Raw genomic sequence first — 50,417 nt, 5'->3', positions numbered from 1 at the left:
CCCCGGTCGAATTCGACCGGGGCCCCTTCCGTTGATGCGGGGATCAGTGCTCGCTATGCCCTGCGCCGATCTCGGCAGGCGCGTGCTGGCCGTTGGCGTTCTCCTCCTGGAGCTGGCGGACGGCCTCAAGGGCGCGGTGCTCGGAGTCGTGCTCCGCGGCGACCAGAGCCTCGCTCTCGGAGGCCGGGTCGGCCGTGAAGAAGGAGCCCTTGCCGGGAGCGCCCGCGCTGCCCAGCTGGTTCATCTTCTTCGGGACGGCCGCGCCCTGGTACTCGAGCGGCACAGCGTGGCCGTGCTCGTCCACCGGGCCGAGCGGCTGGTGCACCTCGATGTACTCGCCGTGGGGGAGGCGGCGCAGGATGCCGGTCTCGATGCCGTGCTCGAGGACCGCGCGGTCGCTGCGCTGCAGGCCGAGGCAGAACCGGTACGTCGCGTAGTAGGCGATGATCGGCCCGACCACGAGAGCGATCCGGAAGAACCACGTCGTCGCGTTCAGCGAGATGTCGAACTTCAGCGCGAGGATGTCGTTGCCGCACGCCGCGGTGAGGAGGACGAAGACGGTGAACATCATCGCGCCGACACCGGTGCGGACGGGGGTGTCCCGAGGGCGTTGCAGGATGTTGTGGTGCGCCTTGTCGCCGGTGAACTTCTGCTCGAGGAACGGCCACGCGACCAGGAGGGTGATGAAGACGCCGAGGAACAGCGCGGCGAACCCTGCCTGCGGGATGGTGTGGCCGAAGCCGTAGAACTCCCAGGCGGGCCAGATGCGCAGCAGGCCGTCGGTCCAGCCCAGGTACCAGTCCGGCTGCGAGCCGGCGGACACCTGTGCGGGGTTGTAGGGGCCCAGCGTCCAGACCGGGTTGATCTGGAAGATACCGCTCATGATCGCCAGCACGCCGAAGACCAGGGCGAAGAACGCGCCGCCCTTCAGGGCGAAGACCGGAAGGATGCGCACGCCGACGACGTTGTTCTCGGTGCGTCCGGGGCCGGGGAACTGGGTGTGCTTCTGGTACCAGACCAGCGCCAGGTGGACGCCGATGAGCGCCATGATGATGCCGGGGAAGATGAGCACGTGCAGGATGTAGAGGCGGGGGATGATGACGTCGCCGGGGAAGTCGCCGCCGTACAGGCCCCAGTGCACCCAGGTGCCGATGACGGGCAGGCCAAGCACGATGCCGGACATGGCGGCGCGGATGCCGGTGCCGGAGAGCAGGTCGTCCGGCAGGCCGTAGCCGAAGTAGCCCTCGAACATCGAGATGAGGAACAGGCCGCAGCCGATCAGCCAGTTCGCCTCACGCGGGCGGCGGAACGCGCCGGTGAAGAAGATGCGCATCATGTGCACGAGCATGGAGGCCAGGAACAGGAGCGCGGCCCAGTGGTGGATCTGGCGCATGAAGAGGCCGCCGCGCACCTCGAAGGAGAGGTCGAGCGTGCTGGCGAACGCCTCGGTCATCCGCACGCCGGAGAGCGGCTGGTAGACGCCGTGGTAGACGGTCTCGGCCATCGACGGCTTGAAGAACAGCGTGAGGTACACCCCGGAGAGGATCAGGATGACGAAGCTGTACAGGGCGATCTCGCCGAGCATGAACGACCAGTGGGTCGGGAAGACCTTGTTGATCTGGCGGCGCATGCCCGCAGACAGGTGGTAGCGCTTGTCCGCCTCTTCCAGCTGCTTGGGGAACTTCACAGCGGGGTTCACAACGGTATCGACAGTGCTGGTCATGATCTACGCTCCCAGAACGCTGGTCCGACAGGTTCGATGTAGTCGCCGTTCGCGACGAGGTAGCCCTCTTCGTTCACAGTGATGGGCAACTGGGCGAGCGCCCGGGCCGCCGGGCCGAAGATCGGCTTCCCGTAATGCAGGGCGTCGAACTGCGACTGGTGGCAGGGGCAGAGGATGCGGTTGGTCTGCTGCTCGTACAGCGAGGTCGGGCAGCCGACGTGCGAGCACACCTTGGTGTAGGCGTAGTACTCGCCGAAGTTGAAGGTCTCCTGGCCCTTGCGCTTGACGACGCGGGCCGCGTCCTCCGGGCGCAGGCGGATGAGCATGACCGGGTTGCGGATCCCGTGGAACGACTCGAAAAGCCGCTCTCGGGACTCCTCGGTCTCGCCCTTGCCGTCGGACTCGCGCCACGGAAAGACGGTCTCCATGCCGCCGGAGGCGAGGTCCTCGGGCTTGACGAACTGCACCGAGTAGATGTCCTGCGGCGTGTAGCGGCGCAGGTAGATCGTCTTGCCCTCTTCGCCCTTGCGCGGGGTCCAGCCGGTGTGCCAGAGGTCCGAGTCGTTCCCCTTGGCCCACGGGTTCTTGATGATGCCGCCGAGGAACAGCACCCCCGCGCCGGTCGCGAACAAGCCGCCGCTGAACACCAGGGCCCGCTTGATCGTCGTGCGCCGGGAGATGGTGGAGGTCTGGAGCGAGTCGCTCAAGAGCGCGGCGAAGGTGAGCTTGTCCACCGGCTGGGAGCCGCCGTCGTGACGGTCCTGGACGGCGATCTCCTCGGGGATGAACCGCTTCGTGTAGACGATCGCGCCGATGCCGATGGAGAGGATCGACACGCCCAGGGTGATGCCGATGAGCGGCGTCTCCCAGGTGTACGCGGCGTATCCGGACTCGCCGGGGCCCGCGTACTCCCAGTGTCCGAAGAGGAAGACTCCGAGCAGGGCGATGGCGGCGAAGCCGCCGAGGAGGAGCCAGAAGGCCACGAGCCGCTCGGCCCGCTTCTCGGCCTTCGTGCCGGGCACGGCCCAACGCTCCTCGCGGTGCAGGAGGCGGACGCCGTCCTTGGCGAGGCCGAGGGTGACGAGCTCGTCACGGCTCATCTGCCCGAGCTCTTCGGGGGTGGGGTCGGGTGTTTGTGGAGCGTTGCTCATGTGCGGGATCCAATCCACATCGCGATGCCGAGGAGGGCGACGACGCCGACGAACGCCATGGCCGCGCCCTCAGAGACCGGCCCGAGGCCGCCGAGGTCGTATCCGCCCTGGGAGTTGCTCTCCGTGGCGGACTTGATGTAAGCGATGATGTCTTTTTTGGCCTCGGGGGAGAGCTGGCCGTCGGAGAACTTCGGCATGTTCTGCGGGCCGGTGAGCATGGCGGTGTAGATCTGCTGCTCGTTCGGGTCGTCCAAAGCCGGGGCGAACTTGCCGGAGGAAAGGGCGCCGCCCCGTCCGGTGTAGTTGTGGCAGGAGGCGCAGTTCATCCGGAACAGCTCGCCGCCACGGGCGATGGACTCTTTGTCCTTCCCGCGCAGCGACTCCTGGGCGATGATCTTGTTGCCCTCGGCGTCGAGCTTGAAGCTCCCGTCCGGGTTCTTCTCGTAGACCACCGACGGGCCCTCGCCGAACGACTCGACGTACGCGCTGACCGCTTCGATCTGCTTCTCGTCCCAGTCGGTCTGCTTGCGCTTGATCTGCGCCTCGTTGCGGGCCGCGGGCATGCGGCCGGAGGACACCTGGAAGTAGACGGCCGCGTTGCCGACGCCGATGAGGCTGGGCCCCTGGTTCTGGACGCCTTCGAGGTTCGCGCCGTGGCAGGTGATACAGGAGGTCTCGTACAGCTGCTTGCCGTCCCGGATCAACGAGAGGTCTTTCTCGTCGGCCCTCGCGACCTGCGCCTGCGGGGTCAGCAGGGTGGTGGCGAAGCCAGCGGCGACCAAGCCGGAGAAAATAACGGCTCCGCTGCGGGCGCGGCGGCGGAACTTGCCGCGCGCGCGCTGCTCGTCACCGCCCTCGGCGGAGCGTCGGGAGGCGCCTATCAGGCGGGAGAGGGGTTTCACTCGTGCTTCCTACTTCTCTACTTCACAAAGTAAATCGTGGCGAACAGTGCGATCCAGACGACGTCGACGAAGTGCCAGTAGTAAGACACCACGATCGCGGACGTCGCTTGGGCGGGGGTGAACTTGCTCATCTTGGTCCGGGCCAGGAGCAAGACGAAGGCAACGAGGCCGCCGATGACGTGCAGCCCGTGGAAGCCTGTGGTGATGAAGAAGACCGAGCCGTACGCGCTGGAGTCGAGGCGTGTGCCCTCGCTGTAGAGGTTCGTGTACTCGTAGCCCTGGCCGAGCACGAAGAACGTGCCCATGACCAACGTCAAGGTGTACCAGCGGCGAAGTCCGAACACGTCGCCCTTCTCCGCGGCGAACACGCCGAACTGGCAGGTGAACGACGACAGGATGAGGACCGTCGTGACCGGGATCGCCAAGAAGAGGTTGAGGTGCGTCGGTTCTGGCGGCCAGTTCTTGTGACCGTCCAGCGCGGGAGCCTGGCCCGCTCGGGTCACGAAGTACATGGCGAAAAGGCCTGCGAAGAACATCAGCTCGCTGGAAAGCCAGACAATGGTTCCGACACTGACCATGTTGGGCCTGTTGAGCGAGTGAACTCGGCTCGCGATGGCCGCGTGCGAAGGGGCTGCCGCGCTCGTCATGTGGATCAGTATGACACCCCGTAGTAGCTCCGTGGCCAAGGGGGTCGGATAGAGCCGGGGAAAAGTTCCGGGCGACTTCTTATGCGGGCAAAAGAGCCCACAAGGCCAGGGCGATGGTCGCGAACGCCGCTTGCGACACGGCCGCCCGCAGGTAGGAGAGCCCGGTGCTGAGCAGGACCAAAGCGGCTCCGACGATGCACGACAGGGCGAACACGACGAGGATTTCGCCCTGCGCCCTCGGGGCGGCGAGGCCGACGAAAATGCCGATGGCGAGGAAGAGGTTGTAGAAGCCTTGGTTGTAGGCCATGGGCTTGATCACATCGGCGTCTTCCGCCGAGCGCACGCCGAACCGGCCGTAGATCTGAGGCTTGGACCACAGCACGCTCTCCATGAGGAAGATGGCGACGTGCAAGAGGGCCGCGAGTGCGGCGAAGATTTCGAACGCGATGAACATCCCTGCATCGTAGGCAGTCTGCGGGGTTGCGGCCAGGCCCGGCTACGATCACGCTGTGTCGTCCCCCGGTCAATCCTCTCTCTCCTGGCCCGCGCTCCTGCGCGAACTGTTCGCCCGTCGCGAGCTTTCCGCAGGCCAGGCGCAATGGGCGATGGGGGAGATCATGGCAGGCCGGGCCGCCCAGTCGCAGATCGGCGCGTTCGCGGCGGCGCTCACGACGAAAGGCCCCACCGCTGCGGAGCTGACGGGCCTCGCCGAGGCGATGCGCGAGCGCGCGGTGCGGCTCGACGTCGACCGCTCGTGCGTCGACCTGGTCGGCACGGGCGGCGACGGGCTCGGCACCGCGAACATCTCCACCATCTCTGCCGTGGTGGCCGCCGCGTGCGGCGTCCCCGTGGTCAAGCACGGCTCGCGGGCGGCCTCGTCGAACTGCGGCTCGGCGGACGTGCTGGAAGCGCTGGGGGTGCGGATCGAGCTCGGGCCCGAGGATTTGGCGAGGTGTGTGGCGGAGATCGGGATCGGCTTCTGCTTCGCGCCGAGCTACCACCCTTCCTTGCGCGAGGTCGCGCCCGTGCGCCGGGAGCTCCGCGTCCCCACGGTGTTCAACGTCTTGGGCCCGCTCGCCAATCCGGCCCGCCCGAGGTTCGGGCTCGTGGGCTGCTCGTGGGAGCCCCTCGCGGAGGCGATGGCCGAAGTCTTCGCCAGCCGGGGCGACCGGGTGGCCGTGGTCCGAGGCGCGGACGGGCTCGACGAGCTCACCACCACGGGAGAGAACAGCGTGTGGCTCGCCGAAGACGGCAAGGTGGCGAGGCTCGGCCTCGACGCGGCGGACTTCGGCGTGCCGAGGGCGCGGATCGGCCAGTTGCGCGGCGGCGACAACGCGGCAGAGGGGGCGATGTTGGTCACAGCGGTCCTCGAGCCGCAAGCGCGGCCCCAGCCCGCTTCGGGCCCGGCGCCCGATTGGGATATAGGGGCGATCCGCGACGTGGTCCGCTGGAACGCGGCCACGGCCATCGCCGTGGCGAAGGGGCGGACCCTCGACCAGGCCGGGATCGGCGAGAGCCTCCGCGAGGCAGGAGGGGCGCTCGAAAGCGGCTCGGCGGCGGCGCTGTTGCGCCGGTGGGTCGAATTTTGCGCGGCCCTCTGAAAAATTCCGGTAAGATTTGTTGTCCCCTGAGCAGGGCCGAGGTGCGGGCATATAGCCGACACGGGGCTCTTGGAGTGGACAGGGCGGCTGTCGTTTCGTACTCTGTGTCGAGACGTACACCAAAATGTTATCTCGCGACGGCGCCGGAAGCCGTCATTCTGCCCCTTGCGCGAAGCAGGATCGCAAAGATCCCGAGGGCGGAACAGGGATCCGATGACTGGAGGTCGTAGGTGCTGGACTCGGCAAGTGGGACGCCATTGCGTCAGGGGACCGTGGCAGGTCGCGGTTCTGTCTCGCAACGGCTCGCGCGTCGGCTGTCTGCGGCGCTTCTCGCCGCCGCCGTGGCCGCGACCTTCTCGGTGGCGAGCGCATGGTCGGATCCGGCCGACCCCGTCGCCCAGCTGCGCGCCCTCGCCCGCCAGTCGGAGCAGACCGAAGAGGCCCAGTACCAGGCCATGACGGACCTGAACGCCGCGCACGCAGCCCGTGCGCAGGCGCAGAGCCGCCTCGCCGAGGACCAAGGCAAAGAAGAGCAGGCCAAAGCGGACATCGAGCGGTACCAGGGCGTCGTGGACGCGTTCGTCGAGACCGCTTACAACGGCGTCCGGCTCAACGAGGTGTACGCCCTGCTGGTGAGCAAGTCTCCCGGCCAGCTCCTGGACCAGATGTCCGACATCAAGGCCATCGCGGCCGACGTGCAGGAAAAGGTGACCAGCTACAAGGCCGCCCACGCGAAGGCGCAGCAGGCGGCGGCGGAGACCGCCCAGGCGCTCGACACGGCGAAGGCCGCCGAGCAGCGCGCGATGGCGAAGCGGGCCGAGCTGCAGGCGAAGGAAGCCCAGCTGCAGCAGCAGATCGCGGCGATCAAGGACCAGTACACCCGGTTGACCCCGCAGCAGCTCCACGACTTCAGCGTCAGCCCGATGGAGGGCGCCGCCCCGCAGCCGAACGCGGCTCCCCAGGCGCAAGTGCTCCCGCCCGAGGCGGACGAGTCGGTTCCCGCCGCGCCCCAGCCGAAGAAGCAAGAAGCGGCTCCGCGTCCTCCTGAGTCTTCCGACGCGCCCGAGCAGCAGGCCGCCGACACCGCGAAGGGCCGGGCCGTGCAGGCTGCGCTCAGCCGGGTCGGCAGGCCGTACGTCTGGGGCGGTTCCGGCCCGGGCGTGTTCGACTGCTCCGGCCTCATCATGTGGTCCTACCAGCAGGTCGGCCGTTCGCTTCCGCACTCCAGCAATGCCCAGGACGGGCTCGGCAGGCACATCGGGCGCGGCGAGCTGCAGCCCGGCGACCTCGTGACCTACTACTCGGGCGTCTCGCACGTCGCGATGTACATCGGCAACGGGATGGTCGTCCACGCGCCGACCTTCGGCCAGCCGGTGACCGTCGCGCCGATCGACGCCGCAGGCCCGGTGCACGCGTTCGTCCGGATGGGCTGAGCGCGGATTCGCCTCGGTTTGGACGCGCTTGTTCTTGTCCCACGTCGACGTGCTTTAGGCTGATCGAGTGTCTAAGGCCCTCTTGATCACGAACGATTTCCCGCCCAGGCCGGGTGGGATCCAGTCGTACGTGCACGCCCTCGCCATGCGGCTGCCCGCAGATTCGCTCGTCGTCTACACCGCCTCGTGGAAGCACGAGGAGGAGCAGCGCCGCTTCGACGCGGCGCAGCCGTTCCCGATCGTGCGCCATCCCCGCTCGTTGCTCTTGCCGAACCCGTGGACGGCCCGCCGCTCCCAGGAGCTCGTCCGCGAGCACGGGGTGGATTCGGTGTGGTTCGGCGCGGCGGCCCCGTTCGCCTTGCTCGCGAACGCGGTGCGCGAGGCGGGCGTCAAGCGAGTTGTGGCGAGCACCCATGGCCATGAGGTGGGCTGGTCGATGACCCCGGGCGCCAGGCAGGCGCTCCGCCGCATCGGCTCCACGGTCGACACCGTCACGTACGTGAGCCAGTACGCGCTTCGCCGGGTGCGCCGGGCGTTCGGCCCGGGCGTCGATTTCGTCCGACTCGCCCCCGGCGTGGACGCCGAGCGCTTCCAGCCCGACTCGCAGCTGCGCGAGACGATGCGCGAGCAGCACGGCTTCGGCGAGGCGCCGGTCCTGTTGTGCCTCGCGAGGCTGGTGCCGCGCAAGGGGCAGGACGTGCTGATCAAGGCCATGCCCACGGTGCTGCGCCACATTCCCGACGCGGTGCTGGCGATCGTCGGCGGCGGGCCGTGCGAGAAGAACCTGCGCGAACTCGCCGAGGAGTGCGGGGTGGCCGAGCACGTGCGCTTCGCGGGCCGGGTCCCCGAGGACGACCTGCCTGCCTGGTACGCCATGGCGGACGTGTTCGCCATGCCGTGCCGGACTCGTGGCTGGGGCCTCGACGTGGAGGGCCTTGGCATTGTCTTCCTCGAAGCGTCGGCTGCGGGCCTCCCGGTGATCGCGGGAGACTCCGGCGGAGCCCCGGAGACCGTGCGGGAGGGCGAGACCGGCACGGTGGTCTCCGGGCGGTCCGTGCCGGAGGTCGCCGACGCGGCTGTGCGATTGCTCTCGGACTCCCTGCAGGCGAGCAAGATGGGGGCCGCGGGCCGCGCCTGGGTGCAAGAGTCGTGGGGCTGGGACGCTTCGGCCGTCAAGCTGGCGGAGTTGCTCGACCTCTGACCCGTGGCCGACCGCCCAGACGGCGATCCGCCAGGGCTTGGGAGCGGGGCGACCTGATAGCGTTTTCGGCATTATGCACAGCATTCAGGTCGCCGATCAGACTTTCGTCGCAGCGCCTCCCTCCGTCGTCGGCCAGAGCCTCGAAGCTCCAGGCGACTGGCGGCGGTGGTGGCCGGAGCTGGACCTCCAGGTCCGCGAAGCCCGGGGTGAAAAAGGCGTCCGATGGCTGGTGAACGGCCAGGTGCAGGGCACAATGGAAGTCTGGTTGAAACCGGAGCTGGACGGGACTTTGCTCCATTTCTTCCTCCACGCGGAGCCTCCTGCGCCGCTTCGTCCGGGCGAGCTGCGCCGGTTGGTCCGCGATCTCAGACTGGCGGGCAAGGCGATGAGTTTCGAGCTGAAGGACCGCTGCGAGGCGGGAAAACAGCCAGGGCATGCGCCTAGGGTTCGGACGACGCGGTAGGTTGGGCGTATGGCAGATCACACGAACCAATCGATCATTATCGAAGCGAAGCCTGCGGAGGTGATGGCGGTGATCTCCGACCTCGACCGCTACCCGGAATGGGTGGACGCCGCGAAATCCGTGGAGATCCTCGAACGCGACGAAGCAGGGCTGGCCTCGAAGGCGCGGTTCGTGCTCGACGCGGCCCTCTTGAAAGACACGTACGAGCTGCGCTACACCTGGGCGGAGGACGGGTTGTCCGTGCGCTGGTCCTTGCTGGAGAGCACGATCATGCGCTCCCAAGAGGGCGCGTACATCCTCGAATCGGACGCGAAAGGCACGAAGGCGACCTACGAGCTGTCTGTCGACCTGCGCATACCGATGCTGGGCCTGTTCCGGCGGAAAGCCGAGCGGGCGATCATCGACACGGCGCTCAAAGAGCTCAAAAAGCGTGTCGAATCCCTCTCCTGACCCTCAGACAGCGATCTCCTGCGTTGTCGGCTCCTCGTGTGCCGGGCTCGTTCCTCGCCCATTTCGTACACGTCGTCGCCTGCCGCCTTGGATCTCATCTGCCTGAAGCCCAGGAACCTGGCCTCCTCCGGTGTCACGTGACGAAATAGGTAGAGTGATGGGCGTGACCACGAGCACCTCATCCGACTCTGCCGCGAATCCGCCGGTGCATAAAGCGCTGACGCAGGACTACTCCGGGCGCACGCTCTGGTACCGGGCCTTCAAGCATGTGTTCATCGGCCCCCCGCTGCACGTGCTGTGCCCGAGCACGGTGGAGGGCGTGGAGAACATCCCGAGCTCCGGGGCGGCGCTCATCGCGTACAACCACCTTTCCGCCACAGACTGGCTCTTCGTGCCGATGGCGGTGCCCCGGAAGGTGACCCACGTGGCCAAGAGCGAGTACTTCACCGGAACCGGGATCAAAGGCGCCTTCCAGCGCTGGTTCTTCTCGTCGGCGGGGCAGGTGCCGATCGACCGCAGCGGCGGCGACGCCTCGCGGGCTGCGCTCGACTCCTTGAAGAAGGTGCTGGCCAGGGGAGACTTGGCCGCGATCTTCCCCGAGGGGACCCGCTCGCCGGACGGACGGCTCTACAAGGGCAAGACCGGAGCCGCCCGGATCGCGCTCGAGGCCAAGGTCCCCGTGATCCCGGTCGGCGTCATCGGGACGGACAAGGTCTTGGCCCCGGACAGCGCGAAATTCCACCCCCACCCGGTGACGGTGCGGATCGGCAAGCCGCTGGACTTCTCCCGGTTCTACGACTTCGTCGGGAACCACTACATCGAGCGCTCCATCGCGGACGAGATCATGTACGAGATCATGCGTTTGACCGGCCAGGAGTATGTGGACCAGTACGCGGTCCGCAAGCAGAAGGGCCCGCGGGGCGAGGGCGCGAAGGGCGCGGGCCACAAGACCGCCTCGTCCGCAGCCTGATGCCGAGGTTCTTCTACGACACCGAGTTCATCGAAGACGGCGCCACGATCGACTTGGTCTCGATCGGCGTGGTCGCCGAGGACGGCCGGGAGTTCTACCGGGTGTCCACGGGTTTCGACGCGAACAAGGCGGGGAAGTGGGTGCGCGAGCACGTGCTCAACCAGCTGCCGCCGCTCTCGTCGCCGCTGTGGGTCTCCCGGTCCCGCCTGCGCGACGAGCTGCTGGAGTTTTTGACCTCGGGCGGGAAGGGGCCGGTCGAGCTGTGGGGCTGGATGGGCTGCTACGACCATGTGGTGCTCTGCCAGCTGTGGGGCGCGATGCCCGCGTTGCCGAGGGCGCTTCCCCGCTACACCAGGGATGTCCGCCAGCTGTGGGAGGACCGGGGCAGCCCGCCGCTGCCGCCGGTCCCCGAGGGGGCGCACGACGCGCTCGTCGACGCGCGGCATTGCCGCGACCGCTACCTCGCGATCAAGGCGGCGCAGCCCGCCGCCGAGGGGGCTCCCGAGCCCCGCGTGGACTCCTCGAAATAGGCGCTGAGCGCCGGATACTGCTGGCCCCGGATAATATTTTGGCCGCCGAGCGGGCGAGGGTTACTCTGGACAGCATGAACTGGACGGTCGACGTTCCCATCGACGAGCTGCCGGACTTGCCGCCGCTCTCCTCGGACCTGCGCACGAACTTGGACGGCGCTTTGGCCCGGCCCGCCGCGCAGCAGCCCACCTGGGACGAGGGGGAAGCCGCGCAGATGCGCAAAGTGCTCGAATCGGTCCCGCCGATTTGCGTCGCGAGCGAGGTCGACGCGCTCTCCGAGCAGTTGGCGAGCGTGGCGAGGGGCGAGGCTTTCCTGCTCCAGGGCGGCGACTGCGCCGAGACGTTCGTCGCCAACACCGAGCCGCACATCAAGGGCAACATCCGCACGTTGTTGCAGATGGCCGTGGTGCTCACCTACGCGGCGAGCATGCCGGTGGTGAAGGTGGCGAGGATCGCGGGCCAGTACGCAAAGCCGCGCAGCGCGAATCTGGACAGCCAGGGCCTGCCCTCGTACCGGGGCGACATGGTCAACGGTTTCGCGCCCGACGAGCGCGGCCGCCAGCACGACCCCTCCCGGCTCGTCCGCGCCTACGCGAACGCGTCGGCCGCGATGAACCTGGTCCGGTCCTTGACCGCGTCTGGCGAGGCGGACCTGCACCGGATCCACGACTGGAACCGCGAGTTCGTCCGCCAGTCCCCGGCGGGAGCGCGCTACGACGTGCTGGCCAAAGAGATCGGCCGGGGGCTCAAGTTCATGGCCGCCTGCGGCGTGAACGACCGCGAGCTGGAGTCCGCGCAGATCTTCGCCTCCCACGAGGCGCTGGTCCTCGACTACGAGCGCGCGATGCTGCGCCTCGCGGAGAACCCGAAGAACCCCGGCGGGGAGCCCGCGCTCTACGACCTTTCCGCGCACTTCTTGTGGATCGGGGACCGCACGCGCCAGCTGGACGGCGCGCATATCGGCTTCATGGAGCTCATCAACAACCCGATCGGGCTGAAGATCGGCCCGAGCACCACCCCCGAGCAGGCGGCCGAGTACGTGCGCAGGCTCGACCCGGGCCGCCAGCCGGGACGGCTCACGCTCGTCTCGCGCATGGGCAGCGACAAGGTGCGGGCCCTCTTGCCGCCGATCATCGAGAAGGTGCAGGCCACCGGGCACCAGGTGATCTGGCAGTGCGACCCGATGCACGGCAACACCGTCGAGTCCCCGAGCGGCTACAAGACCCGGCACTTCGACCGGGTGGTCGACGAGGTCCAGGGCTTCTTCGAGGTGCACCGCAAAGCGGGCACCCACCCCGGCGGGATCCACATCGAGCTGACCGGCGACAACGTCACCGAATGCCTCGGCGGCGCGAAGGACATCTCCGACGACGACCTCGCGGGCCACTACGAGACCGCCTGCGACCCGCGCCTGAACACCGAGCAGTCGCTGGAGCTAGCCTTCCTCGTCGCGGAGATGCTCCGTTCCTGACGCTCAGGCGGCGATCTCCGGCGTTGCTCCGCTCCTCGCGTACCAGGCTCGTTCCTCGCTGTTTTTGTACGCCACGTCGCGGTGCGCCTTGGATCTCATCCGCCTGAACGCCAGGAATCCGACGCTCAGGCGGCGGTCTCGTCACTGCGGCCCGGCGAGGCCTTGGTCGTAGGCGTACACGATGGCCGCGGCCCGGTCGCGCAGATCGAGCTTGGTGAAGATGCGCCCGACATGGCTTTTCACCGTGACCTCGGAGATGAACAACTGTTCTGCGATCTCCGTGTTGTTCGCGCCCCGCGCGATCAGGCACAGCACTTCGAGCTCGCGCGCGGTGAGCTTGTCGGCGGCCCGCTCCTGCCGGGGGGACGGCGAGGCCCGGTATGCGGCGAGCACCCGGGCGGTGACCGCAGGGTCGAGGAACCCGTCGCCCCTGGCTGTCGCGCGCACCGCCCAGATCAGTTCCTCGGCGGGGGAGTCTTTCAAGACGAAGCCCGCAGCTCCGGCGCGCAGCGCGCCGGACAGGAGCTCGTCGTCGTCGAAAGTGGTGAGCACGAGCACGGGCGGCCCTGAGCGGGCGCGCAGCAGGCGGGTCGCCTCGATGCCGTCCACCCGCTTCATGCGCAGATCCATGAGGACGAGGTCGGGCTGGTGCGCCGCCACTGCCTCGGGGACCTCGGAGCCGTCCGAGCATTCCCCGACGATGACGAACCCGTCCTTGCGCCGTAGGATTCGGCGCAGGCCGCTGCGGACGAGCTCCTGGTCGTCGACCAGGAGCACGGTGATCTCATCGTCCGCCATGTGCCCTCGCTGACTTGTCGGTCTGGAACATACGGGACGACGCCGTGCTCGGGCCGAGCGGTATCCCGGCGCGCACCGACCAACCCCCCGGAACCGGGCCCGCGTACAGCTTGCCGCCAAGCAGCTCGACCCGCCTGCGCATCCCGGCCACGCCGGAGCCCGCGGTGTCGTTCGGGTGCGGTGGGGGATGGGGCACGCCGCCGCCAGCGGCCGATAGCTCTGCGCCGCCTGCGACCGGCAGCGCCGCGTTGTCGACCGACAGCTCGGCGACGCTCTTCGTGATCCGCAGTCTGAGGACGGCTCGCGCGTTCGGCGCGTGCTTCGCGATATTCGCGAGCGACTCTTGCGCCACCCGGTACAGGCCGAGCCCGACCCAGGCGGAGACGGCTCGGAGGTCGCCCTCGACGCGGTAGTCCACCGCGACGCCCGCCTGGGCGAAGTCGTCCACCAACGCTTGGATGTCGGCGGCTCCCCGTTCCGGGGCCAGCCGGTGCCCGTTGGCGCCGCCCGTGTCCAAGAGCCCGACGGTTCGGCGGATGTCGGCCATGGCCTGGCGGCCGAGGCGTTCCGCGTCGACGAGCCCCGCCACCGCGTCGTCGACGTCGCGGTCCTCCTGCAGCGCGCGGCGGGCTCCGGTGAGGTGGAGCAGGGTGATGGAGAGGGAATGGGCGACCACGTCGTGGACCTCGCGGGCGATGCGGCGGCGCTCCTCGCCCGCGGCCTGCTCGGCGAGGCTCGTCTGGGTCTCGCGGACTTGCAGCAGCAGCCGCTGCTGCAATTGCATGATCAGACCCATCGACCACCCGAAAACGACGAAGAAGAGCACGTACACCACAGGTTCGGTGAGCCGATGGGCCGAGGCGACGGCGACCAGGAACGCCGCGCACGCCGCCGTCGAAGCAGCGCTGGCCCGGACGCTCGCCTCAGCCCCCACCGAGCCCGCGATAAAGGAGAGCAGGAACGGGGTCGCGTCCAAAGGGATCGGCGGCCATAAGAAGAAGAACATGGTCGAGGCGGCGAGGCCGAGCGATGTGACCACGGCGGGCGGGAGCCGCACCCCCCAGAAGAGGAAGGCAAGGATCTCGGTTGTCGCGAGCAGCCCGGCGAGCGCGAGCGGCACGGGTTTGTCGAAACCGCGCTGCATGATGGCCGTGCCGGTGACCGCGGCCATGCTCCCGTGCATGACCAGCGGCAACGCCAGCGGATAGGGGATCGGCATAGCCGCGCGGCGCCGTTGGACGAAATCGTGGAGCCACCGCATCCTTCCAGATTAGAGCCGATTCGGACGGAGCACGTCGTGCTGTCGGCGGTATCCGGCTCCGACTGCGGTAGGAGGCGGAATGTCGTCTGAAGCACGATGTTTGCGCGTTCCTGCGCCAGTACCTTCGAATCCTATGTGGACCAGACTCGCCGCGTTCTGCTCGCGGTACGCGATCCTCGTCGTCGGCCTCTGGGCGCTCGCAGCTGGGGCGGGCAACTTGTTCGTGCCGCAGCTCGAGCCGGTCTCGCAGTCCCATGCCAGGAGCTTCTTCCCCTCGGACACGCCGATTCTGCACACGACGAAGCAGGTCGGCAAGCTGTTCGGCGACGGGGACACCATCAACCTCAACTATGTGGCGTTGGAGGACGACCGCCCGCTCGACGAAGCCGCGCGGGGCTATTACGACCGGCTGGTCGGCGCGTTGCGCGCAGATTCGGCGCACGTGCAGTCTGTGCAGGACCTCTGGGCGGACCCGTTGACCGCCAAGGTCGCGGTCAGCGCCGACAACAAAGCTGTGTACGCGATGGTGCGTCTGACCGGCGATGTCGGGAGCGGCCCGGCCAACGAGGCGATTGAAGCGGTCCGGGCGATCGTCGCGAAAAACCCGCCCCCGGACGGGATGCACGCGCATATCACCGGGCCCGCGACGACGATCACCGACGAGTTCGACGCGATCGACCGCCAGATGCTGATGATCACGGGGGTCACCATCGTGCTCATCACGCTGCTCTTGATCGCGGTGTACCGTTCGCTGCTCACCGCTCTGGTCCCGCTCACCGCCGTGGGGCTCGGCCTGGCCGTCGCCCGCCCGATCGTGGCCTTCCTCGGCGAGCACGACATCATCGAGGTCTCGATCTTCTCCGTGGCGCTCTTGGCCGCGCTGATGCTCGGGGCCACGACGGACTACGGCATCTTCCTCCTCGGCCGCTACCACGAGGAGCGCAGGCGCGGCGCGGGGCACGACGAGGCGCTTGGCGCCGCGAACAGCCAGGTCGGGCCGGTGGTCCTGGCCTCGGGGCTGACCATTGCGGCAGGACTGTCCTGTCTGGTGTTCGGCAATATCAATATGTTGCGCACGGCGGGCTTGCCCTGCGCGATCGGCATCTTGGTCGGGATGGTCGCGTCGCTGACGGTGCTGCCCGCGCTCATCGGGCTCTTCGGCCGCCGGGGCTGGGCGCAGCCGCGCGAGGTGAAGGTCTCGCGCCGGTGGCGGAAGATCGGCACGGTCGTCGCCCGCTGGCCCGGCCCGGTTGTGGTCGTCGCCGTCCTCGCGCTGGTCGTGTGCGCGTTGCCGGTGCTGAGCCTGCAGCGCGGATACGTCGAGGCGCGCGCCATCCCGGACACGATGCCGTCCAGCCGGGGCTATCAGGCGATGGACCGGCATTTCCCGCCGAACGTGTTGCTGCCGGAGGTCGTCGTGCTCGAGTCCGACCATGATCTGCGCAACCCGCAAGGGCTGATCGCCCTTGAGAAGGCCGCCCGAGGGGTCATGGCGATCCCTGGGGTGCGGATGGTGCAGTCCGCCTCCCGCCCCGGCGGGGCTGTGCCCGCCCAAGCGCAGCTCTCGGACCAGGCCGGGGCCATCGGCGGGCGCCTCGACGAGCAGATGGCCGGATTGTCCCAGCGGTTGGCGGCCTTGGACCGGCTGCAATCCGCGCTGAGCGGGTTCTCGTCGGCAATCGGCCAGCTCCAGACCGGGTTGGACGGCAGCGTCACAGGGCTGCGGCAGGTCAACGGCGGAGCCGACGGCATGCGCGCGGGCATGGCGCAGCTGCAAGACAACGCGAACACGGTCTCCGGGTACCTCGACCCGCTGCGAGACATCGTGAACGGGAACCCGAACTGCGCGAACGACGGCATCTGTTCCGTGGTGATGAAGGTGGTCGAGCCGATGGACGGCATGGTGGAGGCCGCAGAGGCGCTCGCCAAAGGCTCGGCCGTCTTGGGCGCGGGGTCGAGCGATATGACGAAGTCGCTCGCCGGGGCGGCGGGCTCGACCCAGTCGATGCGCGCCTCCTTGGGCCAGTTGAACGCCGTGAGCTCGCAGCTCTCCGAGACGATCGGCTCGATCCGACCGATGTTCGCCGGGCTCACCGATTATTTGCGGGAGATGAGCACGGACTTCGCGGGCAGCGGCGAAGGCGGCTTCTACCTCCCGCAGCGCGCTTGGGACGATCCGACGTTCCGCCAGGCGTCCAGCTTCTTCTTCTCCAAGGACGGGCGGGCCGCCCGCTTCCTGGTGTTCGAGGACGGCGACGTCTTCGGCCCGGACGGGGCGGACCGGGCTCCGAAGGTCCTCGCGGCGATCCACGAGGCCACGAAAGAGGGCACGCTGGTCGGGAACACCACGAGCATGGTGGGATACGGCATCGGAACGGCGCAGATGCGCGACTTCGTTGGCCAAGACTTCCTGCTCCTCGCGGTGGTCTCGCTCACGATGATCTTCCTCATCATGCTCGTCATGCTGCGCAGCCCGGTTGCGGCGGCCGCCGTGATCGGGACGGTGATCCTCTCGTATCTCTCCGCTTTGGGGATCTCCACGCTGATCTGGCAAGACGTGATCGGCAGGCAGGTCCACTGGTCCGTCCCGTCGATCGCCATGATCGCTTTGGTGTCGGTCGGCGCGGACTACAACTTGCTGTTCGCCCTGCGCATGCGCGAGGAGGTGGAGGCGCACCAGGGCAAGCGGGACGGGTTGCGGACCGGGATGATCCGCGCCTTCGGCGGCACCGGCGGGGTGGTGACCACGGCGGGCATCGTGTTCGGCATCACCATGTTCGCGATGCTCTCCAGCGATGTGCTCTCCATCGAGGAGGTCGGGACCACGATCGGGGTCGGCCTGCTCATCGACACGCTGATCGTGCGCACATTCGTCGTGCCGGGGATCGCCGCCCTGCTCGGGCGTTGGTTCTGGTGGCCGCTCCGCTTCGGGGCAGCCAGGCGCGCGAGGCAGACCGCTGTGCGAGCCCCGGCTAGCTGAGCTGGTGCTCGATGAGGGCCGCCAGCCCGTAGCCCGCCGCAACGGCGACGAAGCCGAGGAAGAGCACGACGACGAGCCACATGGCGATCCGCTGCCAGGCGATCGGGCGGGAGAAGGGATCGCCGACGGGTTTCTCCAGCGGTCCGGCGAGGTCCGGCTGGTGGTCCCCGTCGGAGAGGAGCGTCGCGAGGTTGATCGTCGTGTGGTGCGGCGAGGGACTCTGCTCGGCGCGCTGCGCAGGGCTCGACGGCCCCGTGTCGGATCTCCTCGGGCTCGACGGCGGGAGGAGGACGATGGCGGGCGGAGCGGGGGGCCGCGCCGTGGTCGTCGGCGCGGGAACGCTGTACCGGGGCAGGTCGAGCTCGGTCCGGATGCGCTCCAAATCTGCGGCCATGCTCCGCGCGTCGGGGTAGCGGGCCCGCAGGTTCCGCTCGGTCGCCCGCAGCACCAAGTGGTCGAACTGCATCGGGACTCCGTCCACAGCCCTGCTCGGCGGCGGCACGTCGTGGCGCAACCGGGCTGAGGCGAGCGCGGCGGGGCTGTCGCCCGTGAACGGCAAGGCTCCGGTCAACAGCTCGTAGAGCACCACGCCTGCCGCGTAGACGTCGACGGCGGGGGACACGTCCGTCCAGAGCCCGGCGTCCACCTGCTCCGGGGCGAGGTAGCCAACGGTCCCGAAAACGTCGGCGAGGTCGCGCTCGTCTCCCGCCACAGGCGCGACGCTCCCGAAGTCGGCGAGTTTGACCTCTCCTGCGGTGGAGATCAAGATGTTCTCCGGTTTGACGTCGCCGTGCACGAAACCGAGGCTGTGCGCCGCGCCGAGCGCCCGCAGCACCGGGCCGACGAGCGCGGCGGCGGCGTAGGGCGGCATCGCCCCGCGTTCGGCGAGCAGCTCCCGGGCTGTGCCGCCCGCGACGTACTCCAGCACCAAGTACGGGCGCCCGCCGACGGAGCCTTGGTCGTACACCCCGACGAGCCCGGGGTCGGAGAGGCGAGCGATGGCCAGCGCCTCGCGGTTGAGCCTTTCGCCGATCCGTTGGTCGCCCGAGAACTGCTCGGCGGCGATTTTCACCGCGACGGGCCGCTCCAAGCGCTGGTCGAAGCCTCGGTAGACGACGCACATGCCGCCAGAGCCGATCTGCTCGTCCAGCCGGTAGCGTCCCTCGAGGACCGTGCCCGCCAATGGGCCGGACGGCGAGGACGGGCGGGTCATGCCTTGAAGGAGTAGCCCAAGTTGGTGAGCACTTCCACAGTCGCCTTGCTGAAGTTCATCGTGTTGAAGTGCAGGCAGTCCACGCCCTCGGAGACAAGCCGCTCGCACATGGTGGTGGCGAGCTCGATGCCGATGTCCCGCACCGCCTTTCGGTCCTCCTGCTCGCCGCCCCCCGCCGCTTTCGCGAGGCGCTCCTCGAGCGCCGATGGGATGGTCTCGCCGGAGAGGAAGACCACGCGGCGCAAGGTCTTCAGCGAGGTGATCGTCATGATGCCGGGGATGATCGGCTTGCGCCCCTGCTCGGGGTCGTGGGCGGCCACCCGGTCGCGCAGGCGCAGATAGTCCTCCACATCGAAGAAGATCTGCGTGATCGAGTACTCGGCGCCCGCGCGCAGTTTCTGGACCAGGTATTTCGTGTCGTTCTCGAGGTCGACGGCCCGGTAATGCCCGCGCGGGAACGAGGCGACGCCGACGTGGAAGCTGCCGAGCGAATGGACGAGCCGCACGAGGTCCTCGGCGTATTCGAGGCCGTCGGGATGTTTGACCCACTCGGCGAAGGGGTCGTCGCCGGGCGGGTCGCCGCGCAGCGCGAGGATGTTGTGCACGCCCTGGTCGGCGAACCCGGCGATGATCGAGCGCAGGTCGTCGAGACTGTGGTCCACCAGGGTCAGGTGGCCGACGACGGGCAGCGTGGTCTCCTTGGCGAGCTGCCCGGTCAGCTGGACTGTCTTCTGCCTGGTCTTGCCGCCCGCGCCGTAGGTGACGGTGGCGAACGCGGCGCCGAACCGCTCGAAGACCCTGGCCGCCCGCCACAGCGCCGCCTCCTCCGCGTCGTTGCGCGGCGGGTAGAACTCGACCGAGAAGGGCGTGCGCGTCTGTTTGATCCGCCGCCACTCGTCGACCACCGACTCGCCGGAAGCCACCACCGAGTTCTGGGCCGGGGAACCTTTTGCCGGCAAGATGGACCGCGACGCGGCGATTCGTTCGGCGAGAGAAGCTGTGCTCACCCGATCAGTGTAAAAGATGCTGGCAGACAGTTCTCGGAGATAACTCGTAAATGACCACGCCCCTTCCGGAGAGTCCTGCGCCGCCCGAAGGCTCCGCGCAATCGTTGGGCTACGTCCAGGCCTTCACACAGGCGCGGCTGGTCGAGTTCCTCGCCGCCCGGCAGGAGGAGGCCGTCCGGATCGGGAGCCAGTTCGCCGAGGTGGTCGCCGAGCTGTCCGCGTTCGTGCTCGGCTCCGGCAAGCGGGTGCGGCCCGCCTTCGCGTGGCTGGGCTGGCTCGGGGCGGGCGGCGACGCGGCGGGGCCGAGCGCGGGCGCGGTGCAACGCGTGTGCGCCGCGCTGGAGCTGCTCCAGGCGGGCCTGCTCGCGCATGACGACATCATCGACCAATCCGACCTGCGCCGGGGGGAGCCTTCGCTGCACCGCAGGTTCGAGGCGCAGCACGGCAGGGAGCGGTGGTTGGGCCACGGGGCCCGGCACGGCGAGGCGCTCGCCATCCTCGCGGGGGAGCTGGCGTTCGTCTGGGCGGACGATCTGGCCGCCGAGGGCCTCGACGCGGTCGCGGAGGCGGACCGTCCCGCGTTCCGCAAGGCCTGGTCCGCGATGCGCTCCGAAGTGATCGGCGGGCAGTGCCTCGATGTTTTCGCGCAAGCCTCCAGCGACGAGAGCGAAGAAGCCGCGACACGCGTGATCCGGTGGAAGACGGCCTCCTACACGGTGGCCCGCCCGTTGGAGCTCGGCGGAGTGCTCGCGCGGGCAGATGAGGCGTTGCTCACATTCTATCGGCGTTTCGGCGACGACATCGGCGTCGCGTTCCAGCTCCAAGACGACCTCCTCGGGGTGTTCGGCGACCCGGCGGTCACCGGCAAACCGGCCGGGGACGACGTGCGCGAGGGCAAACGGACGGTGCTCATGGCGCTCGCGCTGAGCGAGGCCCGAAAAGCGGGAACGGCCCAGGAGCAGGCATTGCGGGCGGCCTTCGGGCGCGACGGCGACGAGTCCGTCGCCGAGGTCGTGGCGATGGTCGACCGCCTCGGCGCCCGCGCGCATGTGCGCGGGCGGATCGAGCTCCTTCGCGGCAGGGCCGCCGCGGCGCTCGACGCTGCGCAGATGCCGGGGGAGGCGAAGGCGGGACTCGCGGAGCTGGCGGCTTCGCTGCTTTCGTGAGCGACTCGCCGTAACCTGGCGCAGGACCCCAAGATCGGGTATTATCCGACCCCAGCCAGACTAGATGTGGCTCGGCACGACAACGGGTGGTTCAGTTTTCGAGGATGAGGAGAGGAGCAGCACGTGGCTATCCCCATGATGGAGCGCAAAGCGCGTGGCGTTCTCCCCGCAGCGTTGAAGCCCGGCGGCGAGACAGATCTTGAAGCGGCGAGCTCGGCCAGGGCGCTCAGCAAAGGCTGGACGGTCGCCCTCGGCGTGATCGGCACCTGCCTGCTGTCGTTCATCAGCGTCGCGGTCGCAGGCGGCCTCAAGCACGACCAGGCCCTGGAAGACACCCACCTGTCGTGGATGCGCTTCGGCCACGGCAAGGAGATCGCCACCTACCTCGGCTGGCTCGGGCTCTGCCTTGTCGTGCTCGCCTGGGTCCGGGCGGGCCGGTTGGTCCTGGCGGGGCTTGTGGAGCTGCGCTGGCTGGCCCGCGCCATGGCGTGCTGGGTCGCCCCGCTGCTCGCGGCGGCCCCGCTCTACACCCGCGACCCCTACTCCTATCTCGCGCAGGGCGCGCTCCTTCGCGACGGCCACAACCCGTACAGCGACGGCCCCGTGATGAACCCCGGCGTCTACGCGGACAACGTCGCCGAGGTGTGGTCCACCACCGGCTCCCCGTACGGCCCGCTCTTCATGCTCATCATGAAGCTCCTCACCACCGTTGTGGGCAACCACATCGTCGCGGGGGTCATCCTCACCAGGATCGTCATGCTCCCCGGCGTCGCGCTGACGTTCTGGGCGGTCGCCTCGCTGGCCAAGCACTTCGGGAAGAAGCCCGAGACGGCCGTCTGGCTCGCCGTGCTCAACCCGCTCATGCTGCTGAACGTCATCGGCGGCGCCCACAACGAGATGCTCATGGTCGGCCTCCTGACCTCCGGCCTGGTCCTCGTGCTGCGCGGACAGCAGTACGGCGGAGTCGCCCTCGTGGTGACCGCGATGTGCGTCAAGGCGACCGCGACCTTGGCGTTGCCGTTCGTCGGTTGGATCTGGCTGGCGCAGATCGCGCGGCAGCACAGCCTCACGATGAGCGCCCGCCCGCTCTCGGCCCTGGCCGAATACGCCAAAGTGGTCGGCAAGATCGTCGCCGTCACGGTCGGCGTGTTCGCGCTCTTCACGTTCGCGGCGGGCGTCGACCTGGGCTGGAGCCAGCAGATCTCCGACACTTTGATCGTCGTCAACTGGCTCGCGGTGCCCACCGCTGTGGCGCAGCTGCTGACCATCACGCTCGGCCAGCTCTTCGATTGGAACGGCCAGGACGTCCTCGACGCGGCCCGCAGCGTCTTCACCGTCGTCTTGGTCGCGTTGTTGGCGACCTTCTGGTGGCGCTCGCGCGAACCGCTTTGGTCGGCGCAGGAGGCGGCGGTGACCGAGTCCAGCCGTCCCGGCCTCGCGGGCAGGGCGGAGCGCTTCATCCGGCAGAAATTCGCGGGCGACTGCGACCAGCCCGTCGGCAGGCGCGCATTGGTCGGCGCGGTGCTGGCCATGGTCGTTGCCATCGAGCTCACGGCAGCCTCGTTCCCTTGGTACTTCTGCTGGCCGTTGGCCATCTGCTCGGCCTTCATCGCGACCCCGGTCGCCCGGTCGTTGATCGTGTTCTGGTCGGTCGCGCTGCTGTTCATGTTCGGACTGGACGGCGATCAGCAGATGTACTCGGTTCCCGCGATGCTCTTCGCGGCGGTGACGGCGTTCGCGGCGGCCGCCATGTTCTGGCGCAAGAAGAACGCTCCGAGCGAGGACGGCCAGCTCTTGGCGGCAGGGGCGCCTCCCGCGAGCTCTCCGAGCGAGGGACTGCCCTTCAGCTGATCGGCTCCTGCGGCGCGTCGTCCTGGGGGAGCGGCAGCGCGCGGCCGAGGATGGCGAAAGGCCGCGCGTCGCCGGGGAATCGCATATGGCGGATGACGTCGACGAATCCCAGCCTGCGGTAGAGCCGCCACGCGCGATTCGCCTCCAGCGCGACCTCCGGGGTGGAGAGCAGCACATGTGCTTCGGTCCTGTCGAGCATCAAACGCCGCAGCAGCGTCTCGCCGAGCCCGTGCCCCTGCATCTCGGGGCGGACGTGTATCTCGGTGAGCTCCACATAGTCTTCCAACATGCGGCTGGCGGGCAGGCCTGCTTGGCCGAGCGCTTGAGCGGCCCTGGCGACGTGCTGATGCCACGGGAGGCCCGGACTCCCGGTGTACGCGTACGCGAAGCCCGCCAACTCGTTCCCGTGGAACGCGCCGACGGACTGCCACCCGGATCTGCGGGTGTCGTCGCGCCACGGCTGGGCCCGGTACGAGATCACGTCGGACGAGTACCCCATCGCAATGGTGTAGAGGGCGAGCGCATCGTGCAGCCTTGCGAGGAACACAGTCGGCGATAAGTCGTATACCTCCAGCTCAGCGAGGTTATTCAACGAACTCCACCTTTTTTGTCAGTGCCCTTGTGCACAATCTTCTCAAGCGGTTGGCCTGCTGCGGAGAACGTTTCCGCAGCAGGCTGGATCTCACCACCATAACCGTGGGGCGGGCCTCTTCGGCCCGGCCCACCCGGAAGCGAGGAAAGATGAAGACCACCAGAACCTTCGGGCGGGGCGCGATGACGTTCGTCCGGGGCGGCGCTCCGGGGCTCTGCGGCGAGTTGCTCGGCAGGGCCGACGCCAGATTGTTCGAGGCGATGGAGCCCGGCGAAGCCGCAGAGCGTTTCTTGCGGGCCTACCAGGCCGCGCTCGGCGGAGCAGGCGCCTTGTTGGTCGTGGTCGAGCGGCCGGGCGGCAGGCGGGCGGACCGCAGTGCCTGGGCGCGGCTCGCGAAGGCTCCGGGTTTCGAGCTGTGGGCGCAATATTTCCACAAGGCTTCGAAAACGAGGGCTTTGGCGCAGGCCGGGTCGGCGCAGGCCCCGACTGAGGAGCAGCTGCACGAGTTCGTCCGCAGGGTCGGGGAATTCCTCTGCGAGGTGGAGGATTTCCTGCGCGCGTCAGCCGGTCATCCGATGGCGAATACCAGGCAGGACCGCAAAAGCGCGTGAGCCGCGCAGTGCCTGAGCCCACGTGACGTCGAGGCGAAGAGGGCGTATGATTTGCTTTAGAGGTGTTCAAGCAGGTGGACACCCCCTCATACCGAGTGCCGATCGCCTTGGCGAAGCGAAGACCCAAGGAGGGAGCTATGCCACTCTCTGAACATGAGCAGCGGGTGCTCGACGAGATCGAGAGCGCCCTGTACGCGGAGGACCCCAAGTTCGCTTCGGCCCCCTGGGGCAAAGGTCTTCGTTCCCCGTCGAGCCGCGCGGGCCTCCAGGCCGCCGCGCTGTTCGTGGCAGGCTTGGTGCTCTTGGTGCTCGGAGTGGTCCTGCCCATCAAATTCCCCGGCTCCTTCCCGATTGTGAGCTTGCTCGGGTTTGTCGTCATGTTCGCCGCGGGCATCCGCTGGCTTTGGTCTTCCGACGCCGCGAGCGGCGCGCGGGGGCGGAGCGGCCCCCGGGGCGTCAAGGGCGGGCGGCAGCCTTCGCGGGGGAGCCGCAAGCCCGGCCTGAGCGAACGTATGGAGAACCGTTTCCGCAGACGGTTCGAGCAGGAGTAGCGAAGCTCCACTTCCCCCCACCCGGCCTTTCCTTCCTCCCACCGGCGCAGCATCAGCCCGGAGCAGTGGTTTTCACCATCTGCTCCGGGTTTTTTCTTGCCTTTTCCCTGTTTTGGGCCTGAATGTGTTGGAAAGTGGGGGGAAGTGGGGTAGTGTGGCGGGCATGCCAAGGACTGGCATATCCGTCGTCGGTACGTAAGGAGCTGTGGGTGAGGCCATGTTTCTCGGCACATACACTCCTCGGCTCGACGACAAGGGAAGGCTCACCCTTCCCGCGAAGTTCCGCGAAGCGCTCGCAGGAGGGCTCGTGGTGACGAAAGGGCCAGACCGCAGCCTTGCGGTGTATCCCAGGGATCATTTCGCCGATTTGGCCAAGAAGGCCGCCGCCGCGTCTCGCTCGAACCCGCAAGCCAGGGCGTTCGTCCGCAGCTTCGCGGCAGGAGCCGACGAGCAGCGCCCGGACGCGCAGGGCAGGGTCGTCTTGTCCGCAGACCATCGCGGCTACGCGGGCCTGGGCCGGGATTGCGTGGTGAACGGCGCGATCGACTTCTTGGAGATCTGGGACGCGCAGGCCTGGCAGCGGTACGCCGAAGAGAACGAAGAGAGCTATGTGCAAGCTCAAGACGCTTCTCTCGACGGGATCTTGTAGGCATGACAGCCCTTCTTTCGCCGACGGCCAGCCGAATGCCGATCTGGCGCGCTTCCCCGGCGCCAGATCGGCATTCGGCTGGCCGCCCGCGATCTTTCGCCGCGCCGTTCAGAGGAGTCCCGATGTCAGCGGAAGAGCCGCAGCACGTTCCGGTCATGCTCGACCGGGTTGTGGAATTGCTGGCTCCGGCTTTCAACGTGCCGGAGCCGGTCCTTGTGGACGGCACGCTCGGGCTCGGCGGCCACACCAAGGCGCTCCTGGAGCGATTCCCGTCGCTCCGGGTGGTCGGCATGGACCGGGACGCGAAAGCCATCGAGGTCGCGAGGGAGCGCCTCGGCAGCCTCGCGGACCGGGTCCGGTTCGTCCACGCCCGCTTCGACGAGGTCGAGCGGGCGCTGGGCGATGAGTCCGTGCACGGCTACCTGCTCGACCTCGGGGTCTCCTCGATGCAGCTCGACCAGGCCCAGCGTGGTTTCGCGTACTCGAAAGACGCCCCGCTCGACATGCGCATGGACGGCTCGTCCGAGCTCACCGCGCAGACGGTGTTGGCGACCTACGGCGAGCGGGAGATCGCCCGAGTGCTCAAGACATACGGCGAGGAGCGGTTCGCGGGGCGGATCGCCGCCGAGATCGTCCGCAGACGGGCGACGGCGCCGCTTGCCACCAGCGCCGAGCTCGTCCGCCTCATCGACGACGTCATCCCGATGAAGGCGAAACGAACCGGGGGACACCCCGCGAAACGCACGTTCCAAGCGCTCCGGGTCGAAGTGAACGACGAGCTGGGCAGCCTGCGCGCGGTCTTGCCGAAGGCTCTCGCCGCGCTCGCGCTCGGGGGGCGCATCGTCGTCCTCGCGTACCAGTCGCTCGAGGACCGGATCGTGAAAGACGAGTTCGTCCGGGCGACCGCCTCCCGCACGCCCATCGACCTCCCCGTCGAGCTGCCCGGCTTCGAGGCCGAGTTCGCCTCGCTCACCAGGGGCGCCGAGCTTGCGGGCGAGAAGGAGATCGCGCAGAACTCCCGGGCCGCGTCGGTGCGCCTGAGGGCGGTCGAAAGAGTTTCCGGAACATCTGTCCAGGGGGTTGGCGGCTGATGCGCAGTGGCACGAAACCGGGAGCGGCAGCGACTCGGCAGCGCTCGAAAGCCGCCGCCCGCGCGCTGCGGCGCAGAGACGTGCGGATGGGGCAGGCGAGCGACCGCCGTCCCGTGGTGGAGTCGAGCCGCCGCCAGTCGAACCGCAACGCGGCGAAGGGTTTCGCCCGTTCCGCCCTCCCGTCGCTCCCGGACGGGGAGAAGCTGTGGTGGATGATCGCCGTCCCGTCTCGGGAGCTTCTGCGCCGGGTGCCCTTCGTGATCGGTGTGATGGGGCTTTTGGCGGTGGGCTTGGCGACGACGTTGTGGCTCGCGACGAGGTCGACGGAAGACGCCTCGACCCTCTCCACCATGCGGGCGCACAACCGAGAGCTGCAGCAAGAGCAGGAACGGCTCGAACGCGGCATGGAGCAAGGACAGTCGATCACGGAGCTGGCGCGCCGGGCGGGAGAGCTTGGCATGGTGCCCGCGCGGGACGTGGCGAAACTCGTGCCGCAGCCGGACGGCTCGGTGCAGGTGGTCGGCGAGCTCAAGCCTGCGGCGGGAGGGCCGGAGCAGCAGCTCGGCCCCGGCCCCGCGAAACCGGGCGATCCGGCGAAGACTCCGCCGCCCGCCCCGAACGCCCCGGCCCCGCAGGGCGACAACGCCCCGGCCCCGGCTCCTGCCGCAGAGCAGGCCCAGCCGGACGAATCGGTGGAGCGCGTCCGTCCGACAGAGGCCGCGCCCGCAGCTCCTGCCGCGCCTGTGGACGAGCCCGAGCAGCCGCCGGTCCCAGGGCTGCCGTCCGCCGATCCGATGCTGCCCGTCCCGCCGATGTCACAGGCGGGGAGCCAGTCTCCTGCGGCCATGCCGGGCCTTCCCTCGCCCGCGCCTGCCCCGCAGCTCCAGGCTCCGCGAATCGTCCCAGTGCCGCCCGCTGACAACCCCGCGCCTCCACCACTCGAGCTCCCTGGGCCAGTAGCATCCCAGCCAGCCGTATCGGACCAACCAGAACAGGAGCCGCATGAGTGATCGAGCGCGCCGTACCGCGATAAGCGCGGCACGCTCGCCGTTCGCCAGGCTGCGGGGTCCGCTGCAATGGTTCACCGCCCGCCGCAGGCTCGGCCTCGCGGTGATCTACCTCGCGCTCGGCGCGGTGGCGGTCCAGCTCGTCTTCATCCAGACCATCTGGGCGGACCATTACAACGCGGAAGCCGCGAACCAGCGGTCGGTCACCCTTGTCGACCCTGCGGTGCGCGGCGTCGTCACCGATCGCAACGGGCGCAAGCTCGCGTTCACCGTGCAGCTGCGCAAGCTCACGTTCCAGCCGCAGCGGATTCAAGCGAAATTCGCCAAAGACCATGCGGCGCATCCCGCCACGCCCGCTCCGCAGGAACGGCTGGAGAAGATCGCCAAGGGAATTCGGGAGCTGGTCGGCGGCTCGGTGAGCGAATCGGATGTGCTGGGCAAGCTGAAGTCCGACCAGACGTTCGTCTATCTCGCCAAGCAGGTGGACCCGCAGGTCGCGGAGCAGATTTCGGAGCGCTTCCCGGATATCGGCTCCGAGCCGCAGAACGTCCGGGTCTACCCGAACGACTCGCTCGGCGCGAACCTCGTCGGCGTGACGGGGGAGGAAGGCCACGGGCTCATCGGCCTCGAGGCGATGCTCGACTCCGAGCTCGCGGGCCACGACGGCGCGGTGACCTACGACCGGACCAGCGACGGCGGCGTGATCCCCGGCAGCTGGCGGGACCGCCGCCCAGCGGTGAACGGCTCGGACGTGCAGCTCACCATCGACGCCGAGGCGCAGTACTACGTGCAGGAGCGGGTCCAAGAGGCGCTTGAGAAATCAGGCGCGAAACATGTGAGCGCTGTGGTGCTCGACGCGAAGACCGGGGAGGTGTTGGCCATGGCCAACGACTCCACGTTCAACCCGGCGCTCGGCCTGGCCAACGCCGACCCGGCGAGCCTCGGGAACCTCGCGGTCACCAGCCCGTTCGAGCCCGGCTCGGTGAACAAGGTCATCACCGCCTCCGGGATCTTGGAGTACGGCCTGTCGAATCCGGACGAGGTGATCCCCGTGCCGGGCAACCTCCAGATGGGCGGGGTGTCGATCCACGACTTCCTCGGCCACGGAACCCAGCGCCTCACGACGGCGGGCGTCTTCGGCTTCTCGTCCAACATCGGCACGCTGATGCTCGCGCAGCGCCTCGGCGAGGACCGGTTCATGGACCTGGTCAACAAGTTCGGGCTCGGCCAGCGCACCGATGTGGGCCTGCCGGGGGAGAGCGAGGGCCAAGTCCCGCCGCGCGACCAGTGGTCCGGCTCGACCTTCGCCAACCTCCCGATCGGCCAGGGGCTCTCGATGACGCTCCTGCAGATGACCGACATGTACCAGGCCATCGCGAACGACGGGCTGCGGGTCCCGCCCCGGATCATCCGCTCGGTGGCGGGCCACGCGGAGCCCCGGCCCGCAGGCGTCCAGGTGGTGCGCCCGGAGACGGCGCGGGACGTCCGGGGCATGTTCCGGGCGATCACGCAGCGGGACCCCATGGGCTACCAGCAGGGGACCGGGTCGACGGCGCGGGTCGCGGGCTACCAGATCAGCGGCAAGACCGGCACCGGCCAGCAGGTGAACCCGGCGTGCGGATGCTATTACGAGGACCTCCACAACAACATCACCTTCGCCGGGATCGCGCCTGCGGACAATCCGAGGTTCGTCGTCGGCATCTACATGGACGCGCCGCCCCGGGGCGCGGACGGCTCGGGCCACCAGACCGCCGCGCCGCTCTTCCACGACATCGCCCAGTGGCTGTTCACGCATTACGACGTGCCGCTTTCGCCCGAGGACGCCCCGTGGTTCCTGCTCAATGCGGACTTGCCCGCCGACAACCCGGCCTAGTCTTCTCAGCGGCGTTATCAGCTTCTCGCGTACCGCGCTCTGACGTACGCGTGCGCCTCATCCGCTGAGAAGCCTAGGCATCCTCAGACGAGGTCGGAGTATTCCTTGAGCTTCGAGATCCGGTGGTCCGCGTCGATGATCCGCACAGTGCCGGACGTCGAACGCATGACGATGGTCTGGGTCGTGGCGCTAGAGCCGTGGTAGCGGACCCCGCGCAAGAGGTCGCCGTCGGTGACGCCGGTGGCGGCGAAGAAGATGTTGTCGCCCGCGACCAGGTCGCCCGCGTGCAGCACCCGGTCGAGGTCGTGCCCTGCGTCCAAGGCTTTTTGGCGCTCGGCCTCGTCGGTCGGCGCGAGGACGGCCTGGAAGGCGCCGCCGAGGCAGCGGATCGCGGCGGCCGCGATGATGCCTTCCGGAGTGCCGCCGATCCCCATCAAGAGGTCGGTTCCCGAACCCGGCCGGGCGGCCGCGATCGCGCCCGCGACGTCGCCGTCGGAAATGAGCCGGATCCGCGCCCCGGTCTCACGGATCTCGGTGATGAGCTGCTGATGCCGGGGACGGTCGAGGACGACGACGGTCACGTCCGAGGGCTCGACGCCCTTCGCCTTGGCGACCCTGGCGATGTTCTCCGCGGTGGACGCGGTGATGTCGATGGCTTCGGCAGCCTCAGGGCCGGTCGCGATCTTGCGCATGTAGAAGACGGCGGACGGGTCGAACATCGCGCCCCGGTCGGCAACGGCGAGCACGGCGATCGCGCCGGGCATGCCCTTGCTCATGAGCGTGGTGCCGTCCACCGGGTCCACGGCGACGTCGCAGTCCGGGCCGTCCCCGTCGCCGACCTCTTCGCCGTTGTAGAGCATGGGGGCGTTGTCTTTCTCGCCCTCGCCGATCACCACGACGCCGCGCATCGACACGGTCGCCAGCAGCTGGCGGATGGCGTTGACGGCGGCTCCGTCGCCCGACTCTTTCTGGCCTCTGCCGACCCAGCGGCCTGCCGCGAGGGCTCCGGCTTCGGTCGCGCGGGCGAGTTCCATCGCGAGGTTGCGGTCCGGAGAGACCGGATGTGCTGGGACTTCGTGATGGTGAGTGCCATAGTCTGCCATAGCGGTTGAGTCTAATGGACGGCTCTGCGGGGCGTGCGCTTTGCTGCTAGCATCGGCTCTAACGAAGCGCGGTTCGGGCGAGAGACGGCGCCCGAGGCGTTCCCCCGAGGAGGTGAGCGACGAGCATGAGATTGCGTGCCGCCGTGTTGCCCATTGCCTTGCTCGTGGCGCTCATAGCCGGCTGCATGTCCTCCCAACAGCCAAGACAGGCAGCTCCTTCCGCTTCGGAGCCTGCCGGGTTCAACGATCCGGTCCTGCCGCTGTCTCCCACGCTCAACCAGTTCGTCAAGCCCGAGGTGACCGAACTCTCGTGGTACGACAAGCCCGACTCGTCGGAATGGACGGTCGTGCCCGCGGAATGCCAACTCGTGGGGGAGGCGGGCTACGCGGACCAATGGGGGCAGTCGTGGACGAAGTTCCACAGGCTGGTGCTCGCCGACGCGAAGAGCGCCCGCCCGCCGTTCGTCGACACGGTGAGCGAGGTGTGGGTGGAGGAAATCATGGTGCAATACTCGGGAGAGGCTGCGGCGCGGAGCGCATACAACGGTATGACCAGCAATTTCTCTCGCTGCGACAACCGGATGCTCTCCTCGAAGAGCAAACTGGGCACAGTCACCCCGTGGTTGTCGAAGGTGTACGAGCTGACCGAGACCAAGGCGCGGTGGGAGAACCTCCAAGGCGGCTCGACGTACTGGGGCTGCGCGTCGGAGGCGAGGCTCAGCGGCTATGCCATCGTCTCGGCGACCATCTGCAGCCGCGACCCCAAGCGCGGCGAGACAGTGGGGCGGATTGCCGACTTGATGGGCGACATCCGGGCATAGCTCCGGGGCCCACGCGGCGACCTCCTGCGTTGCTCCGCTCCTCGCGTACCTGCTCCGTGACCTCCGCTCTTGTGCACCACGCGCCCTGCCGCCTTGCGATGCATCCACACGGGTTCCCCAGGAGCTTGAGGGGTTGGCGCCTTGCGATCCATCCCTTTGATCTCCCAGGGGCTTGCTGCCTGTCGCCTTGCGATGCGTCCATTTGATCTCCCGGGAGCTCACAGGCTCCGGTAGGCTCGCCCCATGCCTTCGGTCGATCCGGATTTCTTAGCCCTGCCGCTCGCGCAGCTCGCCGACGCGGCGCTGTCCGAGGCCAAAGCCCTGGGGGCGGACCACGCGGATCTGCGGGTGCACCGGCTCGCCGACGAGCGGATCAGCCTGCGCGACGCGAAACCGCAAAGCGTCACCAGCACCACGCAGCTCGGGTTCGCGGTGCGCGTCCTCGTCGACGGGGTGTGGGGCTTTGCGTCCAGCGTGAATTTGACTCCGGAGTCCGCCTCGCGGACGGCCCGCCAAGCCGTCGAGGTCGCGCGGGCGCTCGCGCCGCTCGCCGTCGAACGGGTGGAGCTCGCGGCTGAGCCGGCGTATCCGGGCGCGGTCTGGGTGGGCTCGTACGAGCGCGACCCTTTCGACGTGCCGATCGCGGAGAAGGTGTCGCTGCTCGCGGACTACTCCGAGCGGCTCCTCGCCGCCGACCCGGTGGCGCACGCCACGGCGAGCGTCCTCGCGGTCAAGGAGCAGAGCTACTACGCGGACCTGGCGGGGTCGACGATCACCCAGCAGCGCGTCCGGCTCCACCCGCAGCTCGAGGCGACGGCGGTGGACCAGGCGGCGGGGGTCTTCGAGACGATGCGCACCCTCGCCCCGCCTGTCGGCAGGGGATGGGAGTACTTGGACGAGCGGGGCAGCTGGGGCTGGGCGGACGAGATCGCCCGCATCCCCGAGCTGCTCGCGGAGAAGGCCAAGGCCCCGAGCGTCGTCGCGGGTCCGACGGACCTCGTGATCGCGCCGTCCAACCTCTGGCTCACCATCCACGAGTCGATCGGCCACGCGACGGAGTACGACCGGGCCATCGGCTACGAGGCCGCGTACGCGGGCACCTCGTTCGCCACGCCCGACAAACTCGGCGCGCTCCAATACGGCAGCCCGATCATGCGGGTCACAGCGGACCGGGACGTCGAGCACGGCCTCGCGACCGTCGGCTGGGACGACGAGGGCGTGGCCACCGGGCGTTGGGACATCGTCAAGGACGGCGTGCTCGTCGGCTACCAGCTCGACCGGACGTTCGCGCTCCGGCTCGGGCTCGACCGGTCCAACGGCTGCTCCTACGCCGACTCGGCGCACCACGTCCCGATCCAGCGGATGGCGAACATCTCGCTCGAACCGGACCGGCAGACCGACCGCAGCACCGAGGACCTCATCGCAGCCGTGGAGGACGGGATCTACATCGAGGGCGACAAATCGTGGTCCATCGACATGCAGCGCTACAACTTCCAGTTCACCGGGCAGCGGTTCTGGCGGATCCAGGGCGGCAAGCTCGCAGGCCAGCTGAAAGACGTGGCCTACCAGGCGACCACCACAGACTTCTGGGGCTCGATGGAGGCGGTCGGCGGCGAGAGCACCTGGGTCTTGGGCGGGGCGTTCAACTGCGGCAAGGCCCAGCCCGGCCAGGTCGCGGCGGTCAGCCACGGCTGCCCGTCGGCATTGTTCCGCCAGGTCAGGGTCCTCAACACCGCGCAGGAAGGGAAGGCATGAGCCAGTTGGCAGCGCAGGGTTTGACAGCGCAGAGCCTCGTCGAGACCGCGCTTTCCCTCTCGAAAGCAGACCAGGCCGCCGTGGTGGTGCACGAGACGAGCGAGGCCTCGTTGCGGTGGGCGAACAGCACGATGACCACGAACGGGGTGTCCCAGTCGCGCTCGGTGTCCGTGGTGTCCGTGGTCGGCGAGTCCGTCGGGACGCGCACCGCGACGGTCGCCGACGCGGCCGAGCTCGCCGAGCTCGTCGCGGGCAGCGAGGCCGCCGCGCGTTCCCTGCCCGCCGCGGACGGCGCGCTCCCGTTCGTCGACGGCCTCGCCGATCCCGAATGGGACAAGGCCGTCCCGGCCACGGACATCGGGGTGTTCTCGGGCCTGGCCCGGGACCTGCCCAGGGGCCTCGCGGGCCCCGCGACGCTGTACGGCTTCGCGCACCACGAGCTCACGACCGTCTTCCTCGGCTCCTCGACCGGGCTGCGCAAGCGGTTCACCCAGCCCACGGGCTCGGTGGAGATCAACGCGAAGCAGGACAAGGCGAGCGTGTGGGCCGGCCGGAGCACGGAGGATTTCGCGGACTTCGACACGGACGGGCTGCTCGCAGAGCTTTCGAGCCGGATCTCCTGGTCGGAGACGAGGATCGACCTGCCCGCAGGGCGCTACGACACGGTCCTGCCGCCTGGAGCGGTCGCCGACCTCATGATCTACCTGTACTGGTGCATGGAGGGCCGCTCCGCGCAGGAGGGGCACAGCCCGTTCTCCCGCGCGGGCGGCACCAGGGTGGGGGAGCGGCTCGGCGAGCTCGGCCTGTCCCTGTACAGCGACCCCGCCGAGCCGGGTCTCGCCTGCGCCCCGTTCGTGGCGACGACGGAGTCCGGCGACCAGGTCTCGGTCTTCGACAACGGCCTCGACATCGGTCGGGTCGACTGGATCAAGGACGGCGTCATCGAGCGCCTCGCGTACCCCCGCGCCCTGGCCGCCGAGTACGGGCAGCCCGTCTCGACTCCTGCGGACAACCTCGTCCTGACCGGGGGCCGGGGGAGCACGGAGGACCTGGTCGCGGGCGTCGAGCGGGGCCTGCTGCTGACCACGCTGTGGTACATCCGCATGGTCGACCCCGCCGCGCTGCTGCTCACCGGCCTCACCAGGGACGGCGTGTACCTCGTCGAGGACGGGAAAGTCGCGGGCGAGGTGAACAACTTCCGGTTCAACGAGAGCCCGCTCGACCTCCTGCGCCGGGCGACCCATGCGGGGGAGTCCGTGCGGAGCCTGCCGAGGGAGTGGAAAGATTATTTCCAGCGGACCACCACCCCTGCCCTTCGCGTGCCGGACTTCTTTATGAGCTCGGTGAGCCAAGCGACATGACGTGTCGCTGTTCTAGCCTATGGTTGTTGTTCTTCTCGACGGTCCAGGTGTAGCCTGCGGCTCGATTTCCACGGTGCCTCGGAGTGATTTCCGGTCGCGTTTTTCGCCCCGATGGCACCTGCGACGGAGAGGTTCGAGCGGTTAGATGTGGACGCGCCGCGCTGACTCACGGTTGGGGAGGCGGCGGGGCATGTAGGGAAGTCGGTCCCGACTATCTACCGGTGGAGCATCCAAGGCTTGATCAAAGCGTATGGGGAGCGGATGTTCCTCGAATCCGAGCTCGACAAGGCGAAGGAGCGGTGCGAGGCGCGCAAGGCCGGGAACCTCAGGAGGCGGGCTGAGCGGAGGTATGTGATGCCTTCCTAAGCGGCGGCGACATTGACACCCTATTCTTTCGGGCATCTATCCACCGGCTGAATTGGGGTGCGTCCTGACCGAAAGAGAGCGAGCCTACTGTCCGTGGGCGCAGTGCTGTTCCATCCGGCCCGAAGTCTCACGCGCTTCATTCTGTCGATTCGTGAGCTTCTTTCGTGTGCGGATCCCGTCGACATCGATCTGACGCTCCGCTGGCGTGCCCCAGGTCTGTTCTTTTGCCGTTGGTCTTTTGTCGTTGGGCCGCAAAAGGGGCGCTATGGCGATCCTAGAGAGTTTTGCCTTCCCAAGGCGCGTTCTTGGCCTTCTGGCTGCAATCGTATGCAAAAGCCGATGAACCTCATCCGAACGTCGCAACGGTTCGGTTCTGTCTGGCCGATGATGCTCACGCGGTCGCCAGTTCTTGGTCTGTTCCCGCTTTCAAAGACAGGATGTCAACCACGCGGATCATGAGATGTCGACCGGCCGACTGCGCCGGCGCAGTCCTGGGTGGATACCGCGCGGCAGGTCGATACCGCCGTCCGGGTAGTCCTGTGCCGGGGAAGCCCAATCGCACGGCACCGACTCCAACCCGACCGGCACGCGAACCGGATCGCCCAACGGCGCACCAGTAACCACAGCAAGGGCGCACACGTTCGAATCCCGGTCACCGCTTGATTATGAACACGTGTACGACAAGATCGCAATCCCGGTAGCGATTCGGCTCGGGGGGATAGCTGAATCTGCTAGGGGGAAAGGCTGTAGATGGTAGGCGGTTCGTCGTAGAGGTGCGTTCGGGAGAAGAGCCTGGAGGGAGGATCGAGATCGTTTGCGAGCAAGCCCCGTAGGAATTCGACCATGCCGAAGGGATAGTGCTCCCACTGTTCGTGGGTGTCGTTTGTGACGAACACTGTCCACTGCTCCGGAATCGCGTCGCGCGTGTCCCAGTAGAGCGTGTGGCCCTCGTTGGTGGTTCCCCACGCGGTGAGCGCCTCGAGCCACGAGCGGGTTTCCTCCACGCCTTCGGCCTCTTCCTTGTCGGTCCGGTAGTAGGGGTCCACTTGCTCGCTCGCTGTGCCAATGGTCCGCGTTTGGGATGCTAGGTCGAAAGCGAGTTTCTGGTTGGGGCCCAGCACGATAAGGAGTTCCGAGATCTCCACCGAGCCGTAGGCATCGATGAACTGCTTGTAATCGGTCGGAAGACCTCGCCCGAAATCCCGTTCGTACTGCGGCCAGTCAACGGTTGGCGCGCGGGACGGCGGCGGGATGAGTCGGGCGAGGCCTTCGAGAGCAGTCATGGTCAGTGCGTCGATCCTACCGGCACATTCGCTGACTGTTCCGATGACTGTTCGTCCCCGGTCGTTTGGTCGGCGACGGAGTCCCAATCCGGAGCGTCAAAGAAAGGGTCGAACTCGTCGTTCGTCTCCGGTGTGATCTCCGGCGCGTCAGGGTCGATGTTGTCGGGGTCGACTGGGTTGTTGGAGATCGAGATGAGGCGCTGGCCCTTCCTGGCGAACCCTTGCACGATCTGTGTTGGCCGGGCGCGTGGGTCATCCAGGCCGACCGTGCCAGAGTTGGGGTCGTCGGGGTCCACCAAAGGGAGCGGGGGGTTGACCAGGCGCACAGCGTAGATAAAGGGCTGGCCGTTCAGGCCGGTGTCTCGCGCTTCGCGCTCCAAGGGCGACATGAACGAGCGGTTGACTCGCTGCGGTGCGGCTATGACGTTGCCGGGGAATCCGCCGAGGCCGAGGGAGTCGGCCAAGACGTGGCTCCTGTCGTCGCCCGGCTGAAGCCCAGGTACTTGGAGTCCCTTGTCGAAGTTCGAATTCCCGGTGTTGTTGTCGTAGCTGCGGACTTGGCCCGACACATCGCCGCGCCGGTCCACCCCGCCGCCACGGCCTTCTGGTTTGTCAGGGTTGAGGGGGTTGGCGCCTCTCGCCACGAGGAATCCGCCTTGCGGGCGGCCGTCATCTGTGGGCGGTTCGACGCGGGCGTAGCTTCCGTCGTCCCAGCCCAGTTGTTGGGAGCCGTCTGGGTAGACGACATGGTAGCGGGGGAGCTGGTTCGTCTCGTTCGGCCTTGACACCCGGTCTCCTGGGTCTTTGACGTATTTGCCGTTGCTCCGGTCGACGGTTTGGCCTCCGGCGGGCGGCACAGGTGCCCTTGACTCTGTGGGCACTAGAGACTGGGGGTTGTCGATGGCTGGGCCGCGTGTGGGCGGTGCGCCAGGGCGCACCAGGATAGGCGTGCCTTGGGAAGGTCCGCCGGGTGCGCCGGGCATCACTGGGGCAGCGGGTCGTGCCGGGCCAGTGGGGGGTCCTCCTTGCTTATCGCACCCGTCTGCTGTGAACTGATTGACTCCTGCGTCGCGCCTTGTCGAGTAGTTGTTCTCGATTTCGTTGAAGTTGTCGACCGCGTTCCCGTCGTAGCGATTCACCGACCCAGCGGTGGACTGGTGCTGCATCCAGTTGGCGATCAGCTGGTTGAGTTGAGCTATATCCGCTTGGCATTTCGGTGAGAAAGGCTCGGCGAACGCGGCGACCTGCGGCGTGACGAACGCGAAGGCCAGAAGAATGCTAATGAGGAACGCTCTGAACGAGCGTCGGACAACAGGGGAAGAGGATTGAGACTGCATGTTTCCCTCAAAGGTCAATGTATATGAAAAATATGTTGAAAGTGAAATCAGTGAACCTTGAGGAACGACAGGCGTCCAATGCTTGCTGCTATGTCATTTAGGCATACCTTTTTGCTTGACGCCGCACTAGGCCTGCGCCTGGAAACTCGGCAATCCAAATAACAGCGCTTGAAGCAACCATGAGCGTCACGCGCAACACCAGAACACGAAACGCTCACCGCAAGACCATCGCCAGAGGCGAGCTTCCTCGAGGGATTTTTGGGAGCGAGACCGACTACAGCCTTTCCCGTAGTCCTGTCTGATGGCTTGGACCCGGACTGAGGACAGATGCAGGGCTCCGACTGATCGAGCGTGGGCGAAAGCGGTCAAAGAGCGTGACAGCCACACGTGCCAGCGGTGCGGTTGCCAGGGCCTTGATGTGGAGGCAGACCACATCGTCAACGTGAAAGCGGGCGGGAAGAACACGATGGACAACGGGCAGACGCTCTGCCCGCGCCGCCATGGGGAGAAGACCCAACGGGAAGCCGCCGAGGGGAGGCGGATCAAGAAGGAGAGGCACACGCCGCCGCACCCCGGACCCCGGACCAGCCGCCCACGGCCGCGTACCCGCCTCGGATTCTGTACGGGTTTTGAAAAACGGGACAGCACCGCTACGAGGTTTTCGGTTCAGACGGTTCGTCTTCTGCGAGGCTCTGTAGTCTCTGCCGGATGTCGGGCAGGAGGATGCTGGCACTCTCGACAAGGCCGTCGAATTCCGGGTGGTTGGGCCAGCGTCGCCCGAGGGCGTGGATGCCTTCCACGAAGTTGTCGATGCGGTCGTGTTCGAGGTGCGCCTGCCCGTTTAAGCCCATCCCGACACCGGTGCTCTTCAGCGTGCGCTTGACGTGGGGGTTCGGGGCGTATCTGCGGAAGGTTCCGGCGAGGCTCCGTACGATCTCCATCGCGTCGAGCCTCCGGTCGTCTTCTTGGCCGGAGGGTGGTTCTTCTGCGACGATGCCCATCGCGCACACCGACGAGACGATCACCTCGTCAATCGAGAGGCAGCTGTTGCTGTAGTCTTTCGCGATCTCGAACCGTTCGACCGAGAGGGTGCGCCCGTCCGACTCTTCTGCGTCGAAGTCCACCCGGTGGCAGTAGGTGCCGTGGTGCCAGAACCGGTTCGCCCAAAGGCTCCCGAACACTCCGTAGTGGAGGATCGACACGTAGGCCGGGGCGAGATCGTCCTTTTGCTCTTCGGAAATACACGGCTCCATCCAGCGCACGGAGTCGGAGACGCCGAGCACGATCGCCAGTCGCACGAGGTTCGGCCAGTACGCTTTGATTTTCTCGCCGCTCGCTGCTAATTGGAGGAAAGCCACTCCGAGGTGCGGGAATTCTTTCCCACGATCTATCAGAAGGGATCGGATGGCTTCCGCCAGCTTCGACCAGTGGTTCGCGTAGGTGTTGGCCACGAACTCGGCGACTGCGCCCAGGTTGGTGTGGAGATAGCTCTGTTCGACCTCTTTCGCGAGGCTGGCGATCCGCCGAATGGTCTCTCGGGGGCTGTTGTCGCTGTAGGGGCTCGCTTCGGTGTAGCCGTGATAGTCGGGGAACCTCGCTGGCAATGTGGAGATGATCGCGTCAACCAGCTTCGGGAGCCATTCTTTCGGAATATCTCCGGGGAAGCTTTCAGCTTTCGAATAAGGGAAGGGCTTCGCGAGATGCGGGATCGGAGCGACAGGGTTGCTGTAGTGCTTTAGCTCCACAACGAAGCGTTCTTCTGACCAATCCGGGTCCGGGTACCGAGGAAATTTTCCGTCCTGGCGAAGCCCAAAGGTAAGGTCAGACCGGTAGGCGACGGGCTTTGGCTTTCTGGCGAGCGACCTCGCGTGGGTGGCGGCTTTGTTGAGGACGAACGGATCGCGGGCCTCCTCAATAGCCCGTAAGCTCGCGATAAACCTCGTGACACGGTCGGATTCGGCGGCTTTCAGATCGGCGGCCTCCCTGGTCGCCGCCTCCTTGCGTTTCTCTTGGCGGTCGCCGCGCCGGTCCAGTCTTCCTAGGACGAATCCGGCGAATCCGACGGCTACGCCTAGCTCGCCATGCTCATGCACGTACTGCCAGGCAGTGAGCAGGTCGTGGCTGGCGATTTCCAAGATGCCCATGGCCGATTCTAACGGCTTGTACCCCTGAATCAGGGACACGATTGGAGCCGCGAATGCCTGGTCCGCCCCTGAAGCGGCCTAGTGAGCGCCGCCGCGCGAATAAACGGGTGAGTTACAGGGAGTCTGTTCCTGTGGCGGTGGGCGGTGCTGTTGCGCCGCAGGGTTGGGTTTTGAGGCGCATCAGCTGGCCTTGGAGTTGTGGGGGTCGCTGGCGGGGTCGGTGGAGGCGCGGTTCTATTCCGCGGCGGATTGGCAGCGCGCGCGGTTGGAGTTGTTCTACTTCCAGCGGACCACCACCCCTGCCCTTCGCGTGCCGGACTTCTTTATGAGCTCGGTGAGCCAAGCGACCTAGTTCCTTGGGGCATTTTGGCGCCGGGCCGCGCGCCCTGGCAGACTGGGACCGATGAGCGCGGAGAAGAAGAATCGGCTGCTGCACGACCAGAGGGACATGATGCTGTCCCTCGCGCCGCTCGTGCTCGCCTGCCTTCTGGTCGCGGGCCTCGCGGGGAAATGCAGCTTCTCGCCCGCAGGCTTCTCCGGCCCCGCGAAGGCCGCGAGCGAGATCAAGGACGTGGACGCGAAGCACACGCTCGAAGAAGCCGCGCGGTTCTTCCCGTTCCCGGTCCGCATCGTCGCCGCGCCGGACAAGTGGCGCACCATCGCGGTGGACCGGGGCGAGATCAAGAGCGCGAACCTGCCGAACGAGCAGATCTCGGTCAACTACCTGAGCCCGGTGGGCCGCGCCTACCGGGTCACGCAGACCGACGCGACGGTTCCCGCGCTGTTCTCCTGGCTGGCGCTCTCCGACAGCGAGGACAAGCCCGCGCAGGACGTCGGCGGCGCGCATTGGCGGGTCGTCGCCCAAGGCCCGACCTCGGCGTGGATCTGGGACGACGGCGCATCGCGGATCACGCTGAGCGCCACGGGCGGCGACGAGGCCGCCTTCCGCGTTCTCGCCGGAGCGGTGGCCGCCGCGCCGGTCGCGAAGGCCGCGCCGAGCCGCTAGCATAGCCGCGTGTCAGCGCGCTATACCCGTCGCAAAATCCGCTTTGTCCTCTTTGTGCTGAGGCAGCGGGCCAAGCCGCACACGCGGATGTGGTTGTCGCGCGTGCAAGGCTGGCTGTCTCACGCGAGACAACATTGGCTGCCCCACGCGAAAGGACGGCTGTCCCAGGCACAAGGGCAACTGGCCCAGGCCCAGGGGCGGTTGTCCCAGGCGCGGCGCGATTACTCGCCCCATGTGCGAAGCAGGCTCTCCCAAGCGTGGAAGTGGCTGCGCGCACACGGCATACATCTCGAGCGACGCCTGCACGGCGAGTCTCTGCTTTCGGCGGTCCTGGTCGCGCTCGCCACGACGTCCGCCGTCGGCTGCCTGGTGCTCTTGGCTTTCCATCTGTGGTTCACAGTGAGCGACAAGCCCGTCGAATCTCTCGAAGTCACGAAGGTCGCCCTCGCGGTCGTCGCAGGTTTTGTCGGCGTGGTCGCCTTGACCGTCGCGTACCGGAAGCAGCGCGCTGTGGAGCAAGGCCGGTTTGTCGAGCGGTTCGGCGCGGCTGCCGCGCAACTGGGCAGCCCCGACGCCGCCGTCCGCATCGCAGGCGTCTACGCCATGGCGGCTGTTGCGGACGAGTCGTCCGGATCGCGCCGCCAGCAGTGCGTCGACGTGCTCTGTGGATATCTGCGCCTGCCCTACTCGCCGGAACAAGGGAAGAACCACCAGTCGAAGCTCGTGCGGAAGCATACGAGTCCTGGCGGGAGCGATGCGTCAGCGAGCGAGACCGAAGAGCATTTCGAGTACCGCCAGGACGACAGCGAGGTGCGCAAGACGATTTGCCGCGTCGTTCATCAGCATCTCCTGGAAGGAGCCGATGCCTCTTGGTCCACGTGCGACTTCGACTTCACCGGTGTTTATTTCGAAGGGCTTGATTTCGAAAGAGTCCTGTTTTCGGGAAAAAGGACGGACTTCGATGGAGCGAGCTTCAACGGCAATGTGTCGTTTGTCGGGGCAAAATTCTCAGGGGATTCGCTTTCGTTCGCCGAAGCCCATTTCGGCCCTTCCTCCAGGGTGGAGTTCTCTCGCGCCGAGTTCCACGGCGGGAAGCTCTCGTTCATAAGGCCAGACATCGAGGACGGCGCGCATTTCGAATGGGACGAGCAGCCTGCGGGCACAGCGCCTGGCTTCGGGCCGGGGGAGTGGCCTCCGTTTAATCCTCAGTCCGAATCTTCTGCTGAATCGTCGGAATCTGTGTCTTCCTGATTCGCCGTCAGGACCGCGTTCACCCGTTCGGCCGCGCCGTCGAGGTGCTCCTCGCAGCGCTTGACCAGGGCTTCGCCGCGCTCCCACAGCGCGACGGAGACATCGAGGCTGAGCCCGCCCTGCTCCAGCCTGCGCACCACGTCGACGAGCTCGTCGCGGGCTTCCTCGTAGCCGAGGTCCTGCACGGGCCGGTCTTGTGCCGGTCGCTGCTCCGTCATGGGATCTCCTTCGTCGTCATCGCGCCGAGCACGCCGCCCGCGAGGCGGATGCGCAGTCGCGCGCCGGGTTTGACCTGCGCGGGATCGCGCAGAAGCTCGCCGTCCGCGTCTTGGACGAGGGCGTAGCCACGGGCGAGGGTCGCGGCCGGTCCGAGCGCGGCGAGCCGGGCTGCCGCGGCGGCGACCGTGTGGCGCTCGCGTTCCAGCTGGCCGAGGAGGCAGCGGCGCAGCGCGCTCTGCGCCCCGCCGAGCCCTTCGGCCCTGGCGCGGAGCATGGCGTGCGGGTCGGCGAGGACCGGCCGGGCCGCGAGCGAGGCGAGGCGGGTCTGCTCCCGGTCGACCCAGCCGCGCAGCGCCGCCGCGCTGCGCCCGCGCATCTCGTGGAGCCGGTCGCGTTCGAGGGCCACGTCGGGGACCACGCGTTTCGCGGCGTCGGTGGGGGTGGCGGCCCGCACGTCGGCCACGTCGTCGGTGAGCGGGCGGTCCGTCTCGTGGCCGATCGCGCTCACGACGGGCACGGGGCATGCCGCCACCGCCCGGCACAGGGCCTCTTCGGAGAACGTGAGCAGGTCCTCCACGCTGCCGCCGCCCCTGGCGAGGATGATGACTTCGACTTCCGCGAGCCCTTGTAGCTCCCGGAGCGCGCCGATCACGGCCTGCGCGGCTCCGGGCCCCTGCACCGCCACCTCGCGCAGGTGGAAGTCCACCTGCGGCCAGCGGGCACGGGCGATGGAGAGCACGTCCTGCTGGGCGGCGCTGGCGCGGCCGGTGACAAGGCCGACGCCGCCGGGCAGGAACGGCAGGGGGCGTTTGCGCTTCGGGTCGGTGAGCCCCTCGGACGCGAGCTGCTTGCGCAACCGCTCGATCCGCGCCAAAAGCTCGCCGATCCCGACCGCGCGGATTTTGTCCGCCCAGAGGGCGAGCGTGCCCCGCGCGGTGTAGAAGGAGAGCTTGCCGTGGACGACGACCTCGGAGCCTTCTTTGATCGCCGGGTCTTCGCGGAGCAGCTTCATGGGGCACATGATCTGCAGGGAGGCGTTTTCAGCGGTGTCGCGCAAGGTGACGAACGCGACCCTGGCGCCGGGCCGGGCGCTCAACTCGGCGATCTGGCCGGTGATCCAGACCGCGCCGAGGCGGTCGATCCACCCGGCGACCTTCATCGCCACGGTCTTGACGGACCATGGCGACTCTTCTGCGTTGGCTATTGTCTGGACCGCCGGGGGACTGTTCTCGTTCTGAGCGGCCCCCACTCACGCTCCAGACGTGGTGATCCGGTTCTCCAGCAAGGTGATGAACGGCGGACGGTTCCCGTTGGCGCGCTCGAAGGCGAGGAGCTCGCGCAGCTCCGGCACGCTGAGGTTGCGCGCCCTCGCGCGCAGCTGGGCCAAAGAAAGCGTCTCGTATTCGAGGTAGTCGACCAGTTCCGGGCGATTCCCTTGCGCGGCGGCGACAGGCGCGGCGGGCTTCGCGGCTGCCGGTTTCGGCGCGGCCTCGGCCTTCGGCGCCGCCTTCACCGGGGCCTCGGCCTTGGGCGCGACGGGCTTCGCTGCGGCTGGCTTCTTGGTGGCGGACTTCGCAGCTGCCTGCTTCGGCGCGGGCTTCACCACAGCGGGCTTCGCCGGAGTCACGGCCTTCGGCGGGGCTGCCTTGACCGGGGCCTCGGCCTTGGGCGCAGGGGGCTTGCTCGCGGCTGGTTTCTCGGTCCTGGGCTTTGACACCGGGGGCTTCGGGGCGGCGGGTTTGGCGGCCGAAGGCTTCGTGGTGGCCCGCACCGCCCGGACGGGAGGCTTGCTGGCCGGCGCCGCCGAGGTCGGCTCGCCTGCGGTCGCGGGCTCAAGCCGGGCGACCGGCGCGACCCGTTTCGTCTCAGGGGCCTCCAGCGGGGGGAGCTCGTCGTCCTCGTCCTCGTCGAACGTGGCCCAGGCGGGCTTCTCCTCCGGTTTGTGGAAGATGAGGTCGAGGGTCTCGTCGCCCTTGATGACCAAGGCGTTGAAGTTCTGTTGCAGCCGGATCGCCGAGGAGACTGCGTCGGTCACGGCCTGGACCGGCAGCGAAGCCAGATTCACGGGGATCTTTTTGATCTCGTCCGGGAGGCGGGAGATGTCGTCGCGGACCTGGTCGGTCCACGACCGAATGTCCTCGTAGCTCTTCGCGAGCGCGCCAACGGCAAATCGGACCAGGACAGGGGGGCGATTGGGCTCCCGTTCACCACTCATGTGCTCATCCTGCCACAGGCGGGGCCGAGGCGCCAGCCACGTATCATGAAGACGTGGCTGCTTTGTCGACGGATCAGAAGGTCGTCTATCTCGCTTCCCCCCGAGGGTACTGCGCGGGGGTGGACCGGGCTGTGCAAGCCGTCGAGGAGGCGCTGGCCCGCCACGGCGCGCCCGTGTACGTCCGCAAGGAGATCGTGCACAACCGACATGTGGTGGACACGCTCGCCGAGCGCGGCGCGGTCTTCGTGAACGAGGCGGACGAGGTGCCCGAGGGCGCGCTCTTGGTCTTCTCCGCGCATGGCATCGCGCCAGCCGTGCGAGACCTCGCCGCCGAGCGGAGCCTGCGCACCGTCGACGCCACATGCCCGCTGGTCACCAAAGTGCACCAAGAGGTCAAGCGGTTCGCGCGCGACGACTACGACATCCTGCTCATCGGCCACGAGGGCCACGAGGAGGTCGAGGGCACCGCAGGCGAGGCCCCGGAGCACGTCCAGCTGGTCGACGGCGTCGACGCGGTCGACCGGGTCCAGGTCCGCGAGGGCGTGAAGCTGGTCTGGGTGTCGCAGACGACCCTCAGCGTGGACGAGACGATGGAGATCGTCACGAGGCTGCGCGAGCGATTCCCGCAGTTGCAGGACCCGCCGAGCGACGACATCTGCTACGCCACGCAGAACCGCCAGGTCGCGGTGAAGGCGATGGCCCCGGACTGCGACTTGGTCATCATCGTCGGCTCGCGCAACTCCTCGAACTCGGTGCGGCTCGTCGAGGTCGCCCTCGGCGCAGGCGCCACGGCGGCCCGCCTGGTGGACTACGCCAAAGACATCGACCCGGCGTGGTTGGACGGGGTCCGCTCGGTCGGGATCTCCTCGGGCGCGTCGGTGCCGGAGATCCTCGTGCAGGGCGTGCTCGAAATGCTCGCGGGGCACGGTTTCTCCGAAGTGCGCCCCGTGGTCACCGCGCAGGAGACTGTGGTGTTCAGCCTGCCCACCGGCGTGCGGGCGAGCCGCCGCGTCGGAGAGGCTTAGTCCTCGTAGTCGAAGCGGCGCCTGCGCTGCGGCGGTTGCCGCAGGTCCTGGGGAGCCGGAACCCGAGCGGGCGGCAGGGCGGCGTGCTTGGCGCCTCGCGCCGCCGCGGCGCCGCTCCTGGTCGTCGCGGGCTCCTGGCGGTAGCGGACTCCGCTCGGCAGCGGGGGAAGGCCGCGCGACGGGGTGTGCCGCAACGGGTCGAGCCCACGGTCGAGGCTCCTGGGGTCGATTCTCGGGCGGACCGGCCCGGTGCTCGACCGGCTCGGCGCGGTCCTGTGCTCCGCAGTCCTGTGCTCTGGGGGCGGCTCCATCCGCCGTCGGGGCACAGGCCCGGTCTCTCTGCGCGGGGCCTCGCCCGCGAGGGCGCGGACGGGCGCGGCGGGGGAGCTCCGGTGGCGGCGGGGCGGCACGGAGGACGGGACCCTGCGCTCGACCGGCTTCTTCGCGGCCTTCGGCTTCGTCTGGGCGGGCGCGTTGGCCTCTCGCCGCTCGGCGAGGCGCCACAGCGCCCATCTGACGAGGCAGATGGCGAGCGCGATCCCCGACACCCATGCCATCCAGGGGAACCTGCCGATCAACGGCACGGCGAACAAGAGCATGGACTTGAACGAAGCCTGCTGGTCCGGCGAGAGGATCCACGTCGTCACCGGGACCGAGACGAACAGGATCAACGAGGGCTGCACGGCGGCCGTGAACAATCCCGTGTTCGCCACCAGCAGCGCCGCGAGCACGCAGCCGATCGCGTACAGCCAGTTGAAGGTGTCGCCGACCGATTTCGCCGAGGTGAGAATGTCTGTCGAAGCCCCGATCGCGGTGCAGCCGACAGCCAGGACGACCGCGCCCCACCAGGGCACGCCGGGCAGCCCCGCAAGCGCGGAGCGCTTCGGGAGAGGCGCCACGGGCCTCGCTGTCGATCTCACGGACACACTGTAAAGGTACCGGCTTGTAGAAGATTCGTCCGCATTCGGGCAATCGCGAGGGTGTGTCGAGCCCCGCGGCCAGGGTAAAGTCAAGGGCTTGTGAGCTTAACTCTTGGCATCGTCGGTCTGCCGAACGTCGGCAAATCCACTCTGTTCAACGCATTGACCCGCGCGGGCGTGCTCGCGGCGAACTACCCGTTCGCCACGATCGAGCCGAACGTCGGCGTGGTGTCGCTGCCGGACAAGCGGCTGAACGTCCTCGCGGAGATCTTCGGATCGGAGCGGATCATCCCGGCCTCGGTCACCTTCGTGGACATCGCGGGCTTGGTCGCCGGGGCGAGCGAGGGCGCGGGCCTTGGCAACAAGTTCCTCGCCAACATCCGCGAGGCCGACGCGATCTGCCAGGTGGTGCGCGCGTTCGCCGACCCCGACGTGGTGCACGTGGACGGCAGGGTGGACCCGAGCGCCGATATCGAGACCATCGAGACCGAGCTCGTGCTGGCCGACATCGCCACGGTCGACAAGGCGCTGCCGAGGCTGTCGAAAGAGGCGAAGAACAAGAAAGACCTCGCCGAGGCCCTCGCCGCCGCCGAGCAAGCGGCCGCGATCCTCGCCGAGGGCAAGACGCTCTTCTCCGTCCGGGACAAAATCGACCTCGGCCTGCTCAAGGAGCTCTCGCTCCTCACGACGAAGCCGTTCCTGTACGTCTTCAACGTGGACGAGTCGGTGCTGTCCGACCAGAAGCGCGTCGCCGAGCTCAAGGCGCTGGTCGCCCCGGCGGACGCCGTGTTCCTCGACGCGAAGATCGAGTCGGAGCTGATCGAGCTGGACGAGGAGTCCAGGGCGGAGCTCCTGGAGTCCATCGGCCAGGACGAGCCGGGCCTCGACGCGCTCGCCCGCAAGGGCTTCCACACGCTCGGCCTGCAGACCTACTTGACGGCAGGGCCCAAAGAGGCGCGGGCGTGGACCATCCACCAAGGGGACACCGCGCCCAAAGCGGCGGGCGTGATCCACACCGACTTCGAGCACAAATTCATCAAGGCCGAGGTGGTGGCCTTCGACGACCTCGTGGCGGCGGGCTCGATGGCCTCGGCGAAGGCTGCGGGCAAGGTGCGCATGGAGGGCAAGGACTACGTGATGACGGACGGCGACATCGTCGAATTCCGCCACGGGTAGGCGTCTCGCCCCGAGCGCGTCTTCACAGAGGGCGGGGGTCCTCCTGTGCGTTTGGCGGGGGGATAGAATGTGGTGGTGAGCATCACAGAACTCTTGCCTGGGTTAGCCGGCTCGGCGTGCGTCGTCGCGCTCGCCGCCGCCGTCCTCATGTGGCACTGATCGCGGATCTTGCCTGATCGCCCGATCTGAGCGGACACGGGCGCCGAAGCGGTGCGACAAGTCGCACCGCTCGCGGAAGGATTTCATCATGGGGCCGAGCGAGGCCGGCGACATCCTGGGCCGTCCGACCAGCCGGGAGCTGCTGAAGCGCGGCCTGGCCCGGTTGGCCTATGTGGCCGAGGACGGCACGCCGAGATCGATCCCGATCGGATTCTTCTGGAACGGCTCGCAGATCGTCATGTGCACGGCGCCGAACGCCGCCAAGGTGTCCGCGCTGCGCCAGAGCCCGGCGGTCGCGCTGACCATCGACACGGAGGCGCACCCGCCGCTGATCCTGCTGGTCCGGGGCCGCGCCGAGCTGGAGCTCGTCGACGGCATACCTGACGAGTACTTCCAGGGCGGCGCCTGCGCGATGACTCCGGAGCAGCGGGCGGAGTGGGAGGCCGGGGTCCGCTCGCTCTACGAGAGCATGGTGAGAATCGTTGTCACGCCGACCTGGGCGAAGCTGATCGACTTCGAGACGACATTGCCGAGCGCGGTGGAGGAGCTGATGCGGCGGCGATAGGGCGGTTCGGATCAGGCGGCGGGGGAATGTGGCGGGCGACGAGCTCGACGAGCGAGGCGCCTGTCTGTTCGAGGGGGGCGGATGATCCGCCTGCGACCGAGACGACAATCGCCCCCTCTATCGCGGTGATCACGGTGGTCGCCAAACGTAGGGCGGTGTCGGGGCCGACGCCCGCTCGTTCGAATCGGGAGGCGAGGATCTGAATCCACGCGGAGAAGACCGAAGCCGCGGCTTCCGTCGCGCCGGGAGCCTCTGGGCGTGCCAGCGCGGCGGCCGCGACCGGGCATCCGGCCGTGTGCCCGGTGCGCGCCAACGAGCCGGACCACCATTGGACCAGGGCGGACACGATCTCTGCCGGGTCGTCGCTCGCTGCGGCTGCCGCCATAATGTCCCCCATGGTCTCGCCTGCGGCCCGGGTGGCCGCTTCGACCAGCTCTGCTTTGCCTCGGGGGAAATTCAGGTAGATCGTGCGCCGCGAGTGCCCGCTGTGCTCGGTCAGGTCTGTCAGCCCGGTCCCCGCCACGCCCTTGCGGCGGATCAGGGAGATCGCGCTTCGGACCAGGCGGTCGCGTGCTGCCATGCGCGTTCGGGGCCCTCCGGATGTCGTGTCGTGAACCTCTTGCCGAAGTATACCGGGCGGTGTACATTCGGGGTGAATAGACCAATCGGTCTATTCGTGATCGGTGGCGCGACGCCTCGCGCCCTGCGCTCTTCGAGGAGAATGAATGATGGGTGAACGTGCCCGGTACGACGCGATAGTCATCGGCGCAGGCCTCGGGGGGCTCGCCGCCGCAGCCTACTTGGCGGCGAATGGGCGCAGTGTTCTCGTGCTCGAGCGGTACAAGGTCGTCGGAGGGTCGTCGCACGTGTTCCGCCGCCGTGGCCGGTGGGAATTCGAAGTCGGCGTGCACTACCTCGAGGACGCGGGCGAGGGCGGCATATGGCCGACCCTTCTGGGGGGCGTGGGCCTGCGCGACCGCGTCGAGTTCCTTCCGATGGACGCTGGCGGGTTCGACACCATCCTCGGGCCCGATGTCGAGCTGCGGGTTCCGAGGGGCTGGGAGCTTTTCCGGGAGAACCTGCTCAAAGCGTTCCCGAGGGAGGAGCGCGCGATCGACCGCTACCTCAAGCTTTCTCGGGCGGTCTTCGTGCCGGACGTCCGGATGCGGGGCGATTACGGGACGGCGCGCCGGGTGCTCGCCGCAGGCTGGGCCTCCCCGGTGGCGATGGCGCCGCTCGCCGCGGTCTTAGTGGCGTGCGGATTCTCTCCGCGCGCGATACTCACGCTATCCGTGCAGTGCGGCACCTACACCACCACGCCCGACGTCGTGCCGTTCGGATGGCATGTCTCCTATTTCTACACCGCTATTGAAAAGGGGGCCTGGTTCCCGCGTGGCGGCGGGCAGGTCCTCTCGGCGAACCTGCTGCAGGTGGTGGAGGCGAACGGCGGCGCCGTTCGCACCGGAGCCGCAGTCGCGAAGATCCTCGTCGAGGGAAGGAGGGCGGTGGGCGTGCGCCTCGCCGACGGCTCGTGCGTCCACAGCTCGGTGGTGGTCTCCGACGCCGATATCAAGCACACGCTGCTCGACTTGGTGGGCCCCGAGCACCTGCCCGCCGGATCTGCGGTTCGGGCCAAGGCGCTGCGGATGGGCTGGCCGTTCGTCAACACCTATTTCGGGCTCGAACGAGACCTGCGGGGGACGCCCAACACCAACTACTACGTGATACCCAGCTGGGAGAAGGCGGAAAGCCTCTTCAGCCTGGTCAAGTGGTCCGGAAGCCTCCTGCGGGGAGCGCACCGCAGGTCCAGGTCCGATTGGCTCGACGACTTCGACACGAACATGCCCGCCTTCATCCATTCTGGGACCGTCCGCGACCCGCAGAACCTGCGGACTGCGCCGAGCGGGCACTCCAGCGTCGAAGCGATGACCCTCGTCCCCAAGTCTCCGGCATTGTGGGGCGTCCGCGATATCGACCCGGACAATCGCGACTATCGGAAAGACCCCGTTTACCGAGAGGTCAAAGACCGGCTCGCCTCGGCGATGCTGGACCGGATCGACCGTGTCTACCCAGGGGCCCGCGAGCAGGTCGTGTGGAGCGAGGCGGCCACACCTGCCACGCAGCGCCGGTACACCCGCACCACCGATGGCGCCGCGTTCGGGATCGCGGTGAGCCCCGACCAGTACGGCCCGACGCGTCCGGGCACTCGCACGGCGGTCGACGGCCTGTTCCTCGCGGGTTGCAGCACTCGCTGGGGGCCTGGGACGACGGGTGCTGTGATCAGCGGCGTCCACGCGGCGAGCGCTGTGCTCGGCCGTGACCTCCTGTCGGAGATCAAGCAGGGGGCTGTGTTCGGCGATCCTCGGAAACTGCCGTCGCGCGCAGCGGATTGGGACCCGCTCGCGGTGGCCAGGGCAGGCACTGCCGACGACGGGGACCGCGACGCAACCCCGATCGCTCTGGGGAAATAATCCTGCACGTTCGAGACGCCGCCTTGCCCGACGACGTGGGCAAGGCG

General features: G+C 68.0%; 46 protein-coding genes and 2 pseudogenes. 29 read left to right on the top strand and 19 right to left on the bottom strand.

All coding sequences use genetic code 11. From position 1 onward, the window contains the following. Positions 1 to 43: 43 nt before the first annotated feature. From qcrB to ACRC20_RS17310, 5 genes are all read right to left on the bottom strand, one after another. Positions 44 to 1,723 carry a cytochrome bc1 complex cytochrome b subunit gene (qcrB, locus tag ACRC20_RS17330; RefSeq protein ID WP_438687640.1) on the bottom strand — a complete coding sequence of 560 codons (1,680 nt, stop codon included), beginning with the start codon at positions 1,721 to 1,723 and terminating at the stop codon, positions 44 to 46. Further along, entirely contained in the window at positions 1,720 to 2,874 is a 1,155-nt protein-coding gene (gene qcrA, locus ACRC20_RS17325; protein ID WP_438687639.1) for a cytochrome bc1 complex Rieske iron-sulfur subunit, read from the bottom strand. Before qcrA ends, qcrB begins: the two co-directional genes overlap by 4 nt. Beyond that, positions 2,871 to 3,776, bottom strand: a complete 906-nt coding sequence (qcrC, locus tag ACRC20_RS17320) for a cytochrome bc1 complex diheme cytochrome c subunit (RefSeq protein WP_438687638.1) — start codon at positions 3,774 to 3,776, stop codon at positions 2,871 to 2,873. Before qcrC ends, qcrA begins: the two co-directional genes overlap by 4 nt. A gap of 17 nt (positions 3,777 to 3,793) precedes the next feature. Then, positions 3,794 to 4,423, bottom strand: coding sequence for an aa3-type cytochrome oxidase subunit III (gene ctaE, locus ACRC20_RS17315; protein WP_438687637.1), 630 nt, complete (start codon positions 4,421 to 4,423; stop codon positions 3,794 to 3,796). 79 nt (positions 4,424 to 4,502) lie between these two features. Beyond that, the gene (locus tag ACRC20_RS17310) at positions 4,503 to 4,877 is read right to left on the bottom strand and encodes a DUF1304 domain-containing protein (protein WP_438687636.1); all 375 of its coding nucleotides are present in this window, start codon (positions 4,875 to 4,877) and stop codon (positions 4,503 to 4,505) included. Between the two features lie 55 nt (positions 4,878 to 4,932). On the opposite strand from ACRC20_RS17310, the gene trpD reads away from it, so the two are divergent. The 8 genes from trpD (at position 4,933) to ACRC20_RS17270 (ending at position 12,543) form a co-directional block, all read left to right on the top strand. After that, a complete protein-coding gene (gene trpD / locus ACRC20_RS17305; RefSeq protein WP_438687635.1) occupies positions 4,933 to 6,024 on the top strand; it encodes an anthranilate phosphoribosyltransferase in 1,092 nt (363 codons plus the stop codon). Between the two features lie 272 nt (positions 6,025 to 6,296). Further along, on the top strand, positions 6,297 to 7,457 hold the full coding sequence (locus tag ACRC20_RS17300) for an NlpC/P60 family protein (protein ID WP_438687634.1): 1,161 nt from the start codon (positions 6,297 to 6,299) through the stop codon (positions 7,455 to 7,457). Between the two features lie 67 nt (positions 7,458 to 7,524). Beyond that, complete coding sequence (locus tag ACRC20_RS17295; RefSeq protein ID WP_438687633.1) at positions 7,525 to 8,658, top strand: glycosyltransferase family 4 protein; 1,134 nt, start codon at positions 7,525 to 7,527, stop codon at positions 8,656 to 8,658. A gap of 73 nt (positions 8,659 to 8,731) precedes the next feature. Further along, the gene (locus ACRC20_RS17290; RefSeq protein WP_438687632.1) at positions 8,732 to 9,121 is read left to right on the top strand and encodes a polyketide cyclase / dehydrase and lipid transport; all 390 of its coding nucleotides are present in this window, start codon (positions 8,732 to 8,734) and stop codon (positions 9,119 to 9,121) included. Between the two features lie 9 nt (positions 9,122 to 9,130). After that, entirely contained in the window at positions 9,131 to 9,571 is a 441-nt protein-coding gene (locus tag ACRC20_RS17285) for an SRPBCC family protein (RefSeq protein WP_438687631.1), read from the top strand. A gap of 154 nt (positions 9,572 to 9,725) precedes the next feature. Next, positions 9,726 to 10,541: a lysophospholipid acyltransferase family protein gene (locus tag ACRC20_RS17280; RefSeq protein WP_438687642.1), complete on the top strand. Its 816-nt coding sequence runs from the start codon at positions 9,726 to 9,728 to the stop codon at positions 10,539 to 10,541. Then, the gene (locus tag ACRC20_RS17275) at positions 10,541 to 11,071 is read left to right on the top strand and encodes a polyadenylate-specific 3'-exoribonuclease AS (protein ID WP_438687630.1); all 531 of its coding nucleotides are present in this window, start codon (positions 10,541 to 10,543) and stop codon (positions 11,069 to 11,071) included. Before ACRC20_RS17280 ends, ACRC20_RS17275 begins: the two co-directional genes overlap by 1 nt. 74 nt (positions 11,072 to 11,145) lie before the next feature. Beyond that, the gene (locus ACRC20_RS17270) at positions 11,146 to 12,543 is read left to right on the top strand and encodes a class II 3-deoxy-7-phosphoheptulonate synthase (protein WP_438687629.1); all 1,398 of its coding nucleotides are present in this window, start codon (positions 11,146 to 11,148) and stop codon (positions 12,541 to 12,543) included. Between the two features lie 141 nt (positions 12,544 to 12,684). On the opposite strand, the gene ACRC20_RS17265 is transcribed toward ACRC20_RS17270, so the two are convergent. Then, positions 12,685 to 13,341 (bottom strand): response regulator, encoded by a 657-nt coding sequence (locus ACRC20_RS17265; RefSeq protein WP_438687628.1) that lies wholly within the window; start codon positions 13,339 to 13,341, stop codon positions 12,685 to 12,687. Next, positions 13,328 to 14,602: a sensor histidine kinase gene (locus ACRC20_RS17260; protein ID WP_438687627.1), complete on the bottom strand. Its 1,275-nt coding sequence runs from the start codon at positions 14,600 to 14,602 to the stop codon at positions 13,328 to 13,330. The genes ACRC20_RS17265 and ACRC20_RS17260 overlap by 14 nt, the downstream gene beginning before the upstream one ends. A gap of 133 nt (positions 14,603 to 14,735) precedes the next feature. On the opposite strand from ACRC20_RS17260, the gene ACRC20_RS17255 reads away from it, so the two are divergent. Next, positions 14,736 to 17,582 carry an RND family transporter gene (locus tag ACRC20_RS17255; protein WP_438687626.1) on the top strand — a complete coding sequence of 949 codons (2,847 nt, stop codon included), beginning with the start codon at positions 14,736 to 14,738 and terminating at the stop codon, positions 17,580 to 17,582. Here the strand turns inward: ACRC20_RS17255 and ACRC20_RS17250 are convergent. Then, on the bottom strand, positions 17,575 to 18,795 hold the full coding sequence (locus tag ACRC20_RS17250; protein WP_438687625.1) for a protein kinase domain-containing protein: 1,221 nt from the start codon (positions 18,793 to 18,795) through the stop codon (positions 17,575 to 17,577). The two genes, ACRC20_RS17255 and ACRC20_RS17250, sit on opposite strands and share 8 nt — an antisense overlap. After that, positions 18,792 to 19,718: a methylenetetrahydrofolate reductase gene (locus tag ACRC20_RS17245; RefSeq protein WP_438687641.1), complete on the bottom strand. Its 927-nt coding sequence runs from the start codon at positions 19,716 to 19,718 to the stop codon at positions 18,792 to 18,794. Before ACRC20_RS17245 ends, ACRC20_RS17250 begins: the two co-directional genes overlap by 4 nt. A gap of 134 nt (positions 19,719 to 19,852) precedes the next feature. Here ACRC20_RS17245 and ACRC20_RS17240 point away from each other — a divergent pair, with 134 nt between their 5' ends. Further along, positions 19,853 to 20,968, top strand: coding sequence for a polyprenyl synthetase family protein (locus tag ACRC20_RS17240; protein WP_438687624.1), 1,116 nt, complete (start codon positions 19,853 to 19,855; stop codon positions 20,966 to 20,968). A 123-nt stretch (positions 20,969 to 21,091) separates the two neighbouring features. Further along, on the top strand, positions 21,092 to 22,819 hold the full coding sequence (gene mptB, locus ACRC20_RS17235; RefSeq protein ID WP_438687623.1) for a polyprenol phosphomannose-dependent alpha 1,6 mannosyltransferase MptB: 1,728 nt from the start codon (positions 21,092 to 21,094) through the stop codon (positions 22,817 to 22,819). Here mptB and ACRC20_RS17230 read toward each other — a convergent pair. Beyond that, entirely contained in the window at positions 22,812 to 23,411 is a 600-nt protein-coding gene (locus ACRC20_RS17230) for a GNAT family N-acetyltransferase (RefSeq protein ID WP_438687622.1), read from the bottom strand. The two genes, mptB and ACRC20_RS17230, sit on opposite strands and share 8 nt — an antisense overlap. A 149-nt stretch (positions 23,412 to 23,560) precedes the next feature. On the opposite strand from ACRC20_RS17230, the gene ACRC20_RS17225 reads away from it, so the two are divergent. The 6 genes from ACRC20_RS17225 (at position 23,561) to ACRC20_RS17200 (ending at position 29,193) form a co-directional block, all read left to right on the top strand. After that, positions 23,561 to 24,022: an SAV_6107 family HEPN domain-containing protein gene (locus tag ACRC20_RS17225; RefSeq protein WP_438687621.1), complete on the top strand. Its 462-nt coding sequence runs from the start codon at positions 23,561 to 23,563 to the stop codon at positions 24,020 to 24,022. Between the two features lie 137 nt (positions 24,023 to 24,159). Beyond that, positions 24,160 to 24,573: a DUF3040 domain-containing protein gene (locus tag ACRC20_RS17220; protein ID WP_438687620.1), complete on the top strand. Its 414-nt coding sequence runs from the start codon at positions 24,160 to 24,162 to the stop codon at positions 24,571 to 24,573. Between the two features lie 217 nt (positions 24,574 to 24,790). Continuing rightward, positions 24,791 to 25,222, top strand: coding sequence for a division/cell wall cluster transcriptional repressor MraZ (gene mraZ / locus ACRC20_RS17215; protein WP_438687619.1), 432 nt, complete (start codon positions 24,791 to 24,793; stop codon positions 25,220 to 25,222). 122 nt (positions 25,223 to 25,344) lie between these two features. Further along, positions 25,345 to 26,313, top strand: a complete 969-nt coding sequence (rsmH, locus tag ACRC20_RS17210) for a 16S rRNA (cytosine(1402)-N(4))-methyltransferase RsmH (protein WP_438687618.1) — start codon at positions 25,345 to 25,347, stop codon at positions 26,311 to 26,313. Continuing rightward, positions 26,313 to 27,323 (top strand): hypothetical protein, encoded by a 1,011-nt coding sequence (locus ACRC20_RS17205; RefSeq protein ID WP_438687617.1) that lies wholly within the window; start codon positions 26,313 to 26,315, stop codon positions 27,321 to 27,323. Before rsmH ends, ACRC20_RS17205 begins: the two co-directional genes overlap by 1 nt. Continuing rightward, positions 27,316 to 29,193, top strand: a complete 1,878-nt coding sequence (locus tag ACRC20_RS17200; protein WP_438687616.1) for a peptidoglycan D,D-transpeptidase FtsI family protein — start codon at positions 27,316 to 27,318, stop codon at positions 29,191 to 29,193. The genes ACRC20_RS17205 and ACRC20_RS17200 overlap by 8 nt, the downstream gene beginning before the upstream one ends. An 83-nt stretch (positions 29,194 to 29,276) precedes the next feature. Here the strand turns inward: ACRC20_RS17200 and glpX are convergent, their stop codons facing one another. After that, complete coding sequence (gene glpX / locus ACRC20_RS17195) at positions 29,277 to 30,296, bottom strand: class II fructose-bisphosphatase (RefSeq protein ID WP_438687615.1); 1,020 nt, start codon at positions 30,294 to 30,296, stop codon at positions 29,277 to 29,279. Positions 30,297 to 30,421: 125 nt separating this feature from the next. Here glpX and ACRC20_RS17190 point away from each other — a divergent pair, with 125 nt between their 5' ends. The 4 genes and pseudogenes from ACRC20_RS17190 to ACRC20_RS17175 all read left to right on the top strand — a co-directional run. Then, positions 30,422 to 31,117: a sensor domain-containing protein gene (locus ACRC20_RS17190; protein ID WP_438687614.1), complete on the top strand. Its 696-nt coding sequence runs from the start codon at positions 30,422 to 30,424 to the stop codon at positions 31,115 to 31,117. A gap of 243 nt (positions 31,118 to 31,360) precedes the next feature. Next, on the top strand, positions 31,361 to 32,872 hold the full coding sequence (locus tag ACRC20_RS17185; RefSeq protein WP_438687613.1) for a TldD/PmbA family protein: 1,512 nt from the start codon (positions 31,361 to 31,363) through the stop codon (positions 32,870 to 32,872). Then, a complete protein-coding gene (locus ACRC20_RS17180; protein ID WP_438687612.1) occupies positions 32,869 to 34,233 on the top strand; it encodes a metallopeptidase TldD-related protein in 1,365 nt (454 codons plus the stop codon). Before ACRC20_RS17185 ends, ACRC20_RS17180 begins: the two co-directional genes overlap by 4 nt. A 177-nt stretch (positions 34,234 to 34,410) precedes the next feature. After that, positions 34,411 to 34,599 (top strand): annotated as a pseudogene (locus ACRC20_RS17175) (hypothetical protein); the annotation flags it as partial. 731 nt (positions 34,600 to 35,330) lie between these two features. Here the strand turns inward: ACRC20_RS17175 and ACRC20_RS17170 are convergent. After that, positions 35,331 to 35,882, bottom strand: coding sequence for a hypothetical protein (locus ACRC20_RS17170; RefSeq protein WP_438687611.1), 552 nt, complete (start codon positions 35,880 to 35,882; stop codon positions 35,331 to 35,333). Between the two features lie 2 nt (positions 35,883 to 35,884). Further along, positions 35,885 to 36,739: a hypothetical protein gene (locus tag ACRC20_RS17165; protein ID WP_438687610.1), complete on the bottom strand. Its 855-nt coding sequence runs from the start codon at positions 36,737 to 36,739 to the stop codon at positions 35,885 to 35,887. Positions 36,740 to 37,520: 781 nt separating this feature from the next. Here ACRC20_RS17165 and ACRC20_RS17160 point away from each other — a divergent pair. Beyond that, positions 37,521 to 37,727, top strand: a pseudogene (locus ACRC20_RS17160) (HNH endonuclease); the annotation flags it as partial. 142 nt (positions 37,728 to 37,869) lie between these two features. On the opposite strand, the gene ACRC20_RS17155 reads toward ACRC20_RS17160, so the two are convergent. Continuing rightward, positions 37,870 to 39,363 (bottom strand): hypothetical protein, encoded by a 1,494-nt coding sequence (locus tag ACRC20_RS17155; protein ID WP_438687609.1) that lies wholly within the window; start codon positions 39,361 to 39,363, stop codon positions 37,870 to 37,872. Positions 39,364 to 39,553: 190 nt separating this feature from the next. On the opposite strand from ACRC20_RS17155, the gene ACRC20_RS17150 reads away from it, so the two are divergent. The 3 genes from ACRC20_RS17150 (at position 39,554) to ACRC20_RS17140 (ending at position 41,620) form a co-directional block, all read left to right on the top strand. After that, positions 39,554 to 39,715 (top strand): hypothetical protein, encoded by a 162-nt coding sequence (locus ACRC20_RS17150; protein WP_438687608.1) that lies wholly within the window; start codon positions 39,554 to 39,556, stop codon positions 39,713 to 39,715. Between the two features lie 51 nt (positions 39,716 to 39,766). After that, positions 39,767 to 40,369 carry a DUF4245 domain-containing protein gene (locus ACRC20_RS17145; RefSeq protein ID WP_438687607.1) on the top strand — a complete coding sequence of 201 codons (603 nt, stop codon included), beginning with the start codon at positions 39,767 to 39,769 and terminating at the stop codon, positions 40,367 to 40,369. 471 nt (positions 40,370 to 40,840) lie between these two features. Beyond that, the gene (locus ACRC20_RS17140; protein ID WP_438687606.1) at positions 40,841 to 41,620 is read left to right on the top strand and encodes a pentapeptide repeat-containing protein; all 780 of its coding nucleotides are present in this window, start codon (positions 40,841 to 40,843) and stop codon (positions 41,618 to 41,620) included. Here ACRC20_RS17140 and ACRC20_RS17135 read toward each other — a convergent pair. The 3 genes from ACRC20_RS17135 to ACRC20_RS17125 are packed head-to-tail and all read right to left on the bottom strand — an operon-like array spanning position 41,575 to position 44,054. Next, positions 41,575 to 41,838 carry an exodeoxyribonuclease VII small subunit gene (locus ACRC20_RS17135; RefSeq protein ID WP_438687605.1) on the bottom strand — a complete coding sequence of 88 codons (264 nt, stop codon included), beginning with the start codon at positions 41,836 to 41,838 and terminating at the stop codon, positions 41,575 to 41,577. The genes ACRC20_RS17140 and ACRC20_RS17135 overlap by 46 nt on opposite strands. After that, positions 41,835 to 43,088 (bottom strand): exodeoxyribonuclease VII large subunit, encoded by a 1,254-nt coding sequence (gene xseA, locus ACRC20_RS17130; RefSeq protein ID WP_438687604.1) that lies wholly within the window; start codon positions 43,086 to 43,088, stop codon positions 41,835 to 41,837. The genes ACRC20_RS17135 and xseA overlap by 4 nt, the downstream gene beginning before the upstream one ends. Then, positions 43,089 to 44,054, bottom strand: a complete 966-nt coding sequence (locus tag ACRC20_RS17125) for a hypothetical protein (protein WP_438687603.1) — start codon at positions 44,052 to 44,054, stop codon at positions 43,089 to 43,091. A gap of 53 nt (positions 44,055 to 44,107) precedes the next feature. Between ACRC20_RS17125 and ACRC20_RS17120 the strand changes: the two genes are divergently transcribed. Next, positions 44,108 to 45,079 (top strand): 4-hydroxy-3-methylbut-2-enyl diphosphate reductase, encoded by a 972-nt coding sequence (locus ACRC20_RS17120; protein WP_438687602.1) that lies wholly within the window; start codon positions 44,108 to 44,110, stop codon positions 45,077 to 45,079. Here the strand turns inward: ACRC20_RS17120 and ACRC20_RS17115 are convergent. Next, positions 45,076 to 45,999 carry a DUF6542 domain-containing protein gene (locus tag ACRC20_RS17115; RefSeq protein ID WP_438687601.1) on the bottom strand — a complete coding sequence of 308 codons (924 nt, stop codon included), beginning with the start codon at positions 45,997 to 45,999 and terminating at the stop codon, positions 45,076 to 45,078. The genes ACRC20_RS17120 and ACRC20_RS17115 overlap by 4 nt on opposite strands. A gap of 99 nt (positions 46,000 to 46,098) precedes the next feature. Between ACRC20_RS17115 and ychF the strand changes: the two genes are divergently transcribed. After that, positions 46,099 to 47,175, top strand: a complete 1,077-nt coding sequence (ychF, locus tag ACRC20_RS17110) for a redox-regulated ATPase YchF (protein WP_438687600.1) — start codon at positions 46,099 to 46,101, stop codon at positions 47,173 to 47,175. Between the two features lie 247 nt (positions 47,176 to 47,422). After that, positions 47,423 to 47,899 carry a pyridoxamine 5'-phosphate oxidase family protein gene (locus ACRC20_RS17105; RefSeq protein ID WP_438687599.1) on the top strand — a complete coding sequence of 159 codons (477 nt, stop codon included), beginning with the start codon at positions 47,423 to 47,425 and terminating at the stop codon, positions 47,897 to 47,899. Here the strand turns inward: ACRC20_RS17105 and ACRC20_RS17100 are convergent. Continuing rightward, the gene (locus ACRC20_RS17100; RefSeq protein WP_438687598.1) at positions 47,820 to 48,479 is read right to left on the bottom strand and encodes a TetR/AcrR family transcriptional regulator; all 660 of its coding nucleotides are present in this window, start codon (positions 48,477 to 48,479) and stop codon (positions 47,820 to 47,822) included. The genes ACRC20_RS17105 and ACRC20_RS17100 overlap by 80 nt on opposite strands. A 145-nt stretch (positions 48,480 to 48,624) precedes the next feature. Here ACRC20_RS17100 and ACRC20_RS17095 point away from each other — a divergent pair, with 145 nt between their 5' ends. Further along, positions 48,625 to 50,370 (top strand): phytoene desaturase family protein, encoded by a 1,746-nt coding sequence (locus ACRC20_RS17095; RefSeq protein ID WP_438687597.1) that lies wholly within the window; start codon positions 48,625 to 48,627, stop codon positions 50,368 to 50,370. Positions 50,371 to 50,417 lie beyond the last annotated feature (47 nt).

Source organism: Segniliparus sp., from assembly GCF_051660745.1.
GTDB lineage: Bacteria > Actinomycetota > Actinomycetes > Mycobacteriales > Mycobacteriaceae > Segniliparus.
The sequence above is the reverse complement of the archived record's forward strand: the minus strand, read 5'-3'. Positions and strand labels throughout refer to the sequence as shown.

What these genes read in the sequence shown, in the direction of transcription:
- ACRC20_RS17205 (WP_438687617.1), top strand. Translation starts at nt 26,313, where the DNA reads ATGCGCAGTGGCACGAAACCGGGAGCGGCAGCGACTCGGCAGCGCTCG.
- ACRC20_RS17180 (WP_438687612.1), top strand. Translation starts at nt 32,869, where the DNA reads ATGAGCCAGTTGGCAGCGCAGGGTTTGACAGCGCAGAGCCTCGTCGAG.
- ACRC20_RS17290 (WP_438687632.1), top strand. Translation starts at nt 8,732, where the DNA reads ATGCACAGCATTCAGGTCGCCGATCAGACTTTCGTCGCAGCGCCTCCC.
- glpX (WP_438687615.1), bottom strand. Translation starts at nt 30,296, where the DNA reads ATGGCAGACTATGGCACTCACCATCACGAAGTCCCAGCACATCCGGTC.
- ACRC20_RS17220 (WP_438687620.1), top strand. Translation starts at nt 24,160, where the DNA reads ATGCCACTCTCTGAACATGAGCAGCGGGTGCTCGACGAGATCGAGAGC.
- ACRC20_RS17170 (WP_438687611.1), bottom strand. Translation starts at nt 35,882, where the DNA reads ATGACTGCTCTCGAAGGCCTCGCCCGACTCATCCCGCCGCCGTCCCGC.
- ACRC20_RS17240 (WP_438687624.1), top strand. Translation starts at nt 19,853, where the DNA reads ATGACCACGCCCCTTCCGGAGAGTCCTGCGCCGCCCGAAGGCTCCGCG.
- ACRC20_RS17250 (WP_438687625.1), bottom strand. Translation starts at nt 18,795, where the DNA reads ATGACCCGCCCGTCCTCGCCGTCCGGCCCATTGGCGGGCACGGTCCTC.
- ACRC20_RS17260 (WP_438687627.1), bottom strand. Translation starts at nt 14,602, where the DNA reads ATGCGGTGGCTCCACGATTTCGTCCAACGGCGCCGCGCGGCTATGCCG.
- ACRC20_RS17200 (WP_438687616.1), top strand. Translation starts at nt 27,316, where the DNA reads ATGAGTGATCGAGCGCGCCGTACCGCGATAAGCGCGGCACGCTCGCCG.
- ACRC20_RS17225 (WP_438687621.1), top strand. Translation starts at nt 23,561, where the DNA reads ATGAAGACCACCAGAACCTTCGGGCGGGGCGCGATGACGTTCGTCCGG.
- ACRC20_RS17275 (WP_438687630.1), top strand. Translation starts at nt 10,541, where the DNA reads ATGCCGAGGTTCTTCTACGACACCGAGTTCATCGAAGACGGCGCCACG.
- ACRC20_RS17265 (WP_438687628.1), bottom strand. Translation starts at nt 13,341, where the DNA reads ATGGCGGACGATGAGATCACCGTGCTCCTGGTCGACGACCAGGAGCTC.
- ACRC20_RS17255 (WP_438687626.1), top strand. Translation starts at nt 14,736, where the DNA reads ATGTGGACCAGACTCGCCGCGTTCTGCTCGCGGTACGCGATCCTCGTC.
- ACRC20_RS17145 (WP_438687607.1), top strand. Translation starts at nt 39,767, where the DNA reads ATGAGCGCGGAGAAGAAGAATCGGCTGCTGCACGACCAGAGGGACATG.
- ACRC20_RS17135 (WP_438687605.1), bottom strand. Translation starts at nt 41,838, where the DNA reads ATGACGGAGCAGCGACCGGCACAAGACCGGCCCGTGCAGGACCTCGGC.
- ACRC20_RS17105 (WP_438687599.1), top strand. Translation starts at nt 47,423, where the DNA reads ATGGGGCCGAGCGAGGCCGGCGACATCCTGGGCCGTCCGACCAGCCGG.
- ACRC20_RS17155 (WP_438687609.1), bottom strand. Translation starts at nt 39,363, where the DNA reads ATGGGCATCTTGGAAATCGCCAGCCACGACCTGCTCACTGCCTGGCAG.
- ACRC20_RS17190 (WP_438687614.1), top strand. Translation starts at nt 30,422, where the DNA reads ATGAGATTGCGTGCCGCCGTGTTGCCCATTGCCTTGCTCGTGGCGCTC.
- ACRC20_RS17185 (WP_438687613.1), top strand. Translation starts at nt 31,361, where the DNA reads ATGCCTTCGGTCGATCCGGATTTCTTAGCCCTGCCGCTCGCGCAGCTC.
- ACRC20_RS17125 (WP_438687603.1), bottom strand. Translation starts at nt 44,054, where the DNA reads ATGAGTGGTGAACGGGAGCCCAATCGCCCCCCTGTCCTGGTCCGATTT.
- ACRC20_RS17095 (WP_438687597.1), top strand. Translation starts at nt 48,625, where the DNA reads ATGATGGGTGAACGTGCCCGGTACGACGCGATAGTCATCGGCGCAGGC.
- ACRC20_RS17310 (WP_438687636.1), bottom strand. Translation starts at nt 4,877, where the DNA reads ATGTTCATCGCGTTCGAAATCTTCGCCGCACTCGCGGCCCTCTTGCAC.
- ctaE (WP_438687637.1), bottom strand. Translation starts at nt 4,423, where the DNA reads ATGACGAGCGCGGCAGCCCCTTCGCACGCGGCCATCGCGAGCCGAGTT.
- qcrA (WP_438687639.1), bottom strand. Translation starts at nt 2,874, where the DNA reads ATGAGCAACGCTCCACAAACACCCGACCCCACCCCCGAAGAGCTCGGG.
- rsmH (WP_438687618.1), top strand. Translation starts at nt 25,345, where the DNA reads ATGTCAGCGGAAGAGCCGCAGCACGTTCCGGTCATGCTCGACCGGGTT.
- ACRC20_RS17100 (WP_438687598.1), bottom strand. Translation starts at nt 48,479, where the DNA reads ATGGCAGCACGCGACCGCCTGGTCCGAAGCGCGATCTCCCTGATCCGC.
- qcrB (WP_438687640.1), bottom strand. Translation starts at nt 1,723, where the DNA reads ATGACCAGCACTGTCGATACCGTTGTGAACCCCGCTGTGAAGTTCCCC.
- ACRC20_RS17285 (WP_438687631.1), top strand. Translation starts at nt 9,131, where the DNA reads ATGGCAGATCACACGAACCAATCGATCATTATCGAAGCGAAGCCTGCG.
- ACRC20_RS17270 (WP_438687629.1), top strand. Translation starts at nt 11,146, where the DNA reads ATGAACTGGACGGTCGACGTTCCCATCGACGAGCTGCCGGACTTGCCG.
- mraZ (WP_438687619.1), top strand. Translation starts at nt 24,791, where the DNA reads ATGTTTCTCGGCACATACACTCCTCGGCTCGACGACAAGGGAAGGCTC.